This window comes from Streptomyces sp. NPDC048258, from assembly GCF_043201995.1.
Taxonomy (GTDB): domain Bacteria; phylum Actinomycetota; class Actinomycetes; order Streptomycetales; family Streptomycetaceae; genus Streptomyces.
On record NZ_JBICZH010000024.1, the window covers coordinates 1 to 56,409 of the forward strand.

Here is a 56,409-nt window from a genome sequence, read left to right on the forward strand (position 1 = left end):
TGCTCGGTCACCCTCTGCCGGGCAGACGAAGAACTCCTGCGGCTGTGGGACGCACCCGTACAGACCGCCGCACTGCGCTGGGGCCGCTGACCGGGTAGAGCCCGGCGGCCGAGGGCCCCAGGACAAGGGGCGGGCCGTCGTCAGGTGTGGGGCAGCGCGCCCTTCAGCTTCGTGTGCAGGTCCCTCGCGAGCTCCGCGTTCGATGGCGGTTTGTCGGCGTAGAGGCGGCGCAGTTCGGTGGTGAAGGTCTGGGTGAACGCACCGTACAAAGGGGTGCGGGGGCGCTGGACGGCGTTCTGCAGGGCGGGCAGCAGGGTGTCGCGCGCGTACCTCGGGCGTCCGTGCTCGTCCCGCGGCATGCGGTCGGCGCTCTCGGTGGACGGGGTGGCCGGGCCGGGGGGCTTCGCCGCGCGGCACGTCACGCTGTCGACGTTGTACGCGGAGAGTCTGGTTGCCGCGAACCCCGCGTCAAGCAGGCAGCGTTCGCTCTCCTGACCGGTGAGGAACCTGATCAGGGCCTGGGCCGCCGCCCCGCGCTTCGATGCCGTGGTCACGGCCAGGTTCTGGCCGCCCAGGACCGCACGGCCGGGCAGCGGGGCGACCCCCAACTGCTGGTCGGTCAGGGACTGGTGGAGGGTGCGGTAGGCGTACGGCCAGTGGCGCAGGAAGGCGGTTCGGCCGTCGGCGAAGTCGCCGAGGGATTCGGCCTCGTCGGAGCGGCCGGCATCCCCGAGGGTATAGGGGGCCCGGGTACGGTTGCGCAGTTCGTCCAGGCCCGCCGTCAGGTCCTGCACGGAACCGGTGTACCGGCCGGCTCCATCGGTGAGGCGGAGGCCGTCGACGGCGGAGGCGAACGCCTCCATGCCGTTGACCGTGAGGCCCTCGTACGGCGCGAGCTGGGTGGTCCACCCCTTCTCGTAGCCGTCCGCCGCGCTCCGGCCGACGTCACCCACGGTGACGCCGTGCTGCTGGACCGTGGACCACTCGGTGTTCTTGCCGAGTTCCGTGTCCGTGACGCCCGCGTTCTTCAGGTAGTCGCGGCGGTAGAAGAGCAGCCCGACATCGCTGTTGAAGGGGACGGCGTACAGCTTCCCGTCCCACCCGGCCGTGGCTGCGACGGACGGAATGACGTCCGCGTCCACCATGTCGTCGGGGAGCGGCTGGACCAGGCCCGCGTCCGCGAACTCGGGCACCCAGGTCACGTCGAGGTTGACCACGTCGTACTCCGCGCTGCCGGACTGGAGCGCGCCGAGCAGCTGGCTGCGCTGCTGGTCCGCCGAGCCCGGCAGCTCGACCAGGCGGGCCCGGGGGCCGGAGCCCTTCTCCTCCTGCCGGCTGTTCCACTGTTCGATCAGCTTCTGCCGGATGCCGCCCTTGCCGGTGACGTCACGTCCGCTGGCCACCACGATGTCGCCCTCCGCGGCGCCGGCGTCGGCCGGCTTGCCCGTGGCCTCGGACCCGCCGTCGCCGCTCCCGCTGCACGCGCCCAGCGCGAGGGCCGCCACGAGGACCGTGGCGAGAGCTCTGGGGCACCGGCCCGACGCACCGCGCCGTCTGCTGCCGCGCCTCATCCCCCGCCTCCCGTTCCCGCTCGGGCGACCTCGTCCCGCAGTCCGGCCACCAGGTCGCTCCTGGTGTCCAGGCAGCGCCCACCGGTCGCCTCGGAGATGACGGCGTCCGGCTTGCCCTTGTCGCAGCCGCCGCTGTCCAGGGATGCCATGACCACCGGAACCTTCCTCTCCCGCGCGTACGCGCGCAAGGCGTCCAACCGTCCGCCCTCGATCAGCCGGTTGTTGTCCTCGTCGTCGGTGAGGTAGACGATCAGCTGTGGACGGTCGTCGTCGGTGCCCCGCCGGGCCATGTCGTCCAGGGCCTCGACCAGGGCGCGGTACGGATCCGCCTCCACGTCCTTGACCTGGGCCCGTTGGTCGATGGCGCGCTCGGCTTCCTCGCGCCGGTACCGGCCGAAGGGCAGCAGCTCCTGGTGCGCGACCGGGGCGCCGGACGCGGCCGCGACGGCCCAGACGCCGTACTCGTCCTGGTCCCCCAGACCGCCGAGCGACTGCTTGACGATGCCGGGCGCGCCGCCGGGCCCCTCCCACAGGTCGCCCATCGAGCCGGAACTGTCGAGGAGGAACAGCACCCGTCCGGGCCCGTTGGCCTCCCGGTACTCCTTGAGTGCGGTGGCCATCGCGGCCTGGCGGGCCGGGGCGGCGAAGGTGCCGGGGCCGCCGAGGGCGCCGAAGTCACTGAAGGTGAGGTCGGGGGCGAGGGGCCGGTGTTCCCCTGCGGCGTTGCGGAAGCCGTCCTTTCCGAATTCGACGAGCCCGCCCCTGATCTCCTCCCCGGCCTTCCCCTTGCCACCCCCCGCCGTGGGCTGATCGGTACCGGTCAGCCAGGCGCGGAACCGCGCGACCGCGTCCTGCCGCGCGTCCTTGTCGCGGCCGGCCTCCCGCCAGCGCACCTGAACGAACGTCGGGTCCAGGCCCGGCGTGTCGTCGGGGTAGACGGCCATCCGCCGGGCCCGCGTCGTGCTGTCGCAGTCCACTCCGGACTTCATCAGGAACTCCGGCACCAGGGCCGCGGTGCGGTCGTCCACGGAGTCGTCGTCGGGCAGGACGCACAGCAGGTTCCCGCTGGTGGGCGAAGGCGGTCCGGGCTGCGCGACGCGGCCTTCGGCGGCGGCCGCGTTCGTCCCTCCCGCACCTCCGGCGCCTCCCCCACCGTGCAGGCCGATGGTCGCCACCAGGCCCGAGTCCGTGTGCTCCGGGTCCGGACGCCGTACTTCCGCCTTCGGGTGGCGCGTGCGCAGCGCGTCCATCAACGTCGTGAGCCCGCCGGTCCGGTCGGCGAGCCCCTCGGCCACGAGCTCCTGCGGCACGGCGAGCACGAGGGGCGAGTAGGCGAACGGGGCCGGGTCGACGAGCAGTTCCGCGTAACTGCGCTGCTCCTGGGGCGCGCGGGCGCGGGCGGCGCTCGCCGAGGTCGCGGGAATCCAGATGTCCGGCTGGGGACCGATGTCGCGCTGCGGATTGATCGCCTCCGCCGTGGGCCGCTGCCAGGGGTCGGACTGGTCGTGGAAAGCGGCGACGACATCCGCGGCGCCCGCGCTGTACACGGTGATGCCACTGCGCCGGCAGCCGTCACCGGCCCGGTTCGCGTCCGACACCAGGTACACCTCCGTCGCCTTGCGGACGGTGGACTCGATGTCGGGGTCGGTGAGCAGCCGGAGTTCGAGCGGAGGCTTGCAGGGCACCCCGCCGCGGAGGTACCCGTCGAGGAGGTACCCGGCGGGGACGAGACCCGCGAGCACGGTGAGCACCGCGGCGGTGACCGCGGCCGCGCGGGTCCTGCCTCTCGGCCGTCGACGGCCGGTCCGGCTCGGATCGCCGGCCGGGCGCGGGCCGCGTCTTCCGGGAAATGGCCACAGCGGCCGGCGGTCCCGCGGGGGCACGGCTGTCTCGGCTGTCTTTGTCGTCCCGGCTGTCTTTGTCGTCCCGGCCTCCCCGTCGGGGAGCTGCGGGCCGCCGACGCCGGGAACCGCCTCGCCCCCCGGCCGGCCCGCGCCCGGCGCACCCGGCGCGCCCGCGCCGTCCACGGGGCGCACCGCGAGCAACACGTCGTCCGTGCCCGAACCGGCCGGGCGGCTCTGCGGCTCCCACGGCTCGGCGGGCTCGCGCAGCGTCGTGTGGTGCACGGACATGTACGCCCACAGCCGCTCCGCCAGCTCCCTGAACCCCACGCGAGCCACGGGAGCGCCGTGCTCGTCGACGCGCAGGAGGCGTATCAGCTCCGCGGTGAAGGGTGTCGGGGTGGCGTCGTCCCCGGCGTCGATCCGGTTGTTGGCCTGCACGCTCATCAGCAGCGAGATCCGGTGCCGCTGGGAGGTGTCGAGCGCGTCCCAAGCCGCCGAGGCGTTACCCGCGTAGCAGCAGTCGAGCACGACGACCACGTGCTCCGCCCTGGTGCGGGTCAGCACGGTCAGGACGCTCTTCCAGGGAACGGCACCCCGGAACACCGACTCCGTACCCGCCACGATCGTCGCCGCGCGCATCAGGAGCCACAGTTCGTCGCCGGTGCTGGGCACGGCGCCGTGCCCGGAGAAGTAGAGCAGGAGCAGGCCCTCGGCCTCGTCGACGGCGTCGTCCAGGCGACGGTCGAACTCGTCCACGTTGCGCGGCCGGAAGACGCCGATCTCCTCCTCGCCGAACACCCCGCCCTCGCGCAGCGCGGCCGCGAGGCCGATGAGATTGTGCTCCACCGCCTCAAGGTCGCCGGGCACTCCGAAGGGGTGGCCCGGCTGCGTGAACTCGTACGCGGGCACGCCGACGAGCAGCGCCCGGTTCACCCTTCCGCGCGGGTCGAAGCGCGTCACCGGGCTACCTCGCGTCGCCGTCCGGCACGACCTCGACCTCCGGGGGTTCGCCCCGCTCCACGGAGCGGCGGTTCTCCCGCCACGCCCGTACCCCGCTCTTCGCCTGCTCGTACACGTCGTCGAAGAGCGTGGGGCCGACGACGCCGACCAGGACCAGCAGGATCTCCAGCCCGGCTCCCATCGGGCTGCCGGCGTGCTCTTCGGCCCCGGCCCGCTCCCTGATCTCCAGGTCGCCGCTGCTCCTGAGCGCCTCCAGCCTGTGTTCCCGTTCGAGCCACGCCTTCAGGGCTCCGACATCGCTCGCGCTCGCACCCTGCCCCAGGCGTATGCGGACAGCCGTATTCGGCAAACCTTCCCCCTCGGTCATAACTCAGAATCATGGCATGCGAGTTGGGGGCGTGGGGAGACATCGGACCAGCACAGGTCAGCGCCCGCGTGCGCCGGGGCGGTCCGTTCGGACCCGCTGTCCGGCTCGCGGCTCTCTCAGGAACAAAGACACCGGGTCGGCAGGTTGTGACGGTTGCGCACGCATGTGCGGGAGAGACACAGGAGGGGACCGACATGTCGTATCCGGAGGCCCGCTATTCCGGGGACAAGGGTGGGGTCAGCGCGGTGTTCAGGCCCGTGGGCACGCCGGCCGAGCTGTCGTCGCCGAAGGGCGACGCCACGCACTATCTCGCTACGAAAGCGTCGACGAACGGGGAGTTCGGTCTCTACCGCGTGGAGATGAGCGCCGGGGCCGGCGGCCCGAAGACGCACTTCCACAAGACCATCTCGGAGTCGTTCTTCATCCTCGACGGGACGGTGCGGCTGTTCAACGGCGCCGACTGGATCGATGCGACGAAGGGCGACTTCCTCTTCGTACCGCAGGGCGGCTTGCACGCCTTCCGCAACGATTCGGACGCCCCGGCGGAGATGCTGATGCTGTTCGCTCCGGGGGCGCCGCGCGAAGAGTACTTCGAAGGCCTGTCGCAGCTGGCCGACGCGACCGACGAAGAGCGCACCGAGTTCTTCGTCAAGCACGACTCGTACTTCGTCGAGTAGGCAGTCCGTCACGTCCGGGGCCCGCGGCTCCCGTTCGCGAAACCGTCTCGGTGACGCCTTCGCGAACGGGGCGCTCCGTGGGCCCCGGACACCGGGGTCGGGGTCGGAGTCAGGCGGCGGTGTCCTCCTGTGCGGCCGGGCGGACGTGGATGACGCCGTCCGCGACGACGACTTCGTGCGTGCGGACGGGACGACGGGCGGGCGGACGGGTCGGCTGCCCGGTGCGGAGGTCGAACGAGGCGGCGTGGAGCGGGCATTCGACCTGACAGCCTTCGAGCCATCCCTCGGAGAGCGAGGCGTCCTGATGGCTGCAGGTGTCGTCGATGGCGTACAGCTCGCCGTCGGCGTTGAACACCGCGATGGGCGGTGTGGTGTCGATACGGACGGCTTCGCCCGCTGGAAGGTCTTCAAGGCGGCAGACGGGAATCACGGGCCCCCCTCGGTCCAGGACTCTTCGGCTGGACTCTTCGGTAGCATGCGGTTGCGTATGGCGCATGATGGATCGCGATCCGCAACAGAATCCGGTCGGGGTGCCCACCGCGTCAAGGGCTTCCCGGGGATGTGTCCCAAGCGTGTGCCCAACGGACCGTAAATGGTGAGAGTTGAGCTATGACCGGCGACCAGGCAGTGGCTGAACAGAACGAGGAAGCACAGGCCCGAGCCCCCAAGGGAGCGGCAGGGGCGATCCAGTCCGTGGACCGCGCCGTGAGCGTGCTGGAGATCCTCGCCCGGCGCGGCGAGGCCGGCGTCACCGACATCGCCGACGAGCTGGACGTGCACAAGTCCACGGCTTTCCGGCTGCTCGGGGTACTGGAGAACCGGGGCCTGGTCTCGCAGGCCCAGGACCGCGGCAAGTACTTCCTCGGCGCGGGCATCCTGCGTCTGGCGGGGGCGGCGGCCGTACGCCTGGACATCTCCCAGGAGGGCGCCCCGGTGTGCCGGGAACTCGCCGACGAGCTGGGCGAGACCGTGAACATCGCGGTCCTGGACGACGATGCCGCCGTCAACATCATGCAGGCGCGCGGCCCCGCCTCGGTCACCGCGCAGAACTGGCTGGGCCGGCGCACGCCCCTGCACGCCACCTCCAGCGGCAAGGTGCTCCTGGCTCATCTGCCGGCGACGCTGCGCGAAGGGCTCCTCGCCCGGGCGCTGCCCCGGTTCACGGAGCACACGGTGACCAGCGCCGGCATGCTGCGGGCCGAGCTGGACGCGGCGTACGCGCAGGGCTTCGCGATCGTCGCGGAGGAGCTGGAGCTGGGCCTGAACGCCGTCGCCGCGCCGGTGCGCGCGCACGACGGCAGGGTGCTCGGCGCGCTCAGCGTCTCGGGCCCGGCCTACCGCCTCGAACGGGACCGGCTGCCGGAGCTCGCCGCGCGGACGGTGGTCGCGGCCGACGAGCTGTCACGACGGATGGGTTACAGCTTCTGAGCCATTCCTCCGAGCTGGGCCCCACGCGACGCGGGGCCGGGGTGACCCGGCCCCGCGTCGTCGTATGCGGGGAGGACGCGCGTGGAGCTCGTGCCGAGGGCGGGCCGGTGGGCCCATCCGGATTTGCCAGCCGTCAACACCGGCCCCTTGACGGCGGGTTGCCGCCGTTCTCACTATGTTCCCCATCGCGCAACAGATCGTGCACTCCGCAACAGCCGAGGAGCCCATCGTGCCGCACGCGCCCGCACCCGGTCCCCGTGTCGTGGTCATCGGCGCCGGCATCGTCGGCTGCTCGCTCGCCGACGAGCTGACCGCCCGCGGCTGGACCGACGTCACGGTCCTCGAGCAGGGCCCGCTCCCCGCCCCCGGCGGTTCCACCTCCCATGCCCCGGGGCTCGTCTTCCAGACCAACCCGTCCAAGACGCTCAGCGCGTTCGCCGCGTACACCGTCGAGAAGTTCAGCGCACTCGAAGCCGACGGCCTGCCCTGCTTCAACCCGGTGGGCGGCCTGGAACTGGCCACCACCGAGGAGCGTCTGGCCGACCTCCACCGCAGGGCCGGTTACGCCGCGTCCTGGGGCATCCGCGGCGAGCTGGTCTCCGCCGAACGGTGCAAGGAGCTGTGGCCGCTGCTCGACACGGGCAAGGTCCTCGGCGGTTTCTTCACTCCGGACGACGGCCTCGCCCGCGCCGTCCCCGCCTGCCGGGCCCAGAGGGAGCGAGCCGAGGGCCGCGGCGCCCGCTTCCTGGAGCGGCACACCGTCACCGGCATCGAGAAGGAGGACGGCCGGGTGACGGGTGTCGTCACCGACCGGGGTGTCTTCCCCGCCGACCACGTCGTGTCGGCGGCCGGCTTCTGGGGTCCGGTCGTCGGCCGGATGGCGGGCGTCGACGTGCCTCTGCTGCCGCTCGCCCACCAGTACGCGAAGACCCGGCCCCTGCCGGAGCTCGCGGGCGTCAACGACCCGCGCACCGAGGCGTCCCGACCGATCCTGCGGTTCCAGGACCGCGACCTGTACGTCCGGGAGCACACCGACAGGATCGGCATCGGCAGTTACGCCCACCGGCCGCTGCCCGTCGACCCGTTCACCGTCCCGGCCCACGACGAGGCGCCGGTCATGCCGTCCTCCTACCCCTTCACCCCGGAGGACTTCGCGCCGAGCTGGGAGGACTGCCGAGAGCTGCTGCCCGCACTCGCCGGGAGCGAGGTCGAGGAGGGATTCAACGGTGTCTTCTCCTTCACCCCGGACGGGATGCCCCTGCTCGGCGAGACCCGTGCCCTGCGCGGATTCTGGCTCGCCGAGGCCGTCTGGGTCACCCACTCGGCAGGCGTGGCCAGGGCCGTCGCGGAGTGGATGGTCGAGGGCCGGCCACGGATCGACGTCCACGAGTGCGACCTCACCCGCTTCGAGGACGCCCAGCGCTCCCCCGCGTACGTGGCCGACCGTGGCGCCCAGCAGTTCGTCGAGGTCTACGACGTCCTGCACCCGCTGCAGCCCATGGAGCAGCCGCGACCCCTGCGGGTGAGCCCCTTCCACCCCCGCCAGCAGGAGCTCGGGGCGCACTTCCTGGAGGGCGGCGGCTGGGAGCGACCGCACTGGTACGAGGCGAACGCCCCGCTCGCCGAAGGCATCGACCTGCCCGAGCGGGACGCCTGGTCGGCCCGCTACTGGTCGCCGATCGCCGCCGCCGAGGCACGGGCGACCCGCGAGAAGGTCGCCCTGTACGACATGACCCCGCTGCGCAGGCTGGAGGTCACCGGCCCCGGCGCGCTGGCCTTCCTCCAGCGCGTGACGACCAACAACCTCGCCAAGAAGCCCGGCGCGGTGACCTACACCCTGCTGCTCGACGAGACCGGTGGCATCCGCTCGGACCTCACCGTGGCCCGCCTGGCCGCCGACCGCTTCCAGATCGGCGCCAACAGCCGCGCCGACGAGGACTGGCTGCTGCGCCGCGCCCCCGACGACGTGCGGATACGTGACATCACGTCCGGCACCTGCTGCATCGGGGTGTGGGGCCCGCTCGCCCGCGCGCTGGTGCAGCCGCTGACCCGGGACGACTTCTCGCACCAGGGCTTCGGCTACTTCCGCGCCCGACAGACGTACCTCGGCCATGTGCCGGTGACGGCGATGCGGCTGAGCTACGTCGGCGAGCTCGGCTGGGAGCTGTACACCAGCGCCGACCTCGGGCTGCGGCTCTGGGACACGCTCTGGGAGGCCGGGCGCGAGCACGGTGTGATCGCCGCCGGCCGCTCCGCCTTCAACAGCCTGCGCCTGGAGAAGGGCTACCGCTCCTGGGGCCAGGACATGACCGACGAGCACACCCCGTACGAGGCCGGGCTCGGTTTCGCCGTACGGATGGACAAGGGCGACTTCGTCGGACGGGCCGCTCTGGAGAAGGCGGGCGAGCCCCGGCGCAAGCTCACCGCACTGCTGCTCGACGACCCGGCGGCCGTCGTCCTCGGCAAGGAACCGGTGTATGTCGGCGGTCTGCCGGCGGGGTACGTGACCAGCGCCTCCTACGGCTACTCACTGGGCCGCTGTGTCGCCTACGCGTGGCTGCCCCCGCTCACCGCCGGCACCCCGGTGCACATCGAGTACTTCGGTGAGAAGGTCCCGGCGACCGCCGCCGACGAGCCGCTGTTCGACCCCTACATGAGCCGCATCCGCCGCTAGGGAGCGTCCGAGGAGGACCCCGCTGTGTCACCCACCTATGACGTGATCGTCGTCGGCCTGGGCGGAATGGGCAGTGCCGCCGCCCACCATCTGTCCGCGCGCGGCGCGCGCGTGCTCGGCCTGGAGAAGTTCGGCCCGGTCCACAACCGCGGGTCCAGCCACGGCGGTTCGCGCATCACGCGGCAGTCGTACTTCGAGGACCCCGCGTACGTGCCGCTGCTGCTGCGCTCCTACGAGCTGTACGAGGCCCTGGAGCGCGACACCGGCCGGGACATCGCCACGCTGTGCGGCGGTGTCATGGTCGGCCGCCCCGATTCCCGTACGGTGTCCGGTTCGCTGCTCTCGGCCCGGCAGTGGGACCTGCCGCACGAGATGCTCGACGCGAAGGAGATCCGCCGCCGCTTCCCCACCCTCACCCCCGCCGAGGACGAGGTGGCGCTGTACGAGGCGCGGGCCGGGCTCGTCCGCCCGGAGAACACGGTCGCGGCCCACCTCCAGCTCGCCACGCGGTCGGGCGCGCAGCTGCACTTCGAGGAGCCGATGCTGCGCTGGGAGCCGTACCGCGACGGGGTACGGGTCCACACCGCCGAGGACACCTACACCGCGGACCGGCTGGTGATCTGCCCGGGTGCGTGGGCGCCGCGGCTGCTCACCGACCTGGGCGTGCCGTTCACCATCGAGCGGCAGGTCATGTACTGGTTCCAGCCCGACGGCGGCACCGGCCCGTTCCTCCCGGAGAGCCATCCGATCTACATCTGGGAGGACGCGGACGACGTCCAGTTCTACGGCTTCCCCTCGATCGACGGTCCCGGCCTCGGCGCGAAGGTGGCGTTCTTCCGCCGGGGCACCGTGTGCACGCCGGAGACCATCGACCGGGTCGTGCGCGAGGACGAGGTGGCCGCGATGGCGGGGCAGGTCTCCCGGCACATCCCGTCGCTGCCCGGCCGTTTCCTGAAGGCCGCCACCTGTATGTACACCAACACCCCCGACGAGCACTTCGTGATCGCGCGCCATCCGGAGCACCCCGACTCGGTGACCGTGGCCTGCGGGTTCTCCGGCCACGGTTTCAAGTTCGTGCCGGTCGTCGGCGAGATCGTCGCCGACCTGGCGCTGAACGGCTCCACCGAGCACCCCATCGAGCTCTTCGACCCGCGCCGGCTGTCCGCGATGACCGCGCCGCCCTCGACGGCGCCGGCGACCGCGCCCGCGCCTTCCGCCTGAGGAGTCCGCCTTGACGGCAACCGACCTGCCGCCCAGCCTGATCGCCACGCTCCCCGGCCACTTCTACACCGACCCGGAGGTCTTCCGGCAGGAGCAGGAGCGGCTCTTCGAATCGATGTGGTTCTGCGCCGTGCGCGGCTCCGACCTCGACAAGCCCGGTGCGTTCCGTACCGTGCAGGTCGGCCGCGAGAGCGTGATCGTGACCCGGAACCGGGCCGGCGAGCTGCGCGCCTTCCTCAACATCTGCCGGCACCGCGGCGCCCGGCTGTGCACCGAGGAGTCCGGCGAGGTGCGGCGCGCACTGCAATGCCCGTACCACGCCTGGACCTACGACCTCGACGGCAAGCTGATGGCCGCCCCCCACCTGGTGACGATGCCCGACATCGACCGCACCGCCTACGGCCTGGTGACGGTGCGCTTGCGCGAATGGCTGGGCTACGCCTGGGTGTGCCTGGCCGACGAGCCGCCGTCCTTCGAGGAGACCGTGATCGGCGCGGCCGTGGAGCGGCTGGGCGACGTGGCGTCCATCGAGCGGTACGGCACGGAGCGTCTGGCGCTCGGCCGGCGGATCACGTACGACGTGAACGCGAACTGGAAGCTGATTGTCGAGAACTTCATGGAGTGCTACCACTGCGCGACGATCCATCCCGAACTCACGGATGTGCTGCCGGAGTTCGCGGACGGCTACGCGGCGCAGTACTACGTGGGGCACGGCGCGGAGTTCGCCGAGGAGGTCAAGGGCTTCACCGTCGACGGCAGCGAGGGGTTCGCCAGACTGCCCGAGGTGGCCGAGGAGCAGGACCGCCGCTACTACGCCATCACGGTCAAGCCGACCGTGTTCATCAACCTCGTTCCCGACCACGTGATCCTGCACCGGATGTTCCCGCTGGCCGAGGACCGCACGGTCGTCGAGTGCGACTGGCTGTACGCGCCGGAGGTCGTCGCGTCGGGCGCGGACGTGTCGAAGTCCGTCGAGCTGTTCCACCGGGTCAACGTCCAGGACTTCGACGCCTGCGAGCGCACCCAGCCCGCGATGTCCTCCCGCGCCTATCGCGCCGGCGGTGTGCTGGTGCCGTCCGAGCACCACATCGGGATCTTCCACGCCTGGCTGAACGAGAAGCTCGGAGGCACCGGTGCCTGATCTGTTCATCGGCGGCGCGTGGACGGCCGCCCGCGACGGGTGCACCCGGGAGATCCGCTGCCCCGCCGACGGCACCCTCGTCGCGGAGGTCGACGAGGCGGGCGGCAAGGACACCTCCGACGCGATCGCCGCGGCCCGCCGGGCGTTCGACGAGGGCCCGTGGCCGCACACCTCCGCCGCCGAGCGCGGCGACCTGCTGCTGCGCGTCGCCGGGCTGATCGCCCGCGACAAGGACGCGCTGGCCCGCGCCGAGTCCCTCGACACCGGCAAGCGGCTGGTGGAGAGCGCGTACGACATCGACGACGTCGTGAACTGCTTCCGGTACTTCGGGCGGCTCGCCCCCGCCGAGACGGGCCGGGTGATCGACACGGGCACGGCGAGCGCCGACAGCCGGGTGGTGCACGAGCCGGTCGGGGTCTGCGGGCTGATCACACCGTGGAACTATCCGCTGCTCCAAACGGCGTGGAAGGTCGCGCCGGCCCTCGCCGCGGGCAACACCTTCGTCCTGAAGCCGAGCGAACTCACCCCGCACACCGCGATCCGCCTGATGCGTCTGCTCGCCGAGGTGGGGCTGCCCGACGGTGTCGCCAACCTCGTGCTCGGCGCGGGCCCCGAGGCGGGTGCGCCGCTCGCCGACCACCCCGACGTCGACCTGCTCTCCTTCACGGGCGGTCTGCGGACCGGCCGGCGGCTGATGGCGGCGGCCGCCGGGACGGTGAAGAAGGTGGCGCTCGAACTGGGCGGCAAGAACCCCAACATCGTCTTCGCGGACGCCGATTTCGAGACGGCGGTGGACATGGCGCTGACGGCGGTGTTCCTGCATTCGGGGCAGGTCTGTTCCGCGGGGGCGCGGCTGCTCGTCGAGGACTCGCTGCACGACCGCTTCGTCGACGAGATCGTGCGCCGGGCCCGGGAGATCCGCCTGGGCGGTCCCTTCGACGAGCGGGCGCAGACCGGGCCGCTGATCTCGGCCGCCCATCGCGCCAAGGTCGAGGCGTACGTCACGCGGGGCGTCACCGAGGGCGCGGTACTGCGCTGCGGTGGCACCCGGCCCGAAGGGCCCGCGTACGACCAGGGCTTCTACTACCTGCCGACCGTCCTCGACGCGTGTCACGCGGGGATGTCGGTGGTACGGGAGGAGTCCTTCGGCCCGGTCCTGACGGTGGAGCGGTTCCGCGACGGCGACGAGGACGGGGCCGTGCGGCTCGCGAACGACACGGTCTACGGTCTCGCGGGCGCGGTGTGGACGGGCGACGAGGGCAGGGCGCGGCGCATCGCGGGACGGCTGCGTCTGGGCACCGTATGGATCAACGACTACCACCCCTATCTGCCGCAGGCGGAGTGGGGAGGGTTCAAACAGTCCGGCACGGGGCGGGAACTCGGTCCGGCCGGTCTCGCGGAGTACCGCGAGACGAAGCACATCTGGCGCAACACCGCACCGGAGCCGCAGGGCTGGTTCGCCTGACACATCGCCTGATGCAGCCCGAAACAACCTCAACGGTCCAGGAGTTGACCCATGGCAACTGCTCCACCCTCCCCGCCCGGCGACGACGCGGAGCTCGCCGAGTTCGGTTACCGTCCCGAACTCAAGCGGACGCTCGGCACCTTCCACACCTTCGCGGCCGGCATCTCGTACATCTCGATCCTCACGGGCACCTTCCAGCTCTTCTACTTCGGATATGCCAGCGGTGGTCCCGCCTATTGGTGGTCCTGGCCGATGGTCTTCGCCGGCCAGTTCATGGTCGCGCTCTGCTTCGCCGAACTGGCTGCCCGCTATCCCGTGGCCGGCTCCATCTACAACTGGGCGAAGAAGGTGGGGAACGGGCACGTCGGCTGGCTCGCGGGCTGGATGATGCTCATCGCCTCGGTCGTCTCCATCGCCGCCGTGGCCCTCGCCTACCAACTGACGCTTCCTCAGATCTCCTCCGTCTTCCAGTTCGTCGGGGACGGGACGGGGACGTACGACGTGGCGACCAACGCCGTGGTCCTCGCCTCCGGCCTGATCCTCTTCACCACGGTCGTGAGCGCCTTCGGTGTGAAGCTGATGGCGCGGATCAACACCGCGGGTGTCTTCCTCGAACTCATCGCGACCGTCGTCCTGATCGTGCTGCTCGCGGTGAACGTCGTACGCGGCCCGCAGGTCGTCACCGAGACGGCCGGCACCGGATCGGGCCAGCCCTTCGGCTATCTCGGGGCGTTCCTGATCGCCTCGCTCGCCTCGGCCTATGTGATGTACGGCTTCGACACCGCGGCCTCGCTCGGCGAGGAGTCCCTCGACCCCTCACGCAACGCGCCGCGCGCCATCATCCGGGCAATCGTCGCCTCGTTCGTCCTGGGCGGCCTCGTCCTGATCCTCGCGCTGATGAGCGTGTCCAGTCTGCGCGGCGAGAAGCTGTCCACCGACGGGCTGCAGTACGTCGTCCTCGACGTGCTCGGCCCGACGGCCGGCAAGGCGATGCTGTGGTGCGTGCTGATCGCCGTCACCGTCTGCGCGCTCGCCGTGCACACGGCGGCCGTGCGGCTCGCCTTCGCCATGGCCCGGGACAACAATCTGCCCGCGTCCTCCCGGCTCGCGAAGGTCAGCCCGCGGTTCGGCACCCCGATCCTGCCGACCGTGATCATCGGGGTGCTCGCCCTCGCGATCCTGCTGGTCAACATCCGCCAGCCACAGATCTTCACCGTGGTCACCAGCATCGGCATCGTGATGGTCTATGTCGCCTATCTCCTGGTCACCGGGCCGATGCTGGTGGCGCGGCTGCGCGGCCGGTGGCAGCCCGCGGAGGGCAGGTTCTCGCTCGGCCGCTGGGGGCTGCCCGTCAACATCGTCGCCGTGGTGTGGGGGGCGGCGATGACCCTCAACCTCATCTGGCCGCGGTCCGCCGTGTACAACGCCGCAGAGCCGTACCACTGGTATCTGCGATGGGGCGCGGTGCTGTTCGTCGGCGCGATCGCCCTGGGCGGCTTCGCCTACTACTGGTTCGTCCAGCGGCATCGTACGGGTGTCCTCGCCGAACACGCCGCCGTGGCCCACCCCGAGCCGCCCGTTGCTCTGAAGGAGGCCACCCCCTCATGAATGAATTCGACTACGTCGTGGTCGGCGGCGGCACCGCGGGCAATGTCGTCGCGGCGCGGCTGAGCGAGGACCCGTCCGTCACGGTGTGCGTCCTGGAGGCGGGCCCGAGCGACGTCGGCGACGACAACGTCCTGAAGCTGGAACGGTGGATGGGTCTGCTGGAGTCCGGCTACGACTGGGACTACCCGGTCGAGCCACAGGTCGGCGGCAACAGTTTCATGCGGCACGCGCGGGCCAAGGTGCTCGGTGGCTGCTCCTCGCACAACTCCTGCATCGCCTTCTGGGCGCCCGCCGAGGACCTGGACGACTGGGCGGCGGCCGGCTGTACGGGCTGGAGCGCGGCGGACCTGTTCCCCCTCTACCGCAGGCTGGAGAACAACGACGCTCCCGGGGACCACCACGGCCGGACGGGACCGGTGAAGCTGCGCACCCTCAAGGGCGAGGACCCGTGTGGCGCCGCCCTCCTGGAGGCGTGCGCGCAGGCGGGCATACCGACGACCCCGTTCAACACCGGCTCGACGGTGGTGCGGGGCGCCAACTGGTTCCAGCTCAACGCCGACGAGAACAACATCCGGCAGTCCTCCTCGGTGGCCTACCTCCACCCCGTGCTGGGCAAGCGCCCCAACCTGGAGGTACGCACCGGGGTGCGGGCGAAGAAGCTGTCGTTCGAGGGGCTGCGCTGTGTCGGCGCCGAGTACCTGGACCCGGACCTCGTCCACACCCGTACGGTCCGCGCCCGCCGCGAGGTCGTCGTCTCCTGCGGCTCGATCGACACACCGAAGCTGCTGATGCTGTCGGGCATCGGCCCGGCGGAGCATCTGCGGGAGGTGGGCGTGGAGGTGCTCGTGGACTCCGCGGGCGTCGGCGAGAACCTCCAGGACCACCCCGAGGGCGTCATCATGTGGGAGGCGAAACAGCCGATGACCACCAGGTCGAGCCAGTGGTGGGAGGCGGGCATCTTCTACGACACCGAGCCGGGTCTGGACCGGCCGGACCTGATGTTCCACTACGGCTCGGTGCCCTTCGACATGAACACCGCCCGGCACGGCTATCCGACGTCCGAGAACGCCTTCTGTCTGACGCCGAACGTGACGCGTGCCAGGTCGCGCGGCACGGTGCGGCTGCGGACACGCGACTACCGCGACAAGCCCAGGGTCGACCCCCGCTACTTCACGCACGAGCACGACGTGCGGGTGATGACGAGCGGCATCGAGCTGGCCCGCCGGATCGCCGCGCAGCCGGCGCTCGCCGGGTGGGCGGGTGCCGAGCTCGCCCCGGGCCCCGACGTCCGCACCGCCGACGAGCTGCTCGACTACGTCCGCAAGACACACAACACCGTCTACCACCCGTCCTGCACGGTGAAGATGGGGGCCGACGGCGACCCCATGGCGCCGCTCGACGCCCGCCTGCGGGTCAAGGGGGTCGACGGGCTGCGGGTCGCGGACGGATCGGTCATGCCGGATCTCGTCACCGTCAATCCGTGCATCACGACGATGATGATCGGTGAGAAGTGCGCCGATCTCCTGCGCGCGGACGCCTGACGGCGGACGGGTTGGCGAACCTTCTCCGATCAGATCCGGGCGATCAGCGCGTAGCGTTCGTCGGTCACCGGGCCGCCCCACAGGGTGGCATCGCCGCTGAGGGGTTCGACGCGCAGGTCGCTGACGAGCGGGCGCACGGCGGCGGCGAGGTCGTCGGCGGCGATGCCCCCGTGCCAGGGCAGGGTTTCGGCGCCGGCCACGTACGGCACGCCGCTCTGTCCGGCCTCGCGCCAGCGGCCCTCGATCAGGACGAGAAGTCCGCCGGGGCGGATGCGGCTGACCCACTCGTTCAATGCGGCCCGCGGGTCGGGCAGGGTCCACACCAGGTGGCGGGAGAGCAGGACGTCGAACCGCTCCTCGCCGGTCGGCGGCTGGGCGGCGTCGCCGACCAGGAAGCGGCCCGGAAGGCCGGCGCCGGCCAGTTTGGCCCGCGCCCGCTCGACCATCCGCGGAGCCAGGTCCACGCCGGTGACCCGGTGCCCGGCTGCGGCGACCAGCTCGGAGAGCGAGCCGGTGCCGCAGCCCACGTCCAGCACGTCCGCCGGGCCGGACGGGAGCCAGGCGGTCAGGAGACCGGCCCATGCGGCGCGGGTTTCCACAGCCCGCAGGCCGTGGTCCGGTTCGTCGTCGAAGTCGGGGGCCGCGGCGTCCCAGTAGGCGCTGATGGCAGCAGAAGATGTCGTCATCCGGCGATCCTCCCAGCCGCCACTGACAGCGCCCCGGGCTGAGCACCCGTTCACGTCCGAGGGCGGCCCCTACGCCGTCGTCGCAGCGGGAATGTCGACACGGGCGGCCCTGCGGGCCGGCCAGAGCGAGGCGAGCAGCGCGCCTGTCAGGGCGATGAGCACGCCGAGAGCGAGACGGCCCCAGGGAAGGACCAGCGTGTAGCCGGCGACGCTCTCCTGGAGGGTGCGTCCGAGTGCCCAGCCCAGGAAGACGCCCAGGACCGTGCCGACGGTCGCGCCGAGTGCGCCGACGAGCAGGGCCTCGATGCGGATCATCCGGGTCACTCCGGCGCGGTCCAGGCCCAGGGCGCGCAGAGTGCCGATCTCCTTGCGGCGTTCGAGGACGGACATCGCGAGGGTGTTGGCGATCCCGAGTGCGGCGATCGCCAGGGCCATGCTCAGCAGGGCGTAGAAGACGTTGAGTTGGTCGCCGATGCCGCTGGTGTCCTCGGCTGCGATGGTCTCCTTGTCGAGGACGGCCAGGGCGGGGTTGTCGCCGAGGGCGCGGGTGACGTCCGCGAGCGCGGCCCGGCTGGGTCCGCCCTTCGTGGAGACGAGGATCGCGTGGGTGGCCGGGGCGGAGTCGTAGCGGGAGACGAGGGAGGCGGGCGCGGTGATGCTGGGCATCAGCTCGCTCTGCTCGTCCGCCGTGTAGATGGCGCCGATGGTGACGCTGCCCTGCTTGTCCTGCCGCTTCAGGGGCAGGCTCTGACCGACCTTCCAGCCGGCCGACCTCGCCTTGAAGTCGGCCACGGCGATCCGGCCCTCGGCAAGGCTGTCGAGCGAGCCCTCGATCACGTCGTACCGCAGGAGTTCGCCGATGGTGGCGGGATCGACGCCGGTCAGCACGGAGGTGGTGCCGCCCAGCTCGTACTGGGTGGACTGGTCGAGCGGGCTGTAGGCGGCGCCCGGCAGCTTCTTGAGGAGTTCGGCGGTGGCGGGGGTCATCCGCTGGCCGCCCGAGGGGGGCTTCACCAGGTAGTCGGCGGTGAGGGCGTGGGTGGTCGCGCGTTCCAGGTACCGGGAGGCGGAGGCGCCGAGGACGGACAGGCCCGAGGCGAGGGTGAGGGCGATGGCGAGCGCGGCGGCGGTGGCGCCGGTGCGGCGCGGGTCGCGCACGGTGTTGCGGGCGGCGAGGTCGCCGTGCACCGGGTTCAGGCGGATCAGCAGCGGCCGGACCAGAGCGACGAACGGCCGGGACAGCAGCGGGATGAGGCAGATCGCCCCGACCAGGGCGAGGCCCGCGCCGAGGCCGATGACGGTCCGGGCGTCCTTCCCCGTGGTGATGGCCCCGTACGTCACGGTGGCGATGCCGACGAGGAACAGCGCGGCGCTGAGGCGGCTGCGCAGGGAGCCGGCGCTCGCGGGCACCGGGGGCTCGGCCGCGCTCAGCGCGGCGACGGGCGGGATGGCCATGGCCCGGCGGATCGGAAGCCATGCGGCCACAACGGGCAGGGCGGTGCCGACCAGCATCGCGATGATCACGGTGGCCGGCGTGAGGACCAGCGGGGCCGGCGGGGAGTCGGTGGAGGCGAAGAGGGTCTGGAGCAGGGAGGCGACGCCGGCGCCGGCCACGGTGCCGGCCACGGAGGCGATCAGTCCGACGAGGACGGACTCGGTGAGCAGGATGCGGCGCACCTGCTGACGCGAGGCGCCGACGGCCCGCATCAGGGCCAGCTCCCGGGTGCGCCGGGAGACCAGCATGGTGAAGGTGTTGGAGATGAGGAAGGTGGCCACGAACAGGGCGACCGCGGCGAAGCCCAGCATGATCTGGCTCATGGTGTCGCTGTCGCTGGAGGCGAGGTTCGCCTGGAGCCGGGCGAGCTGGACCCCGGTGATCGCGCTGGTGTCCTCGGGCAGCACCGCTTCGACGCGCCCGGCGAGCTGCGTCACGTCGGTGCCGGGATCGGCCGTGACCTCGATGCGCGTGTACTGGCCGGGCTGGAGGAACAGCCGCTGGGCGACAGGGCCGCTGAACAGCGTCAGGCTGCCCCCGGGGGAGAGCTTGGACCCGTCGGTGCGGAAGACGCCGGTGAGCTCGTAGGAGTCGGCTCCCGTGTTCGTACCGACGCGCACGGTGTCACCGATGTGGTAGCCGGCCTTGGCGGCGCTGGCCTCGTCGAGGGCGATCGTCCGGTCGCCGGTGGGGCCGGACCCCTGGGTGAACCGGTAGGCGGGGTCCGTTCCCTTCGCGTTCGGGGCGTAGTTGCCGCCCTGGCGGAACCGGCCGTTGCCGAGCAGCCGGCCCTCGCGGTCGGCGACGGCTGCGAAGCCGCTGACGCGGCCCGCGGCGGCGGTGACGCCGGGGAGCCCGGCCAGGGTGGTCCGTGTGCGGTCGTCGAGGGTGGGCGACGGGCCGTCAGGGGCGGTATCGGGTGCGATGTTGAGGGAGATGCGGTCGTAGCCGGCGGTCGCCCGGTCGACGGCCGCCTGCTTCAGGCTGTCGCCGTAGGCGAGGCTGCCGGTGACGAAGGTGACCCCGAGCATCACCGCGAACGCGGTCATCAGCAAGCGGGCCTTGTGCGCGAGCACATTGCGCAGGGCGGTACGGAACATGGGTGCGGAATCCTGGGAGGCTGGCTCGACGCAGGCGAGCGGGCGGCTGGTTCGGGGCTGGCGTGAGGGCGGGTCAGCTCGTGCGTGAGCGGGTGTCGAAGGCCTTCATCCGGTCCAGCACCCGGTCCGGGGTGGGATGTGTCATCTCGTCGACCAGGCGGCCGTCGGCGAGGAAGACCACGCGGTCGGCGTAGCCGGCGGCGACGGGGTCGTGGGTGACCATGACCACGGTCTGGCCCAGCTCGCGCACGGAGTCGCGCAGGAAGCCCAGGACCTCGGACCCGGCGCGGGAGTCGAGGTTGCCGGTGGGCTCGTCGCCGAAGATGATCGCGGGGCGGGAGACCAGGGCGCGGGCCACCGCGACGCGCTGCTGCTGCCCGCCGGACAGCTGTCCGGGACGGTGACCGAGGCGCTGGGAGAGGCCGACCATGGAGACCACGCGGTCCAGCCACTGCCGATCGGGCCGGCGACCGGCGATGGTCAGCGGCAGCGTGATGTTCTCCAGGGCGGTCAGCGTCGGCAGCAGGTTGAACGCCTGGAAGATGAAGCCGATCCGGTCGCGGCGCAGCGCGGTGAGTTGCCGGTCGTCGAGCGTGCCCAGGTCGGTGGTGCCGACGCGGACGGTTCCGGAGGTGAACGAGTCGAGCCCGGCGGCGCAGTGCATCAGGGTGGATTTCCCGCAGCCGGAGGGGCCCATGATCGCGGTGAACTCGCCCTCCCGGAAGGAGATGCTGACACGGTCCAGGGCGACGACGCGGGTGTCGCCGCTGCCGTAGACCTTCGACAGGTCGGTGGTGGCGGCCGCGGTCCCGGTCGTCGGGTACGGCATGAGCACGTCGGGCTGGTGACGGGGATCGGCGGTCACGGGGATTCCTCTTCGGTGCGGTCTTCGGATGCGGAAGGGTGCACACCAAAGGTGTCCGGGAGACGTATCAGGACCTCAGCCGCCGTGTATCGGCGTCCGCTCGGCTTCGTAGCGGTTCCGTAGGGGGCCGCCGGGCGGTCAGGACGGCAGCCGCAGGGTGGCGACGGCGCCGCCGTCCGGGGCGTTGTCCAGGCGCAGCTCGGCACCGAGGACCCGGGCCTGGCCCAGGGCGATGGTCAGGCCCAGGCCGTGGCCCGAGCCGCGCTCCTTCGCGCCCGTGTGGAAGCGGCGCGGGCCGTCGCGCAGCAGGTCCGGGGGGAAGCCGGGGCCATGGTCGCGCACGACGACGGTACGGCCCTCGACGGTGACCCGTACCGGGGTGTCCCCGTGCCGGTGGGCGTTGACGACGAGGTTGCTGACGATCCGTTCGAGGCGGCGCGGGTCGGTCTCCACGGTCCGCGCGGCCTCGGCGGGCTCTTGGTGCGCCGCGTCGGTGACGGTCACGGTGACCTCGGTGTCGAGGCCGGTGCGCGCCACGGCCTCGGAGACGACCGCGTGGAGCGGGACATGGGCGCGGACCGGCTGTTCGGCGCCGGCGTCCAGCCGGGAGATCTCCAGCAGGTCCTCGACCAGGCTCCGCAGATCACGTACCCGGGCCCGGAGCAGGTCCTCCGTCTCACCGGGCGGCAGCAGGTCGACGGCGGCCAGCAGCCCGCCGACGGGGGTGCGCAGCTCGTGGGCCACGTCCGCGGTGAACTGGCGCTCGGTGCGCAGCCGTCGGCTGAGACTGTCCGCCATGAGGTCGACGGTGGCGGCGATGTCGGCCACCTCGTCGCGGCCCTTGGTGGGCCCGGTCCGGGCATCCAGGTCCCCGGCGGAGATCCGGCCCGCGGTCTCGGAGACGCGCCCCAGCCGGCGGCCGAGCAGCCCGGCTCCGTAGACCGCCAGGGGCGTGGCCGCCGCGAGTGCGATCAGCGAGGCCACAGCCATGATCACGTCGAGTCGGCGCAGCCCGTGGAGGTCCGAGCTCATGTTGACCTGAACGGCCAGCACCCGGCCGCCCGGGCGGTCGACCCGCTGGGCGGCCCAGACGCTCGGGCCCACGTTCCCGTCGACGCGTCCGTCGTACGCCGTGTGCCTGGCGCCGTCCGCCGGGTGCCGCAGTGTGGCGGGCAGCCCGGCCGGATCGAGCTCGGCACCGTCCGCGAGGGTTCCGGTGCGCCGGTAGACGTCCATGGCCGAGTACAGACTGTTGAAGGCGCGTGCTTCGGCGCGGCTCCGGATGTCCTGCGCGGTCCACACGTGCACCAGCACGCCCACCGCCGCTGCGACCAGGCACGCCGTGGACGCGGCCAGCGCGGCGATCTTCCAGCGCAGGGGCACGGGGGCCGACCGCGGTCGGTTGAACGGGCGCACCGGTCTCAGCGCCTGAGCTTGTAGCCGAAGCCGCGGACCGTCTCGATCCGATCCCTGCCCAGCTTGCCGCGCAGCCGCTGCACACACAGGTCCACGACCCGGCTGTCGCCGTCCCAGCCGTACTCCCACACGTCCCTCAGCAGGGTGTGCCGCTCCAGCACGATGCCCGGGTGGGCGGCGAACTCCAGCAGCAGCTTCAGTTCGGTCGGGGTCAGCGCGACCGGGTTTCCGGAGACGGACACCTCCAGGCCGCCGGTGTCGATGGTCAGGTCCCCGAAGACCAGCCGCTCGCCCTCGGACGGTGACGGCCCGCCGCCTGTGGCCTGCCCGGGGCCTGGGGCGGGGGCGTAGGTCGCCCGCCGCAGCAGGGAACGGATGCGTGCCACGAGTACGTAGGTGTCCACGGGTTTGACCACGTAGTCGTCCGCGCCGGCCTCCAGACCGGCCACGACGTCGAGGCCGTCGCCGCGAGCGGACATCATCAGGATCGGCACCAGGCTGGACTCCCGGACCCTGCGGCACAGGCCGATCCCGTCGAGGCCGGGCAGCATCACGTCCAGGATCAGCAGGTCGAAGCTTTCCTCGCGGAAGAGCTCCAGCCCCGTCAGTCCGTCGGCCGCGGCCTTCATCCGGTAGCCGTAGCGTTCGAGGGCGACGGTGAAGGACCGGCGCATCAGGTCGTCGTCCTCCACGAGCAGCACGCGCACAGGCCGCGCAGAGGCCGGAGCCGGGGCGGACGAGGACACGGGCGGATCACTCCTGTTCGGACGGTGGTGAGACACGGGTCCCGTGTGCACCCACGTGCGGAGGGGACCCGAAAGGAACGATATGGCAGACATCGGGCGCGGCAACCACATCGCGCCCGGCGCACTGGTTCGATGGACAACCAAGCGCTCCTTGATACCCGCCCGATACAAAGCCCGACCCGGGGCGTTGTCGGTGGTCCACACGCTCGCGGCCAGGCCGAAACGGACGGCGTCGGCGAGGTACAGGGCCTCGGCCTCGTCGGCGAAGGGCTGGAAGGTCACCACCGGGCCGAAGATCTCCTCCTGCACGATCTCGTCGTCCTGGCGGACACCGGCGACCACGGTGGGCTCCTGGAAGAAACCGGGGCGCGGGAGCCGGCTGCCGCCGGTGACGATCTCGGCGTGGGCCGGCAGGCGGTCCAGCAGGGCCCGCACCGAGGCGAGTTGGGCCGCGTTGTTGAGGGGGCCGAAGTCGGCGCCGGACTCGACCGGGGGGCCGGTGCGGAGCTTGCCGGCCTCGGTGGCGAAGGCCGCGAGGAACGCGTCGTGGATCCGGCGGTGGACCAGGAGCCGGGTGGGCGCGGTGCAGTCCTGGCCGGCGTTGTAGTAGGCGACCGCGGCGAGGGCTGCGGCGGTGGCCTCGATGTCCACGTCGTCGTGGACGATGACCGGGGCGTTGCCGCCGAGTTCCAGGTGCACCCGTTTGAGGTCGGCCGCGGCGGCCGCCGCGATCTCCCGGCCGCCGCGATCTCCCGGCCGGCTCGGACGCTGCCGGTGACGGCGATCAGGGCGACCTCCGGGTGTGCGGTGAGGGCCCGGCCGGTGTCGCGGTCGCCGCAGACGACGTTGAGCACCCCCGGCGGCAGGTGTCCGGCCGCGATCCGGGCCAGCAGCACGGCGGAGGAGGGAGAGGTGTCGGCGGGCTTCGGCACGGTGGTGTTCCCGGCGGCGATGGCCGGTGCGATCTTCCACGCGGCCATCATCAGCGGGTAGTTCCAGGGGGTGATGTGGGCGCAGACGCCGACCGGTTCGCGGCGGAGCAGGGAGGTGCGGCCCTCGGTGTACTCGGCCGCGGCGGCTCCCGGCAGGTTCCGCGCGGCTCCGGCGAAGTAGCGCACGGTGTCGACGATCGCGGGCGGCTCCTCGTCCCTGAACCGGTCCGACGGCTTGCCGGTGTCCCCGGTTTCGGCGGCCGTGAAGGCGTCCGCGTGCGCCTCGATGGCATCGGCGATGCCGAGCAGGGCGCGCTGCCGGGCGGCCGGGGTGGTGGTGGACCAGCGCGCGTACGCCGCTGCCGCCGCGGCGCAGGCGGCGTCCGTGTCGGCCGGACCGGAGCGCGGGGCGTGCCCGTGCACCCCGCCGGTGCAGGGGTCGGTCAGGGCCATCGTCGCGCCCGAGGCGGCGGGGCGGTCCGCTCCCCCGATGTGGTTGCGCAGGGTGTCAGCCACGGCGCAGCGCCTCCTCGGCGGCGTCGCGTCCGGTGCGGACGGCGCCTTCCATGTGGCCGGCCACCCGGCCGCGGTCGTCCTGGCCCGCATCGTGCGCAGCATGCTGCCCACGGACGCGGAGCTCCGCCAGGACTGGAAGCTCTGGCAGGAGTTGTGGGTGCGCGCGCTGCGCGACGGCACGGCGCGGCACCTCGCCGTCGATCTGTACGACCAGCTGCACGCGTGGGTCGGCGGGGTCGTGGAACGGGGCATCGCGTCCGGCGAGTTCACCGACTGCGACGTCTCGGCGCTCAGCACGCTCGTGCTCGCCCTGTGCGACGGCTTCGGCATCCGCCTGATGCTGGAGGACCCCCGGGTTCGACCTGGCCACGGCCCGGTCGACGATCTGGCGGGCCATCGCGCCGGCCCTCGGGGTCGCCCCGTCCTTCCCGCCGGTCTGACGGCGTCCCCGCACGATCCGCGGCTACGGGGTCGTCGGCTCGAGGAGGTGGGGGCCGTTGTTGCGGACGCTGTTGACCGCCGTCGAGACCGCCGTCACCGCGAGGCGGCCGCCGGCCGGGGTGTGGAGCAGGGCGCGCAGGTCGGCGGTGTCCTCGTGGGCGGGGTCGAGCCAGGTGTCGTAGTCGCCGGGGTCGAGGGCCAGCGGCATGCGGGGGTGGACGCGGCCGGCCAGATCGGTGGCTTCGGTGGTGATGATCGTGGCCGTGGTCAGCCAGGCCGACGGGTCGTCGCCGTCCTTGACGGCCGGGTCGCGCCAGAACTCGTACAGCCCGGCCATCGCCATCACCCCCGCGTCCTCGGGCCGGATGAAGTACGGCTGCTTGTACGCCTTCGCCGAGCCGGTCGCGGGCACGGCGACCCATTCGTAGAAGCCGTCGGCGGGGAGCAGGCACCGCCGACGGGTGAACGCGCGCCGGTAGGCCGGCTTCTCGTGCACGGTCTCGACCCGTGCGTTGATCATGCGCGAGCCCACCGCCGGGTCCTTCGCCCACGACGGCACCAGGCCCCACCGCACCGGCCGCAGCCGGCGCAGCACCTCCCCGGTGTCGCGGTCGGCACGCTCCAGGACCGCCCACACGTCATCGGTCGGGGCCACGTTCCATGACGGCCCCAGCACCGCGGCGCCGGGATCGTGCTCGGCGTCGAAGAGACCCGCGAGGTCCCCCGGGGCCCGGGAAGAAGCGTAACGACCGCACATACCCCCACTCTCCCACTCCACCGCCGAGGACCGGGCACCCGACCCGGCCGAGCGGCCCGGTCGGCAGAGGCTTTCACCGGCTGCGCGGCCATCCCGTACGCCGTCGGGACGTACGTGGCCCGCGCCCGGACAGCAGGGGTGGAGCGAGTACGAAGACCACGGTGATGTGCGCGCCTCCACGAGGCCCGCGCGCGATGCGCATCGAGCCGCCGGTGACGGTGGCGGCCCTGCGGGCGATGTCGAGGCCGAGCCCCGAGGAACCGGTGCTGCTCCCTCGGGAGAGGGCCCGGTCCGGTTCCGGGATGCCCGGACCGGCGTCCTCCACGACCAGCTCCACGGCCTGGGCGGTGCGGACGACGCGGACACCGAACGGGGTACCGGGCGGGGTGTGGCGGAAGACGTTGCCGATGAGCGCGTCCACCACGGCGGCGATGTCGTCGTCGGAGAGGCTGACGGTCGTGGGCTCCTGGGTGATGTCGAGGGAGCAGGTCCGGCTCTGCTGCTCCGCCAGGACCGCCCAGAAGGCTGTCCGGCGCCGGACGACGTCGGCTGCCTCGCAGCGGGGTCCGGACGGTCCCGCGCCGGTGGCGGCGTGGCCCGTGCCCGCTTCCGTGCCGAGCATGCCCTGGCCCATGGGGCCCACGGAGAGCGGGGTGCGCGCCGCGGTGATGATGGCCTGGAGTTCCGCCTCCAGTGCGCCCACCGCCGCCTCGACCCTGGCCGACTCCGGTGAGCCCGCCATGCGCTCCGATGCGAGGTGCAGGGCGGTCAGCGGGGTGCGCAGCCGGTGGGACAGGTCGGCGACCAGTTCGCGTTCGACGGCGAGCAGTTCGGTCATCCGGTGGGCCATGGCGTTGAAGGCGATGCCCGCGTCCCGCAGTTCCTTGGGGCCCATGGGGTCCACGCGGGCGTCCAGGTTGCCCTCGCCCAGCGCGTGGGAAGCGTGGGCGAGTCTCTTGGAGGACCTGACGACCTTCGCACCGAGGCGGTCGGCGACCAGCACGGACCCGCCGATCAGCCCGACGGCGAGGAGGAGCATGACCGCCCAGGAGGTCCTGACCCCGCGGGTCAGCTCCTCCTCGGGGACGAAGTTCTCGATGACGGCGACCCGGTCGCCGGGCAGCACCACCGGCTGCAGGCAGATCCAGCCGCTGGGAATCCGCTGGGAGATGGACTCGCGCCCCTTCTGTGCCCGTTCGAGCAGTGCGGCGGGGGCTCGGGAGCGGCCGAGGGCGGGGGCGTCCGGCAGGTGGACGACCAGGTGCTCGGTCGCGTCCAGGCCGGCGGCGGATTCCCGCAGGGCGGACGGATCCGTGGTCAACGTCAGTACGGGGGCCAGGGCGGCGGCCCGCTGCTCGGCCGCGGTGACGCTCTGCTCCTTGACCAGCGACATCACCAGTGCGGCCAGCGGTATGAGGAAGGAGAGGGCGACCATGGAGGTCACGGCGAGCGCCACTCCGGCCAGTGAGCGTCTCAACGCGGCGCCACCAGTTTGATGCCGACGCCGCGGACGGTCAGCAGGTAGCGCGGGGCCGCCGCGCGTTCGCCGAGCTTGCGCCGGAGGGACGACAGGTGCACGTCGACGGTCTGGTCGTCCACGTACGGCTCGCGCCAGACCTCGGTCAGCAGGCGGCGCTTGGAGACTACCTGGCCGGTGTGGTGGGCGAGGAAGGCCAGGAGGTCGAACTCCCGGCGGGTGAGGCGCAGCTCCCGGCCGGCCAGGTACGCGGTGCGCGCGCCGGGATCCACCGCCAGCTCGCCCACGGTGGTGGGGCGCAGCGGTTCGGCTGCCTGTGCCGGCAGCGAACCCTGAGCGGCATGGGCGGGCGGAACGTGGCTGGTGCGCCTGAGGACGGCGGAGAGGCGTGCGATGAGTTGTCCCCCGGAGAAGGGCTTGACCAGGTAGTCGTCGGCGCCCGCGTTGAGGAGCTTGATGATTTCCGTCTCGTCGTCGCGGGCGGTGGCCACCAGTACGGGAACGGAGGAAATGCCACGGATCATGCGCAGTGCGTCTCCTCCGTCCAGATCGGGCAGCCCCAGGTCGAGGACCACCGCGTCGACGGGCGTCTGGGTCACCTCGCGCAAGGCGCCGAACCCGTCGCCCACGCTGCGTACGGCATACCCGTGCTCCGCCAGGACCTCGATCAGTGACTGGCGGATGCTGGGGTCGTCTTCCACGACCAGGACGCTGGGCATGGGCACACCTTAAGTGAACGCCCGTTCCTACGGGGCGCCGAAGGCCGGGCCGTGGTCGGTGATGCGCAGGTGCACGGGGCGGTCGGAGACCGGAATGGTGCAGCCCTCCTGCGCGCTGCAGCTCGCGTACCCGAGCAGTACCGTCGCGTCCCCCTTGCCGTCGGCGCGGATGGGCAGCGTGGTGGTGACGGGGCCGTCCGGGTAGACGGGGACCGGGGCCTCGACACCGGGCACGCTGATCGTCCGTACGTCCGCGGCGGCTGTCAGTTTCCCGTCCGCCCGGAGGACCCCGGTGACGTCCATCGCCGTCGGTCTGCCCACGCCCTCGATTCCGGTGGGTGGCAGATCGGTGCTGTAGAGGTGGAACCCCTTCTCCTCGGGGGTGAAGACCGCGGTCAAAGTCCCCTTCGGGGCATGCCAGTCGGACACCGAGAGGGTGACGGTGACCCCGTTCTCGGTGAAGCGCGTCGTGGGCGCGGCCTCGCCGCCCTCGGCGGGCTGTTCGCCGCATGCGGCGAGCGCGGCCAAGGAGAGGAGGGCAGCCGCGATGCGGGCCTTCCGGGAATGCCTCACATACTCGGAAACGTTCATCTGTGCCTCTGCATCAGGGGAGGAGAAGGGAGGGGAGGGAGGGGAGGGAGGGAAGCGGATCGGCCTAGACGGCTGGGGTGAAGTCCGCGCTCCACAACTGCAGCCGGTACACCAGGTCGTTCCACACGCCGGTGGCCAGCAGCACGCCGACGAGCACGAGCATGCCGCCGCCGATCCGCAGGACCCACTGGTAGTGGCGTTTGACCAGGCCGAAGGCGCCCAGGGCCCGGCGGAAGGCCAACGCGGCCAGGATGAACGGCAGGCCCAGCCCGAGGCAGTACGCCGCCATCAGCAGGGCCCCGCGGGCCGCGCTCGCCTCGTTCCAGGCGAGCGCCTGCACGGCGGCCAGCGTCGGGCCGATGCACGGGGTCCACCCGACCGCGAACACCATCCCGAGCACGGGTGCGCCGGCCAGTCCGAGCACGGGCCGCCGGTGGCTGCGGAACTCCCGCTGCGTGAAGCCCGGCAGGAAGCCCATGAAGGACAGCCCCATCAGCACGGTGAAGACGCCGAGCGCCTGGGTGATCACCTCCTGGTGGGCCAGCAGGCTACGGCCGAAGTACCCGAACAGGGCGCCTCCGGAGACGAGGACCGCCGTGAAGCCCAGGACGAACAGCGCCGCGCCGGCCGCCATACGGCGGCGTTGCCCGCCGCGGGCGCCCGCCAGGTCGGAGACCGACAGGCTGGTCACGTAGCTGAGGTAGCCCGGCACGAGCGGCAGTACGCACGGTGAGAGGAAGGAGACGAGTCCCGCGAAGAACGCCACGGGAGCGGCGACGGCCGGCGTCCCCTGGAGGAGGGAGGGGGCGTCCGCGGCGACGAGCGCAAGGCCCGTGAGCGCCGTCATGACTCTTCCTCCGCCACACGCGCGAGAAGGGGCCTCAGCTCCTCGTCGGTGACCGCTCCCCCGATGCTGACGGCGATGCGTCCGCGGCGGTCGATCACAAGGGTTGACGGGATCGCCCGCGGGTTGAGGAACGCGGGAGGAAAGCGGAGCAGGAGTTCACCGGCGGGATCGTGGAGGCTGGGGAAGCCCAGCCCGTGCGCGCGTACGAAGGACTGTGCTGCCGCGCGGTCCCGGTCGCGGGTGTTGATCCCGAGGAAACGGACCCCCTCGGCCCGGGTCTGCCCGCTGAGCCGCTCCAGGTCGTCGGCCTCCGCCCGGCAGGGGCCGCACCAGGACCCCCAGACATTGAGCACGACGACGTGGCCCCGGAACTCGGCGAGGCTGACCGGCTTCCCGTCGAGGTCCTCGCCCTCCAGCACGGGCGCGGTCGGCCGGGCGGCGGAGTCCACGACCGTGGCCGCGGCCGCGGCCCTGACCGCGCCAGTCGCCGGCCCGGCCGACGCCCCGGCACCGCCGGCGCCGGTGCCGGCCGTGCCGATGGCGGCGAGGACGCAAGCGACCGCCGCCCCGAGTCCGGCGCCGGCCAGGGCGGCGGGCCGCGGAGCCGGTCGTCTCATGACGCCCACTGGCGCAGGAAGGAGTTGATCCCGTCCGAGGTCAGGGAGGGGTTGCCCGTGGCGTGGGTATCGGTGCGCACCGTACCGGACGGCGTGACGACGATCAGGACGGGCATCTTGTAACTGCCGCCCGAGGGGCTGTACTTGCGCAGGAGCGCGGAGTTGGCGGAGCTGTTGCCACCGATGTCGACCTTGACCAGGTGGTACGAGGCCCCGAGGATCGCCGCCGTCTGCGGCTGGGCGAACACCTTGTCGGCCGCCTTGCAGTTGCCGCACCAGTTGGCCCCGAAGTCGAGCAGCACCATCCTTCCGTCGGCCTTGGCCGCGCTCAGTGCCGCGTCGATCTGCTTCTGCGCATCGGCCGAGCTGTCGTAACCGGGCCCGGGTATCCGTGCCGGCGCGGGCGCGGCAGACGTACGGGGCGGCTTGGGCGCGGCCGAAGTGGTCTGGGCACGCGAGGGGGTCGGCGAGGAACCGGGCGGGGTACTGGCGGACGCCGACGGCGAGGCCGACGCGGTCGAGGACGCCTCGGCGGACGCGGACGCGGACTCCGTCCCGGCGGGGAGGGCCTGCGACGACTGTCCGGCCGCGGACGGAGAGGCGGACCCGACGGGCTGGGAGGTCGGCCCGCACGCGGCGGTCAGTCCCGCGGCGACCACGGCCGCGGCGACCAGCGGCAGCCGCACCCCGCGGGGCGCGGCGGCGGAGCGGGGCTGCGTCGTGCGGCGGCCTGCACGGACGGGTCGGAGTATGCGAGAAGTCATGGTGAAGACACCCCAAGGCACGGTTCGGACTGCGGGAAGGGCGAAACGCCTCCCGGCTCGGTGAAGCCGGCGGCGCGACGGCTCGACGGGTCGCCGGGGCCATCCGCCGGGACGCCGAAGGCCGCTCGGCTGACGCGAGCATAGGACCGCCGCGGGCCGCCCGAACCGTGTGAGCGTGATCTTCAGGTTCCCCTAAGGAACAGCTCACCTTCCGCTTCGCCGGAACTGGGGCGATGAGCGCATACAAGGAGGTGAAACCCGCAAAAGGGACCGGGGCGTTGTGTGCGCCGCCGGGTAGGCCGGGTACGCCGGAGCGGCCGGAGCGGCCGGGCCCTCAGAACGATGTCTCACGGACGCTGGCCTTGGCCATCGGCTCGATCGTCGCCGTGATGACCGAGCGGTGGTCCGCGCTGGAGAAGGTGACCGTCAGGGTGTCGTCCGAGGTCTGTGACGTGGTGGCCTTGAATCCGCGGCTGGGTATCGCGGAGATCAGGCACACGCCGCCGCTCCCGTACCGCACCGTGGCCTTGCCGCCCTGCGAGGGAACGGTGTGCAGGCCCGGTCCGCCGTCCTCGCAGTCGACGGCGGGCTTCGGTGCGGTGGTCCGAGGGGCTCCCGTCGAGGTCTTCGCGGGTGTGGACGTCGAAGCCGAGGGAGAGGGGCGTTCGGTCGCGGTGGGCGAGCCGCCGGCGGGCGCGCTCGGGGACTGCGGGCTCGGGGACCGGCCCTCCGTCGCCAGCCACGCCGGCGGCGAATCGAAGACCATCGGGGCGGACCGCGCGACCGGAGGCGTATGCCTGGTCGAGCCGACCACGAACTGGACCGTGACGAGCACGGCGGTCACGCTGGCGGCCGTGCACGACAGCCATATGAGCAGGTAGCGCGGAATTCGAGGCACGGCCCCATAGTGGCCGACGCGCCGCACCGCCCGTCACCACCTCCCCCCAACAGCCACGGCCGGCCCCGGCCCTGGCCCCGGCCCTGGCCCGGCCCTGGCTCCGGCTCCGGCTCCGGCTCCGCGGGCAAACGCCGACGTCCTCCTGACCCGCGTACGGGTCGGAGGACGTGTGCCGGTCGGGGGATTCCTACTTCGGCGTCCCGAAGTTCTGCGTCCACCACGGGCCGCCGTCGCCCTTGTGGACACCGATGCCGATCTCCCGGAAGGCGCAGTTGAGGATGTTGGCCTTGTGGCCGGGGCTGTTCATCCACGCGTTCATGACCGCGTCGGCGTCCGCCTGGCCCCGGGCTATGTTCTCGCCCAGGCGGGACCATCCGTACCCGGCCGCCTCCACGCGGGTGGTCATGGTGGACCCGTCGGGTCCGGTGTGGGACATGACGCCGCTGCGGGCCATGGTGTCGCTGTACCCCCGTGCCGCGGCGCTCAGCTTGGCGTTCACGGCCAAGGGGCCGCACCCGGCCGCCGCCCGCTCCTTGTTGACCAGGGCGAGCACCGCGGACTCGGACTCGCCGGATGCGCTGCCTGAGGAGCCGCCGGAACCCCCGGAACCGCCGCCGGTGGTCGCGGCGGGCGTCCGCGCGGGCTTGCGGGACTGGGTCGACGCCGGCGCGGCCGGGCTGCTCTCCTCTGCCGCGGATGTCGTGGGAGCGGCCGATCCCGTGGCGTCGGCTCCGGGCGTTCCGGACGGCATCGCGCCCGTCGCGGACGCGGCGTCGGCGGTGACCGTGGGGAGAGGGGACGAAGGGGTCGCCGTCGCCTCCTCGTTACCGGAGCCCGCCGTCCCGGACTTCGGTCCGGTGGCGCCATCGGCCCGCTGGCCGACGCGCGCACCGCCGTCGGAGTCGGCCACCGCGACCCCGACCGCCACCGCCGCGGCCGCCGCGGTGAGGGACAGCACGATGCGCGTGCGCACCGTCTTCTTCCGTCGCGCCTCGACGCGGGACGGAGTTCCGGGAGTTCGGCTGCGGCTCATGCCTGTAGCACCTCACAGAGAGAAAGGGAGGACGGGTGCGACCGAGCCTAGGGCGGTGACCAGCGAAAAGAGCCTCCTGGAGGCGTTCTTCAAGGTCCCTTAAGGAAACCCGCAGGGTCGGCACAGGAACGAGCCGGGGCCATCACCCCTGTCGCGACCAGGTTCGGGTTCCCGGGTGTGGGATATGCGTGCGCGTCGGGGGGTTTGCGTGAGGAGGTCCGGTAGATCTCAACGGCCTGTTGACCGACCGCCGGAGAACGTTTCAGCATGCACGGGTCAATCCGTTCGACGACTGACGAAGGACTGACCCGCATGGGTAAAGGATCGTTAAGTAGGACACGCGCGGCAGTCGCTGCAATCGGTACCGCCCTGCTGATTTCCCTGGCAGTGGCCGCACCCGCAAGCGCCGCGCCCGAACCGAACGACTCCGGATCAGGTCGACTCGCCATCACGTTGGGCACTCCGGAGCAGGCAACCACCCTCACGGACACCGAGGGCGACGTGGGCGCCGCCGACGTCGGCACCCAGGCGATCGACTGTGCCGAAGGGTTCACCCGGCTCACCCGTACCGCATCGTGCTCGAACCTGAAGATCCCGGTGATCTACACGGTCAATGGAGCACCCGCGGGGACGGCGACCCTGCATTCCAAGGTCACGGCCACGCTGGACCCGCGCAACCGGTACAAGTCGCAGTACAAGGTGGAGCTGCGGCTGACGGACCCGTCCTCGTGGGCGGGTTGGCTGACCAACGGCCGGGTCGGCTTCGAGTGCAACCACTGCGACGTGGACGAGTCGGGGGAGCAGCTCCTGTTCCCGAACCAGACGCGGACGTACGAGTTCACCGTGTCGTCGCCGGGCCGGGCCCTCGTCAACGACAGCATCCGCCCGTACGCCACCCTGGACGCGCCCCGTCACGACGAGGGCAGTGCTCTCATCGGGAAGACGTTCCGGCCGCGCTGCGACAACACGCCCCGCATCACGCCCGTCCGGACCGGCGGCTGCGTGTACCCCGACGTCGCGGCCGTGTGGGTGCTGGACACCGCCAACCCGAGGGTCGACGCGGTGGCCTGGCATGTCGACTGGGCGCAGCGCAACCTCGACCAGCCGTGGGGCAAGCCGGGTACCCGCTACCCGCTGCACCGCACGTTCGACGACACGGTCATCGACGCCAACCGTGACGTGGCCTGCGGTCGCAACGTCCCCCGGCCGCCGCCGGGCAGCGGGCTGGCGTGCGACGAGTACCCGTTCGCCCAGTCGCTGGAGGGGGCCAGCCGGAACCCGGACTACTCCTGCCACTTCCTCGACGGCGGCGACAACTCCCGTGAGGGCAGTCTGCGCAAGGCGTCGCTGAACGGTCAGCGGGTCCTTGAGGGCGACGCGTTCTACGTCCGTGTCCTCAAGTCCGCGGGTGCCGTGGCGCCTCCGCAGGCGATGGGCCCGGTCGGCTGCGGCAGCGACTGACCCCGACCCCCCACCCGGGCGCCGGCACTTCTGCTGAACCGGCACCCCGAGGGCAGGGCCGCACCCACCATGGGTGCGGCCCCGTTCCGATGCGAGACCGAGGAGAAGACCCCACATGTCCGCCCCGCAGCACACCATCACCAGCACCGTCCGCGTCGACGCCGGCACGATCGACCTCACGGGGGAGGATCTCGTCGCCGAGTTCGAACCCGAGTGGACGCTGAACGGCCTGGTCGAGGCCGACCCGGACGGCGGCAGCGCCCGCGTCCTGTGCGGGCAGGAAATCGGCCGCATCGCCGTCACCGCCCAGCTCTGGGAAGGGGCCCCGCCCCTGGACGCGGACCGGTGGCAGGACGTCGCCGAGGTGCCCGTCACGTGGGACTCCGCGTTCATCGACTTCGCCACGACCGGCACCGAAGTGGACCCGGCCGGTCGGCTGGACCTTCCCGGCCCCGGCGACTACCGGATCCGCGTCCACGGCAGGAACCGCGACGACGGCGACCCGCGCGTCGCGAGCGATCCCGTCGAGGAGTACCTGATCCAGGTGTGGCCCGCCCCGGCCGGAAGCCCCGAACTGTGGAAGGCGACCAGCCGGACCGCCGAACGGTGGCGCGCACCCTGAGCGGTACGCCGGCACCGGGATGACCGCCGCCGGATGGCGATGGCCACGCCGCTACCTCTCCGCCGAGGGCCGTGGCAGGATCCGTCGGTATGAGCATGGAACAAGCGGAGCGGCCCGTTGCCCTGGTCACCGGGTCCACCTCGGGAATCGGGGAGGCCGTCGCGCGGAGGCTGGCGGCGGACGGGATGCGGGTCGTCGTGCACTCGCGGCGCAGTGCGGAAGCCGGGGAAGCACTGGCGGCGGAGCTCGGCGGGGCGTACCTGCGGGCGGATCTGGCGGTGGAGGAGGAGGCCCGGGGACTGATCGAGGCGGCACTCGAACGGTTCGGGCGGCTGGACGTGCTGGTGAACAACGCGGGCATCAGCTGGCCGATCCCGCACGACGACCTGGCCGCGGCGACGCCGACGGACTGGCGGCAGCTGCTGGAAGTCAACCTGATCGCACCATGGGTACTGTGCACGGCGGCACTTCCGGCGCTGCGGCGCTCCCCCGCGGGCGGCAGCATCGTGAACGTCACCAGCCATGCCGGGGTGCGTCCCAAGGGCTCGTCGGTGCCGTACGCGGCGAGCAAGGCCGCGTTGAATCACGTGACCCGGCTGCTCGCGGCCGCGCTCGCGCCGGATGTGCGGGTCAACGCGGTCGCTCCGGGGCTGGTGGACACGCCGATGACGAAGGACTGGGCCCACGCGCACGAGGTGTGGCGGACGCGCGCGCCCATGCGCCGCCCGGCTCAGCCCGCCGACGTGGCCGACCTGGTGGCGTCGGTGATCTCCAGCACCTATCTCACCGGCGAGGTCATCGTGCTCGACGGAGGACTGAACCTGACCTGAGGCCGGAGAGCCGCTCAGGACCCCCGGCAGCTTCGGGAGGCGGAGGGCAGGCGGCCAGTGATCTACGAGATCGGCACTCCTGTCTCGAGGAACCACAGACCGGCGATGCTTCCGTCCTCGTGGAAGGCCAGGCGGAACTCCCCGGGCCGGTGTTCCATGCGCAGCGGCACGTTGACCACGGTGAGCTCTCCGAATGCGACGTCCTTGGGATCCCCGTGTGACTGATAGCGGCCGACCTTGTCCTGGTAGGTCTCCCAGGCCTCCGCGAGGGCGTCGGGTGGCAGCAGCTTGCGCAGCGTCGCATCGAAGTGGGCTGTGGCCGCGGTGAAGTTGCCGTTCACGATGTCGTCGAGCGTCTGAGTGGCGATCCGGTCGTAGCGAGTCTGGGCCGGGGATGCTGCCGCGGCCGGGCCCGCGACCGTCGTGGCGGCGTGGGCCTGCATCGCGGCCGGCGCGAAACCGTTGGCAGGCAACAGCGCGCAGGCCGCCAGCGAGACGGTGGCCACCGCCTGGACCAGTCGCCGCTTCCTGTTGAACGTCGTGTCTTCGTCGGACATCAGGACCACGGCCTTCTCCAGCGTGACGGTCCGGATACGTCCATCGTGCGCCACTCGCTCTCCCCTCGCACACCGGGGAGCAGGGCCTCCAGCCCGTCCGCTGAGGACTCCGTCCTCACCCGTCGGCAGAACCGGAAACCGTGGGCCCGTTACGGCGCCTGCGGCGTACGGCGACGACGAGCCGGGTCCCACCCCAGCCCAGCAGCCACGGCAGCACGGTGATCAGGCCGACCTCGACCCCGAAGAAGAAGAGCACGTCACCGCTCGTCCACGCTCACTTCCCGCTCCCCTCCGCTGGGTACCCGCGTCCCGGTACGCGGTGGACAGCAGGAGAGCTGATCGACCGGACGGCGTCAACCGGCTTTGCCGGGCTGAAACTGCTGCACGGGGACGCCGTCGGGCAAACGAGCCCGCTGATCGGTCGCGCCGCCGTTTGTCCCGCTGTTTCTGTCACACGATCGGATGTCGTTACGGCCCCATCCGGTGGTACGCGTCCCGACTCCCCCTCCCCCAGGACCGGATGCGTGCAAGGTGGGTCCAGCTTTCGGCGCCCTGGCCCTCCGCCCGGCGCGCCCGTCGAGCAACGGAAGGGCCTGAATCCGATGGCGATGACGAGGGCTCTGCTGCCCGCCCTGCTCTCCTTGGCACTGACGGGCGTTCCCGCCGTGCTCCCGAACACCGCGGCAGCCGTGCCCTACGACGGGCAGACGCGCCGCGAGACCGCCCTGTTCAGCGTGAAGTCCACCAACAACGCGGCGGCCCAGGCCTTCACGGTGACCGGCACCCGGCTCTCCCGGGTCAGTGTCTATCTGAGCAGCGGTGCCGCGACCGGGACCGTGACCGCCCAGGTCCGCCGGGTCCGCGCCGACGCCGGGTCGGCGGTGGCCTCGAAGACCCTGAACCTCGCCGCCCTGGGCGGGGCCGGGGCGGGCTGGGTCGAATTCCCGGTCAGCGCCTCCGTCACCGCGGGCGCCACGTACTACTTGTTCGTCCAGGCGACCACGGCGGAGAGCAAGCCCATCGCCTGGCACGGCACCCGGCAGTCCGTACCCGGTTCGTTGACCAGCTGGAACTACGACAAGGCGTACTGGGGCGGGTGGCACGCCGACTCCTCCCGGCTGGCCTTCCACGTCAATCCCACCGGGAGCGAGCGCTGCGGGGAGACAGAGCCGTGCTACGTGCCCGCCTCGGCACTCGCGGCCCGTACGTCGGGGCTGCTGACCAACCGGGTGGCCACCGAGGCCGTGCTGCCCTCCTTCGCCGTCGGCGCCTCCTACGTCGACGGCAGCAACGTGCTGCGCCTGCCGTCCGGCCGGTGGCGGTATCTGCCCGACGGCGCCTCCGCGTCCACCGTGGTCGCGGCGGATGACGCGGGCGCCCTCGCGCAGGTCGACGAGAGCCGCGCCTGGCTTGCCGCCGGCCAGGTGCCGGGGACCACCGCCGCGCAGCGGGCCGCGGCGCAGCGCGCGCTGCTGTCGATGCGGGCGCTGCTGAAGCCCAACGGCGCGTTCGCCGCGGGATGGTCACCGCCCTGGGAGTACTCCTGGCCCAGGGACGGCGCCTTCGCCGCCGTCGCTTTCGCCGCCACCGGGCACCACGACGAGGCGTACCGGATCCTGGGCTACGACGCGCGCACCCAGCGGGCCGACGGGACGTGGGAGGCCCGTACCAAGCTGGACGGCAGCGGACCGCCCGATGCCCGGAAGTGGCAGCTGGACGGCAACGGCTGGGTTCCCTGGGCCACTTGGCAGTGGTACCGGGCGGCGCCGCCGAACGGCCGGGACGAACGACTGCGCGCGCTGTACCCGATGGTGCGGAAGGCGGCCGACTACGCCGCGCGGTCCCTGGGTCCGAACGGGCTGCCGCCGGCGTCCCCGGACTACTGGGAGCTGGACACCGCGACCACCAACATCGGTACCGCCGCCCCGCTGCTGGCCGGGCTCAACGCCTCGGCCGACCTGGCCGCCCGGCTGGGCATGGACGGGGACGCGGAGCGCTGGGGGGACGCGGCCCGGCGGCTCTCCGCCGGCATCGCCGCCGCCTTCGCACCGCTGGGCTACCAGCGGACCATCGACGGCAGGCACGGCCGGGACAGCGCGGTGGCGTTCATGGCGCCCCCGTTCAACACCGCCCCGCCCGGCCTCGGCGGAGCGCTGGACTCCACCTACCGGGCGCTGCTGCTGCCCAACGGCGGTGTCTCGCCCGGCAACGACCCTGATTTCAGCTGGGGATCGTACGCCTGGACGGCCAGTACCTCTTTCTTCGCCCTCGCTTGGGCGGGTACGGGCGAGCAGGCGAGGGCGGGCAGGGTGCTGGACTGGGTGCTGTCGAAGCGGAACGGGCTGGGCGAGCTTCCCGAGACCGTGAACGGCGCCGGGCTGCCGTCCTCGGTCGCGCCCCTGGGCTGGACGGATTCGCTGGTCGTGCTCACCGCGCTGGCCCTGCAGGGCTCCCCGCAACCGACCCCGCCGACGCGGGCGAGCACGGCGGCGCTCAGCGGGAGATGAGGCCGGACGCTGCACACAGCGGACGCCGGAGAGGTGGTCAGCCTCTCCGGCGTCCGCTGTGTGGTGGGGCGGGCTCGCCGGGATCTGCTCCCGGGGCCGTAGGGCTGTCGGCCCTCACTTGCCGAGCTTCGCCTTCAGCTCGTTCTTGACCTGGTTCTTGATCACCTGCTTGTCGACCTTGCTCACGGTGCCGCCCTTACCCGTGCCGTTACCGCCCACGGAGGTGGCGTCGCCGGTGTTGACGGCGTCGGCGCTGGCGTTGCCGCCGGTGGCCGCACCGGTCGTGATCGTGCACTTGCCCTTGCAGATGCCGACACCGGAGTTGGCGTCGCCACCGGTGGCCTCACCACCGACCGTGGTGTTCTCGGCGTTGGCGTCACCGCCGGTACCGATGCCGTCGGCGCTGTCGCTGGGGGCGAGGGTGACGGCGTGCTGCGGGACGGCGGCCGGTGCGGCCATCGCGGTCGCCGGCAGCGCGATACCGCCACCCACCAGCGCCAGGGAAGCTCCGGCCAGAACAACACGACGAGTCGAGAACAGCTTGTGCATGAGAATTCTCCATTCGATGTAAAGAAAAGGAATTGAATACCGTCCCGCAGAACAGGCCGGGAATAGATTTCCGACCTCATTTCCTCCCGGGCTTCCCCGGTGGGCGTACTTCAAATAAACCCTGCGAGGGCACGTGCGTCACGCCACTCGAATACGTGGCTTGACGCAGAAAGCCGATCTTGGTAAAAGCTGCCCCCACTGGGCGACGGTGGCGGTCCAGCTCTGCGATCCGGCCGATCTCGGCGAGCCGGCCGCGCGGGCCACTCGACCTATTGACCACCTCATGCGGCTACGTGGCATGCGTAAAGGCGAAGTGTCAAGCCCCGATATGCCGGGACGTGTCCTCGTCGGTCGGCCCGTGCTTACGTGAATTGCGGCCGACGCAGTCCATGAAAGTCACCGGCACCAGCCGGCATCGCGCCGCAACCGTGCATCACCCCTCATCCACGCACAAGGAGACTCCCATGCCCAAGACACCCCTGACCCGGCGTTTCGTGATGCTGGCAACGACGACCGCCCTGGTGGCCGGCGGCGCTGTGCTGCCCACGAGCGCATTCGCCACGACGCCCGACACGACTGCGGCAGTCAGTCACACCAATGCTGTGAACGACAATCACGGCGAGAAGGCCAGCCATAAGGGAAATGGCAAGGACAGTCGAAACAAGAACCACAACTGGAAGGAAAAGCACAAGAACCGTAAGAACGGCCACGGCAAGCATCCCGCGCCGAAGCCGCTGCCTCCGGTACCGCCGCAGATCCCGATCCCGCTGCCTCCCCTCCCCATACCGCCGAAGATCCCGATCCCCCTGCCCCCGATCCCGGCACCGCCGAAGATCCCGATCCCCCTGCCTCCCATCCCGGCACCGCCGAAGATCCCGATCCCCCTGCCCCCGATCCCGGCACCGCCCAAGTTCCCGATCCCGGTCCCGAAGATCCCGCTCCCCCTGCCCCCCATCCCCGCGCCGCCCAAGTTCCCGATCCCGGTCCCGAAGATCCCGCTCCCCCTGCCCCCCATCCCGGCACCGCCGAAGATCCCGATCCCCGTCCCGAAGATCCCGATCCCCGCACCGCCCAAGATCCCGATCCCCCTGCCCCCGCTCCCGATTCCGCTGCCCCCGCTGCCGATCCCGCTGCCCCCGCTGCCGTTCCCGCTGCCGTTCCCGCTGCCCTTCTGATAGCTGGAACGAGGGCTTGAGGCTGACCGCGAAATCAACGGCAGCAACCCAAGGGCGGGCACCCCGTGAGGGTGCCCGCCCTTACCCGCGTCTCCAGCACCCGGCGCGCGCGGGCGCCATGGGCTCGGCCAGATCGTCGCAGTGGGGCACGCGGTCACCGCGACGGGCGGGGAGGACTTCGCGCTGGCCCGGTATCTGCCGGACGGCCGCCTCGACCCGTCCTTCGGCACCGGTGGCCGCGTGTTCACGGCGGTCGCACCGGGTGCGGGCGACGACGAGGCGCACGCGGTACGCGTGCTCGGCGACGGCCGGATCGTGGTGGCCTGGTGGGCGGGTCGACCGCACCGACGGAGTTCCTCGTCGACAGCGACTTCCTCGTAGGGCGGTACCGCCCCGACGGCAGCTTCGAGCGCCGCTTCAGCTCACGCGGGTTCGTCATCACGCACACCGCGCCCGGCACGGCCGACGACGAGATCTACGACATCGCCCTACAGGACCCGGCCCACCTGGTGGCCGCCGGCGAGTGCGACCAGCCGACGACCGGGCGGGACGTCCGTCTCGCCCGGTACCGCGTGGGCCACGGGTCCCATCCCACCGACCGCTGAGGCGCCGTCGGCACTGGAGGCGTACGGGCCTGTGCCGCTGGTCCCGCTGGGGCCGGCCGGGACCGTGATCACCGTGCTGGGTGCGCCGCTCCCGGCCGTACGGGCGGCCGAGTTCCGCCCGTACGGCTACGGCGCCGCGCACCGATAGCGGCCGTCAGCGCGCACGTACGCCGTCGATGGCGATCGCGAGCAGGCGGTCGGCCTCGGCCGGGCCGTCCGGTTCCCGCTCGGTGGCCAGCGCGATGGCGCCGACGAGCTTCAGCAACTGGGTGGTGGTGATATCAGGGCGCACGGCGTCTGCCGCCCGGGCGCGTGCAAGGAGAGCGTCGCCGGCCTTGGTGATCATGTCGTGGCATGTCTCGCCCAGTGTCGGGTCCCCGTCGCGCATCAGCGACGCCCCCAGGCCCCGGTTGGCCACGGCATGCGCGCCGACGGCGCGGAGCCAGGTGGACAACGCCCGACCCGGGTCGGCCTCGGCGAGCAGATCGCCCGCCCTCGCGCACAGGGCCTCCACCCGGTCCTTGAAGACCGCCTCCAGGAGCGCCTGCCGGGAGGGGAAGTGGCGGTGCAGGGTGGCCGAGCCGACTCCGGCACGGCGGGCGACCTCCTCCAGTGAGGCATCGGCGCCGTGCTCGGCGATCAGGGCCCCGGCGGCGGACACGATCTTCTCGAGGTTGCGGCGGGCGTCGGCGCGCATCCGCCGGCTGGGCGGGGTGGAGGAGTCCTCGGGCACGGTCACTCCTGACGGCTTGAAAAGTGGGGTGGTCCTCCATATCGTAGCGAACACGAAACGGAGGGCCACCCCACTTATGGTGTGGCTCCCCTTCCGCACGGACGCCATGGAGAAGAAACATGAACCTGACGCAGAAGACCGTGGTGGTGGCGGGAGCGACCGGCCTGCAGGGCAGGGCCGTGACACGTCATCTGCTCCGCGACGGCTGGCAGGTGCGTGCTGTGACGCGCGACCCGGACGGGGCCCGGGCCACAGCGCTGGCACAGGCCGGCGCGCAGGTGGTGCGGGCACAGATGGAGGACGTCGACTCCCTGGCGGCCGCGGCCGAGGGCGCCTGGGGCCTGTTCAGCGTCCAGCCCACCGTCGGCTCGTCCGGCACCGCGCCGGACTTCACCGCCGAGGACGAGGTGCGCTGGGGCGTGAACGTCGCCGAGGCCGCGCACGCCGCAGGCATCGGACACTTCGTCTTCACCTCGGTCGCCGAAGCGGACCGACACCTTGCGGAGAAGCTGCCGGTGAACCTGGTCAGCAAGTGGCGGATCGAGCAGCACATCGCCGCGCTCGGCCTGCCCGCGACGATCCTGAGGCCGGTGTCCTTCATGGAGAACTTCACCGGCGGATACGCGCTGCGGAACGGGAACCTGTCCACCGGGCTCGCGCCGGACGTCCCGCAGCAGATCATGGCTGTCGACGATGTCGGCGCCGTCGCCGCGCTGGCGTTCTCCCGGCCGCAGGAGTGGATCGACCGGGCGGTGTCCCTGGCGGGGGACGAACTCACGCCGGTCCAGATCGCCGCGGCCATCGGGAAGGCACTCGGCATACCGCTGCCGTACGTTCGGATCCCGATCGACGCGATCCGGGCCCTGAGCGAAGACTTCGCCTACGCCAACGAGTGGCTCAACAGGTGCGGTTACCGTGCGGACCTCCCCGCCACTCGGAAGATCCACCCGGGTGTCATGGATTTCCGCACCTGGCTGGAGCGCACCGGCGCGTCCCAAATCGCCGCGTTCCTCGACTCCGCGCGCACCGCGGGGCAGAACGCGTGAGCACCCGCACCCACGGCCATTCCAGGCCTCTCGCCACGGTGGGTGACCTGATCACCCGTAAGCAGTGGAAGCGCTACCTGCCGGTCCGGCCCTACCGGCCACCCTGCGCAACCCGGCCGTGAGAGGGCTGACGGATAATGACGATCAGCCGCTGACGACTGGGGAAACGATGCGTGTAGGGGTGTATCTCGCACATCCGCGACCGGGAAGCTTCAACCACGCGGTGTTCGACGCCGTTGTGGAGGAGCTGCACGGGCAGGGGGCCGAGGTAGTGGCGCATGACCTCTGCGCCGAGGGGTTCGTACCGCTGCTGTCCGCCGAGGAGACGGGCACGGTCGAGTCGGCGGCACGCGCCCACGACGCGCAGGTGGCGCTGCACCGAACAGAGGTGGCCACCCTGGATGCCATGGTGTTCGTGCACCCGAACTGGTGGGGTATGCCACCCGCTGTCCTGACGGGCTGGGTGCAGCGCGTACTTGCGCCTGGCGCCGATCCTGCTGGCTTATTGGGGTCTCAGTAGTTCTCGCCGAAGACCAACGCTAAGCAGCTGCGGCCCAGATCAGAGGATGAATCAGGGCAGCCGTAGCGGGTGCCCGCCGAGGGGTGCCCGGGGGGCGCGGGCCTGGTCACTGGCAGAGGGCTCTGACGCGGTTGGCCGACACCATCGCGCGGGTTACTGGAGGAAATCCGCTCGCGCTGGCGCCGACGGTGTCATCCTGTGGTCGCCCCCGGCGTCCGTCGCACGGACGAGCGCCGGTCAACCCGGCGGCGGACGCTGAGCACCCACCCTGCACGCGAAGATCGACAACGTCGGATCTCGTCGAGGGGCGCACATGACCACGCATGCCAGGGCCACAGCAGCAGCAACGGCAGCCGAGATGTCAGTCGGCGCGCCGGCCGGCCGCAGGCCCGTCGAGCCCGTTCCCCGCTGGGCGGTCCGGGTGGCCCATGCCATCCCGCTGTGTGTCCTGCCGTCCGGGTTATGGCGTGTCGCACTGGTGCTGGGCCTGGCCGGCTACGACGCGGACCACCACTGGGCGGTGTGGGAACGCCCGTACGTGCTCGGGCTGTCCCTGGTCTCCGAAGGACTCGCGCTGCTCGCCCTCGGGCTGGTGCGGCCGTGGGGCGAAGTCGTCCCGCGTTGGGTGCCGGGGCTGCGCGGTAGACGGATCCCGATCCCGGCGGTGGTCGTTCCGGCCGCACTCGGGGCCGCGCTGATCACGATGCTCGGCGCGTACGCCGTGCTGAATCAGATCTTCGGTTTCGTGGAGCCGATGAACGAGAACGGCGACAGTGGCCCTACCAGCGGTCCGGCCGCCTGGGCGCTGTGGACGGCGTACGCGCCGCTCCTCGCCTGGGGCCCGCTCCTGGCGATCCTCACCGTCGCGTACCACCGACGGCGCCGAGCGAACCACGCATCGGCTGCCGCTCGGCCCGAAGCCGGGTAGCCGGTCCGATCGAGCCCGCCGTTACGCAGGCCGCCCGTGAGCCGGCGAACAAGGAGGACACGGGTGAGGTGTGAAGCCATCCGCCCGCCCGCCCGCCCGCCCGTCACCGTCACTCGTTCAGCCCAACGATCCGCCCTGTGGCGGGCCACCGCCCCGCCTTCCCCGAGATCACCCCAGATCAGGGCGAGTCTGACGGGCTTAGCGTTGCTTTTTCGGCGGGAACTACTGGTACCCCTTAATCGGTCACACGACGAGGGAGAGATCGAGGCGGGCAAGGTGGCCGACGCGGGTGCGGTCGAGCGGGTGGCCGTTCCACCAGGCATCGAGGCGAATGAGGTTGAGCGCAACGGCGGAGAAGACGTGCTCCAGGTGGGTCTTCTGGAGACCAAGGTAGCGGGCACGTCTCATGCCGGTGACCGCGACGGCCTGGTGGATGGTTCCCTCGATGCCCGCGCGGGTTCCGTACTTGGCTCGCCACTGCTCGTCGCCCTGTTGGAGGCGGGCATGGTCGAGGACTTCTTGCACCTCGCGGGGTTGCAGGGAGAGGGTTCGACCACCGGTCTTCGAGCGGGTGCACTGGTCGCGCACCGGGCAGGGGCGACATGTCTCCTTGTCGAACTTGATGACGATGGCCTTGGTGCCGCGCAGGGTGGCGGGGCTCCACCAGTTGCTGGTGTCCCCGCGTGGGCAGGTGGCCTGCCGCTTGTCCCAGTCGATGGTGAACGCGGTGCGGTCGAACCCGGCGCCGGCACGTGCCTGGGGTGAGCTGTTCATCAGGACCGGGGTGACCAGGGTGACCCCGAAGTTCTTCTTCATGCCGACGATCAACTCGGCGGAAGCGTAACCGGAGTCGAGGAAGTGCTCGGCGGGCAGGAGATCGCGGGCGGCGAGCATGTGATGGACCGGTTCGGTCATTTCCGCATCGGTCACCGTGGCGTCGGTGGTCGCGATGCCGGTGATCAAGCGCGGCGGCGGTCCGCCGACTCCGAGGACCATCGCCTGGCCAGTAGCCGCGTCCTGCACGTCGGGTTCGTCGCAGGACTCACTGATATGGACCTTGTAGCCGGTCCACCAGGAGCCCTGTTTGAGGCCGTAGCGCGCGTCAGTGTCGTACGGAGAAGCCAGCCGCAGCCTGCCGGGCGGGAGGTCCCTGCTCTCCCGCCGCTTCACCTCCGCCCCGGCCTCGGTCACAGTGCGGTGGTAGTTCTGCACCCACATCGCGCGCAGGACCTGCACCGCCGGGAGCTCACGCAGCCAGGCCGGGGCATCAGGGGCATGCACCGCCTCCAGTAGTGCGAACCCGTCCCGGCCGTAGACCAGGGCTATCTCCTCGCGCTTGCTCGTGGAAGCCGGCGGATGCCAGGAGTGAGTCCGCGGGCCGTAGCGTTCGGCCCATTCCCGGACGGGCACCGCCTGGGCCAGCCAGTCAGGGGCCGCGCAGGCCAGCGCCTCCAGAGTGGCCCGCAGCGTCTCCCCGGCCAGCTCCAGCCTGTTCAGATCGCGTACTGCCGCCAGCACGCGGGTGGAGTCGGTGCGCTGCCTGCCTCCGGCCTTCACCAGGCCCCGGTCTTTGAGGGCGGTCAGCAGCAGGTCGAGCACCTTCTCCTCCATCGCGTGCTCGACCAGTCGCGTGCGGAACTCGTACAGCACCGAGGCGTCGAACCCGGGATCATCCAGCTCCAGGCCGAGCGCGTATTTCAGGTCCATGCCGTACCGCACGCGATGCGCTGCTGCCCGGTCGGTGAGGTTCTCGGCGAACTGCAACACCGTCACCAGCGCCAGCTGGCCCGGTGACCAGCCGGGCCGCCCTCTGGCTCCGAACGCCTCGGCGAACTCGGCGTCCGCGAACAGCTCGCCCAGCTCGTCACGGACCCGCATCGCCAACGGGTACGGGCCCCGTGCCGCCACCGCCCGTGCCACCTGCGCGGTCAGCTCAGGCACCTTGGGCCACGGCCTCGGCTGCATCGACATTCCACACCCCACCCGCGACCGGGAACGCCAAGACGGCCGCTGCTGTCCCGACCAACGAGCCGTCAGCCCCGCTGGGCACGGAATAGGCCAGCAGGATCGGCGTCGCCTACAAGCTGGGTACCGCGGAGGGCGAACCCGCTGGGCTCCTGAAGGCGGGCAGGGCTCTCGTGCTGAACACCTCCGACACTCCCGCCGACCGGGAAGAGAACGAGTTCGGTGACCCGCTGCAGAGAATCTGGGCGGCCTGCGTCCTGCCGTACGTCGGAGTCACCGATGTGCGTCGGGTCGTCTTCCGCACCGTGACGGACTCGGCCGACGAGGAACGCGCGGCCTGGCTGGAGCACGCCCGCCGGCAGGCGGCCGCGCTCCTGGCCTGAAACCCGGCCACGCACAGCACCGTGTACTACGGGCAACCCGTCCTTGGATGTCCGGGGCACTGATCAACCGTTGACGCGCCTCTGATACCTCTTCAAGTCATGAACATGATCACCCGCCGGCAGGCTTTGGGCATCACCGCCGGCGCAGCCACCGCTCTCGGGCTGACCGCCTGCACGTCCTCGTCGGCCGCCGACCCGGCGGCCGACGCGTCCGCCTCGCCCGCTTCCCTACCCACCGGCGCCATCGACGAGGTCTACGAAGGCCGCCGCATCCAGATCGCTCTCGGCGCGGGCGGCCACCACGGCGTCGGCATGCCCACCATCCGGATCGACGGCAACGAACTGCACCTCATGCCCAATGCCGACGGCAGCTGGGTCACCGTCGTCAACCACTACGAGACGTTTCCCAACCCCCTCTCGGCCGCCCACGCCGCCATCCGCGACCTCCAGGGCGCCGCCCTCGTCCCGTTCACGGCGAAGGAGGTCACGCTGTGATCGTCCGTAAGAATCAGGCGAAGCTCACCGCCGACGAGAAGCGCGCCTTCGTCAACGCGGTGCTCGAACTCAAGCGCACCGGCGTCTACGACCGGTACGTCAACGCCCACAACGCCTTCCTCATGAGCGATTCCGACTTCGGCGACCGGGTCGGCCACCGCGCCCCCTCCTTCCTTCCCTGGCACCGCCGCTTCCTGCTGGACTTCGAGGCGGCGTTGCAGAAGGTGGATCCGAAGGTCTCGCTCCCGTACTGGGACTGGACCGTCGACCGGACCCCCGGCTCCTCCCTCTGGGCCGCGGACTTCATGGGCGGCACCAGCCGGGCCCGGGACGGGCAGGTCCTCGACGGGCCCTTCGCTCACGCGGCGGGCAAGTGGGCCATCACCGTAGGGGTGGACCAGCGCCAGTACCTGCGGCGCACCCTCGGTACGGGCGTCCCCGAGCTGCCGACCAAGGCCGAGGTGAACGCCGTCCTCGCCATGCCCGAGTACGACACGGCCCCCTGGAACAGCTCCTCCAACGGCTTCCGCAACCACCTGGAAGGCTGGCGCGGCGCCAACCTCCACAACCGCGTCCACGTATGGATCGGCGGCCACATGGCCACCGCGGCGTCCCCCAACGACCCGGTCTTCTGGATGCACCACGCCTTCATCGACATGCTCTGGGCCGAATGGCAGGCCCGGCACCCGAAGTCCACCTACCTGCCCGCCGCCCCGACGCCGAACGTGGTCGACCTGCACGGCACCATGCGGCCGTGGAACAACGTGACCCCGGCCGACATGCTGGACCACCGCAAGTTCTACACCTTCGACACCGAAGCGGCTCCGGCCGCCCCCCGGCCGTAGTGCGGTTCGGGGCGGCCGGTGATCCACGAGCCACCGGTCGCCCCGGCCGGCACCCCCGGCACCGCCTCGACCAGCATGCGGGCGCAACGCGTGGGCGTGCACAAATACTCGGCCCTTGTCAGTGCCGGGTGGGAGTATCGACGTGCGTCGGGTTTCCGACCACAACGGGGGGACGGACATGGACAGCGAGAATGCGTACGAGTGGCCTCGAGGGGCGACCCAGTCGGACATGCACCGGTTGGAGGCGTGGCTCGCCCGGCACGGCTGGGAGGTCGACCCCACGGTCTACATGGCCGGCGCGGGAGGTGCGGCCGTCCAGGTGCGGCGTATCGACGCGGCCTGGGCCGACGGGGAAGGCCTGCTGATCCTGCCCGCGGAGACCGTGATGTGGGATGGGACGCGGATACGCGTCGCACCCCGGGCCGCTGTCCCGGCCCGCTGCGCGGCCTCGTAGGCACCACCTGCTCGTCCGGGACCCTCCCGCTCGCCCGCCCGCGCGCGCATCATCGGGAGAGGGACACCTAGGAGTGGTGATGAGGCTGTCGTTCCTGGAACCCCTGTACACGGAGTCCGGCCCGTTCGCGTCGGTGTACCTGGACACCTCGCGGGACATCGAGCATCCCGACCGGGCCATCGCACTGCGCTGGCGCCGGCTGCGTGAGGACCTGACCAGGCAGGGAGCGGACCGGGCGGTGCTGGGCGTTCTGGAGAAGGCGGTCGGCGCGGACGCGGAGCTGCCCGGGGTGCACGGGCAAGCGATCTTCGCGGCCAACGGGTCGCTCGTCATGGAAGGGGAGCTGCCCCGGCCACCCGCCCGGGACTCGGCCCGCTACAGCACCCTGCCGGACGCGATGCCGCTGGTCAGCCAGCATCTGCCGGAGATCCCCTACCTCGCCGTGGTGGTGCACTACGGCGGGCTGCCGACGGCCACGGCTCACGGTTGGGTGACGGTGGAGGCGGAGTCCGGCACCTGGCCGGCCTCCAATGTCGCCCCGGGTGAGCGGCTGCACCACAGGGTGCCGGTGGCGACCTGGCACCAGAGCGCCGTGCGGCTGGGCCACCGGCTGGACGCCTGGGTGCGGCGCACCCACGGCGATACCGTCGTCGTCGCCGGGGACGAGTGGGCGGGCAACGTCCTGGTCCGCCGACTGCCGCACGCCCTGCGCGACAAGGTCGTACGGGTCGGTGGCCCCACCCCGACGGACACTGGACGGGCCCTGCTGGAGCCGCAGCTCGACACCGTCTTCCGCGGCCGGCTGGCAGCGCACGACCAGGACCTGGTGAACGTGTTCATCGGCCGGCGGGCCCTGGACGGGCCCGTCACCGAGGGGCTGGCCGCCACCGTCGCGGCCCTGCAGCGCAGTCAGGTCGCGGCGCTGCTGCTGAACCACCCGCCCGGCTCCTCGCTGCGGCTGTGGACCGGCCCGCAGCCCGCCCAGCTCGCGCTGACCGACGAGGAACTGGTCTCCTTCGGGGTACGGGCGCCCCGCGAGGAGTCCGCCGACGATGCCCTGGTGCGGGCGCTGGTCGGCACCGCCGCCGAACTGGTCGTCGTACCGGAGTACGCACTGAAGCTCGACGAGGGCGTGGGGGCGCTGCTCCGGTACACCCACCCCTGGACCCCACCCTGAGGCACGCCGGCACGCCGGGACGCCGGGATGCCGGGCCGCCGGACGCCGGACGCCGGACGCCGGACGCCGGACGCCGGACGCCGGACGGAAACGCCGCCGCCGTTCGATCGTTCCGACCTGCTCCGCAGACCGCTCACAGTGTCCAGCGCAGCACCGCCCCCAGTCCGCCCGCCGGGCCGCGCATCCCCTCGGGAACCAGGAGGACGTCGCAGTCGGCGGCTGCGGCGGCCCGCAGCACGGCGTCGTCCGCACGCGCCTGCTCGGGCTTGGGGACACCCATCGCCCGCGCCTCTCCGCGTTGCACGGCGACCTCGTCGACGCCTGGTCCGATCCAGACCTGACGCCCTCCGTCGGACGCGTCCGGCGCGAGCAGCAGGGTGGCCATCTGATGCTTGCGCGCCGCGTCCACGACGGCCGGAACCCCTTCCGCCGCTTCCCCGGGGCCGGTGTCGACGGAGGACTCGCGGTGCTGGCCGGGCTTGCCCCGCCCGATGTGGAAACGCTCGAGCGTCCTGCGGAGCCGTTCCTGGCCGAACCTCTCGCACGCCTGGTCGATCTCCCGGTCCAGCCCTGCGGTCGAGGCGCCCGCGGAGCGACTGCCGCTCTCCGCCTCGACGGTGACGGCCAGGACGCGCTCCGGCAACCGGTTGTGAACGGCTCGGCGCTCACGGGGGTCACCGGTCAGGATCAGCAGATCGGCGCCGCTCTCGGGCCATTGCCGGACCAGCTCGTCCACGATGACGTCGGCGGTCTCGTTCCAGGTGTTCTCGACCTTGTTCCGGTAGTGCCACTCGTGCCGGTCCGCGGGAGTGCCGCGGTGTCCGCGGCCCTGCCACTCCTTGCCGTTCGCCTGGCCCAGGGCCGCTCGGCGGTGCCCCTCGCGGAGCTCCAGGTCGGCGCCCGTACGGTCGATGTACGCCACCAGGCACGTCGGGACATCGCCCCGCAGGCCGGCCAGCGGCGCCACATGGGGAAGGAGGGACCACGTCGCCCGACCCGCCGGCGGCGGAACGGTGAGCGGGAGGTCGAGGACCACCTCGGCGCCCGTGGCGAAAACGGCCCGGCCCGGCGGTGTCCCGGAGACGGGCTCGTTCGCCAGCCGATCCATCACCGCCCTCGTGGTGTACGCGTCGGCGCCCGCGTCGATGAGCTGACCCGCGATGGCGCGCTCACGAAGTTCCTGCACCTTCGCCCCGTCCTCGGTCGCGCGCGTGGTCTCGATGTAGACCGAGGCCCAGGGGCCCGGCCGGGCGAAGAGCGGCTTGAGAAAACCGAGTTCCATGACGTCCCCCAGACGTGTCGATGCGCCGGCGTGGGGACACTCCCGACCGAGGCGTCTGCGCACCCGGCGTGCTCGTACGGAATCAGAGCGTGGCGACCTCCTCGCCGACCACCCTCCTCTTCATCATGCCTGGCGCGTGCCCGTGGAGCCCGGCGGCAAACCGTCGCGCCCGGTCTCTCACCGCCGGCCCCGGCTCCTTGCTACTTCAGGCCGATCTCTTCGCACGCGGCCCTGAGCTTGTCGGTGCAGATCTCGGCGACCGTGTAGACGCCGTCATCGATCACGGTGGATTTGACGTTGGCCTTGGTCAGCGCGATGCCCGGGACGAGCACCGAGGGCACGCGCTTGGTGGTCGGGCTGTCGACCATCTGGTTGATGATTCCGTCGATCCTCTCCCCCTTGGCGAGGGCGACGGCCATCTCCGCGGCGGCCGTGGCCTCGGGGGCGTACCGCTTGTAGACGGTCATGAACTGCTCCCCCGCGACGATCCGCTGCACACCCGCGAGCTCGGCGTCCTGGCCGGTGACCGGGGGCAGCGGGGACACGCCGGCCGACTTGAGGGCGGCGATGATGCCGCCGGCCATGCCGTCGTTGGCGGAGTAGACGCCGATGACCTTGCCCTTGCCGAGCGCCGAGAGCGCGCCCGCCATGTTGGTGTGGGCGTTCTCCGGCTTCCAGTCGACGGTGTCGTACTCCTTGCCGATGTTCACCTTGCCGTCGAGGAGGAAGTGCGCACCGGATTTGAAGAGCTTGGCGTTCGGGTCGGTGACCGAACCGTTCATCATGACGATCTGGCCGTCCTTGGCCTTGTCGCCCAAGGCGTCCAGCAGTGCCTTGCCCTGGACCTTGCCGACGTCTTCGTTGTCGAAGGAGGTGTAGGCGTCGATCGGGCCCTCCGCGAGGCGGTCGTAGGCCACGACCGGGATGCCGGCCTCCTTGGCCTTCTTGACCGAGCCGGCGATGGCCTTGGAGTCCACCGCGTCGACGATCAGGACGTCCACCTTCTTGGTGATCATCATGTCGACCTGCGAGTTCTGGACGGCCGCGTCCTGCCTGGCGTTCGCGTAGACCACTTCGCCCTTGCCGCGCGTGAGTCCCGCGACCTGCTTCTCGATCAGCGGCTTGTCGAACTTCTCGTAGCGCGCGGTCTGGTTCTCCGGAAGCAGGAGACCGACCTTGATCGCGTCACCCTTGGCGGAGCCTCCCGGTCTCCCGTCGGTCTCCTCCGCGCCGCCGCAAGCGGTGAGCGAGACGGTGATCGCGGAAGCAGCGACAGCAACGGCGGCACGACCCAGATGTGCGTTCACGATGTAAACCTCCCTGACGAGGCCGTGTCCTTGCGGCCGAGGTAGACGCAGTCAACTCGGCGCCGACACCACCGTCAAGAAGTGAACTATTAACGAGATGGCAACGTTGCCATCACCGTCCGCAGCCGGACAATCCAGTCTTTTACGCGTCTTATCAGCACCATTGACCCCGCGACAACACTTCGACTTATGAAGTGGAAGGGGAGTTGAGATACCCGACCGACGGGCCGGTCCCGGGCACCCTCGTAGCCCCGAGGTGTCGCGATCGCCCCCCGCCCCCGACGATGGCGCTCGACAACGCCCGGCCGGGCGCGGTCCGTCGGGGCCGGAAGGGGACGACATGCTGCTGTACGTACGCAGGCTGCGCGCGGTGGTGCTGATGTGCGTGGCGGGACTGGTACTGGCGGGCGCGCCCGCCTCCACCGCGCCCGCCTCCGCCGCGCCCCAGGGGACGACGGCCGCGTCGAAGCCGCCGTTCCAGTTGCCGTTCCCGTGCGGCACGACCTGGGAGATGCACACCTGGGGCCACGATCCCGCGCTGGACATCGTGGTGGAGGGCAACACCGGCTCCGACGGCCTGCCCGTCATGGCGTCCGCCGCCGGTACGGTGTCGGCCGCCTACTGGGACAACGGCTCGGGCAACACCATCCAGCTCAGCCACGGCAACGGCTGGTTCACGGCGTACTACCACCTGAAGGACGACCCGGCGGCCTACGTCAAGAAGGGCGACGCCGTCCAGCCGTCCACCCGGATCGGCCGGATCGGCACCTCGGGCGCCTCGGGCTGGGCCCACCTGCACTACGAGCAGCGCTACCTGGCCTCGGGCGACTTCACCGACGAGAGCCATCGGGTTCCGGTCCACTTCGACGGCGTCGAGTACACGGGCGCCGAAAGGGACTGGCCGAGCGTGATCAGCCGCAACTGCACCGGTGTACCGGCCGCCTGGCAGGACTGCCCGTCCGGTTACGTCTGCTTCTACTCGGGCGACGACGGCACCGGCACCGTCTGCCGCTCCGCCGTCGACGAGCCCCACAGCAGCTGTGGCCTGCGCAGGTCCTTCTTCAACAACGGTACGCCGCAGCCGGGTTACGACCACGTGCAGGTGTACTTCAGGGAGGGTGGCACCGCCTGCCTGCACCACGGCTGGGACGAGGGGCGCGGAAGCCTACCCGTCGGCGGCCGGACCATCGAGCGCTTCCACTGGCGCGGCGAGTGCTGAGTACAGGCCATCGTTACAGAAATGATTGATTCCGCTGGCTAACCTGCCCCCGGCACCCTGGGGGGAAGGAAGCAGCGTGTACAGCATCATCGTGGTTCCGGGGCCCACCATGTCCCCGGCCGCACAGATCCGCCTGGCACCGGGGCAGACCCTCCGGTTCGGCCGTGAAGGTGCCGGCGACGGCGGCCTGCACGTCCCGCACGTCGGCGTCTCGCGCGCGGCGGGGGAGATCACCGCCACCGGCACGTACTGGTCGCTCAGCAACCTCAGCCGCTCGTCGACCTATGTGGTCGAGAACCCGGAGGGCGCCGGCGAGCACATCAAGATCGCGCCCGGCCGGCTGGGTGCGCCCGTCCCGTTCGAGTTCGCCCGGATCGTCCTGCCGGCCGGTTCCGAACTGCTCACCCTGGACGTCTGGGCGCCGCGCCACGACTACGCCGACCTGGACGGACCCGGCGAGTCGGGCGAGGGCGGCGCCTCCGGCGGGGAGCCCACGGCTCTCGCCTTCCCGCTCGACCGCTCCAGCCGGTACTTCCAGGTCCTCACCGCGCTCTGCGAGCCGCGACTGCGCGGTGAACCGCACGCGCCGCTGCCCACCGTCGAGCAGGTCGTCGAACGGCTGAAGCCGTTCTGGCCGGCCGCGAACCGCGCCGCCGTGCAGTGGAGCATCGACTACCTCGCGGTCAAGCTCCGCCTCAAGCCCGGCCCCGACATGGCGGATCCGGGGCCGCGGCTGGTCGGCAAGAAGGAGACCCTGGTCTCGCTGGCCCTGCGCTTCGACCTCGTCCGCGAGCACGACCTGGCGGCCCTCCCGGCCGCCCCGACCGGTACCGCCCGCTGACCGGGCAGGCCGGGCACCGAGGCGCCCTCGCGGTCCCGCCGGGCTACCGGGTCGGCCCCTGGGTCGTCGGCCACCTGCTGGGAGCCGGCGCCTTCGGCAGCGTGTACGCGGCTCTGCGCGCCGTTCCCGAGCCGGCCCTGCCCGACCGGGCCGCGCTCAAGATCCTCCCGACCGGAACCCGCACCCCGCGCCAGTTGCGCCACCTGAGCGAGCTCGCCGACCGCGAGACCGAGGTGCTGCGCCGGGTGTGCACGCCCCGGCTGATCCGGATGTACGAGGTGCTCACGGTCGACGACCCCGGCCGTCCCGAACTCGACGGCGCCACCGTGCTCGTCCTGGAGGAGGCGGCGGGGTCCCTGGAGGCCCTGCTGGCCGACGGCGTGCCGTCGGCGGGCCCTGACCTCCTCGCCCAGATCTGCGAGGGGCTCGACCAACTGCACGGGGCGGGCTGGGTGCACGGCGACCTCAAGCCGGGGAACGTCCTGCTGATGCCCGACGGTACGGCTCGGCTCGGCGACTTCAACATGGCGGCGGAGCTGGAGGGCACCCACGCGTACTCGCCGGCCTTCGCGACGCCCGACTACACCCCGCCGGACCTGCTCTGGGCGGAGGTCGGCGTACGCGGGATGAAGATCCGTCCGACGGCCGACATCTGGGCCTTCGGGGTGCTGGCCCACGTCGTCCTGACCGGCTCGCTGCCTCTGCCGGGCGGTGCGTCCGCCGCCCGCCGGGACGCGGCGCTCCGCTACGCCAGGGGCGAGGAGGAACTGCGCCTGTCGCCCGAACTGCCCGAGCCCTGGCGGGACATCGTCCGCGACTGCCTTGCCCGAAGACACGAGGACCGGGCCGCGCACACCGCGGCGTCCCTGCTGCGCCGGGTGGAGGCGGCGGCCGCCTGCCGGGCCGATCCGAAGCACGCACCTCCGGTCCCGCGCCGCTCCGAGCCGCGAGACCCTGCACCACGAAGCCGCCCGTCACGAAGGCGGCGCCACGTCCTGATCGCGGCCGGGACGGCGGTGCTCGCGGGCCTCGGGGTCGCGTGGGGCTCGGGTCTGCTCCCCCTCGCGGGCGCCGAGGCCTCGGGGTACGACCGCTGCCGGCGCGGAGCCGTCTGCTTCTTCGCGGAGGAGGACGGCAGGGGCGAGATGTGCTCCTGGGTGGACGGCGACGCCGACTGGAGCGACGGCCTGGCCCCCTGCCCGTGGACGTCCCGCGGCGCACCCCGCTCGGTCTACAACAACGGGTTCGACCTCGCCGAGGGGGCGACCCAGGTCGACGTTCTCTACTACGCGCAGCCCGACAAGCGGGAGCTGCTGGGCTGCGTGAAGGTGCGGACCAGGACCAACCTCACCGGCGCGGACCGGCCGCGCTCCCACGCCTGGGTCCCGAACTGCTGACCGCGCCGCGGCGTCGCCCGGCGGTGTGATTGGCTACGCCGCATGGGTCTCAGGCGAGTGTTCGCCGGGTGCGCGTGTGCGCAGCCGAGCTGTCGCAGCGGGGATGCCGGGAGGTATCCGGCCGGCCGAGCGGGGGATGGGTCATGAGTGACCGCCGCGCGCCGTCGGATTCCGGCCGTGTCCCGGCACCGAAGGCAGTGCCTCCCTTCGACCCCGAACTGAGCGTGGTACTGGCGGCCTTGGGCAAGGAGTCGAGGGAGCCGATCACCCCGGCCAATCTTGCGGCCCGGCAAGAGCGGGATGCCACGACCCGGCCCAGGCCGACGGCCGAGGACCTTCGCGCCGACGGCCGTTTCGAGGTGACGGAGCTCCGTGTGCCGGGACCGCCGGCGGGCCGGATGTGGCGCTCGTGAGCGCGCGGCCGGCCGGGCTCGTCGGGCCGCTGCCCCTGCTGTACTACATGCACGGGGGCGCGATGGTCATGGGCAACGCGTGGTCCGTGCTTCCGCGGATTCTTCGCGAGTGGGCCCTCCCGTTGGAACTGGCCGTCATCTCGGTCGAGTACCGGTTGGCGCCGCGGGCTCAGTACCCGGGACCACTGGAGGACTGCTACGCCGGGCTCGTCTGGGCGGTCGCGCACGCGGCCGAACTGGGCATCGAGGCGGACCGCATCATCATCGGAGGGAAGAGCGCCGGCGGCGGGCTCGCCGCGGCCCTCGCCCTGCTGGCCCGTGACCGCGGCGGCCCCGAGGCACTGGGGCAACTGCTGCTGTCCCCGATGCTCGACGATCGCGACAGCACCTTCTCCAGTCATCAGATGACGGACCTCGGCGTGTGGGACCTCACCTCCGACGCGACCGCGTGGAAGGCACTGCTGGGTGACCGCTACGGTGCCGCGGACCTGCCGCCCTACGCGGCCCCCTCCCGCGCGACGGACCTCTCCGGACTCCCCCCGGCCTATGTCGAGGTCGGATCGGCCGAGATCTTCCGGGACGAGGACGTGACCTACGCGAACGCGATCTGGCAGGCCGGTGGCCAGGCCGAACTGCACGTATGGCCCGGTGCTTACCACGGCTTCGACGGCTTGGCACCGAGGGCGGCCCTCAGCCGGGAC

The 56,409-nt window shown here is 71.8% G+C and carries 51 protein-coding genes and 4 pseudogenes (1 of these 55 only partly in view); 28 read left to right on the plus strand and 27 right to left on the minus strand.

Annotated elements, in window-relative coordinates; all coding sequences use genetic code 11:
- Positions 1 to 140 precede the first annotated feature (140 nt).
- From ACGFYQ_RS35550 to ACGFYQ_RS35560, 3 genes are read right to left on the minus strand one after another with little or no spacing between them, the layout of a single operon-like run.
- Complete coding sequence (locus ACGFYQ_RS35550) at positions 141 to 1,571, minus strand: extracellular solute-binding protein (RefSeq protein WP_393750344.1); 1,431 nt, start codon at positions 1,569 to 1,571, stop codon at positions 141 to 143.
- On the minus strand, positions 1,568 to 4,375 hold the full coding sequence (locus ACGFYQ_RS35555; protein ID WP_393750345.1) for a VWA domain-containing protein: 2,808 nt from the start codon (positions 4,373 to 4,375) through the stop codon (positions 1,568 to 1,570). Before ACGFYQ_RS35555 ends, ACGFYQ_RS35550 begins: the two co-directional genes overlap by 4 nt.
- A 4-nt stretch (positions 4,376 to 4,379) precedes the next feature.
- A complete protein-coding gene (locus ACGFYQ_RS35560) occupies positions 4,380 to 4,724 on the minus strand; it encodes a hypothetical protein (RefSeq protein WP_393750346.1) in 345 nt (114 codons plus the stop codon).
- A 212-nt stretch (positions 4,725 to 4,936) separates the two neighbouring features.
- Here ACGFYQ_RS35560 and ACGFYQ_RS35565 point away from each other — a divergent pair, with 212 nt between their 5' ends.
- Positions 4,937 to 5,419, plus strand: coding sequence for a cupin domain-containing protein (locus ACGFYQ_RS35565; RefSeq protein ID WP_393750347.1), 483 nt, complete (start codon positions 4,937 to 4,939; stop codon positions 5,417 to 5,419).
- A gap of 109 nt (positions 5,420 to 5,528) precedes the next feature.
- Here the strand turns inward: ACGFYQ_RS35565 and ACGFYQ_RS35570 are convergent, their stop codons facing one another.
- A complete protein-coding gene (locus ACGFYQ_RS35570) occupies positions 5,529 to 5,849 on the minus strand; it encodes a bifunctional 3-phenylpropionate/cinnamic acid dioxygenase ferredoxin subunit (RefSeq protein ID WP_393750349.1) in 321 nt (106 codons plus the stop codon).
- A gap of 179 nt (positions 5,850 to 6,028) precedes the next feature.
- On the opposite strand from ACGFYQ_RS35570, the gene ACGFYQ_RS35575 reads away from it, so the two are divergent.
- From ACGFYQ_RS35575 to ACGFYQ_RS35605, 7 genes are all read left to right on the plus strand, one after another.
- Positions 6,029 to 6,847, plus strand: a complete 819-nt coding sequence (locus ACGFYQ_RS35575) for an IclR family transcriptional regulator (protein ID WP_393750351.1) — start codon at positions 6,029 to 6,031, stop codon at positions 6,845 to 6,847.
- 229 nt (positions 6,848 to 7,076) lie between these two features.
- Positions 7,077 to 9,521 (plus strand): FAD-dependent oxidoreductase, encoded by a 2,445-nt coding sequence (locus tag ACGFYQ_RS35580; protein WP_393750353.1) that lies wholly within the window; start codon positions 7,077 to 7,079, stop codon positions 9,519 to 9,521.
- A gap of 24 nt (positions 9,522 to 9,545) precedes the next feature.
- Positions 9,546 to 10,742, plus strand: a complete 1,197-nt coding sequence (gene solA / locus ACGFYQ_RS35585) for an N-methyl-L-tryptophan oxidase (protein ID WP_393750356.1) — start codon at positions 9,546 to 9,548, stop codon at positions 10,740 to 10,742.
- Between the two features lie 10 nt (positions 10,743 to 10,752).
- Complete coding sequence (locus ACGFYQ_RS35590; protein ID WP_393750358.1) at positions 10,753 to 11,883, plus strand: aromatic ring-hydroxylating dioxygenase subunit alpha; 1,131 nt, start codon at positions 10,753 to 10,755, stop codon at positions 11,881 to 11,883.
- Positions 11,876 to 13,348: an aldehyde dehydrogenase family protein gene (locus ACGFYQ_RS35595; protein WP_393750360.1), complete on the plus strand. Its 1,473-nt coding sequence runs from the start codon at positions 11,876 to 11,878 to the stop codon at positions 13,346 to 13,348. The genes ACGFYQ_RS35590 and ACGFYQ_RS35595 overlap by 8 nt, the downstream gene beginning before the upstream one ends.
- Positions 13,349 to 13,399: 51 nt before the next feature.
- On the plus strand, positions 13,400 to 14,956 hold the full coding sequence (locus ACGFYQ_RS35600) for an APC family permease (protein ID WP_393750362.1): 1,557 nt from the start codon (positions 13,400 to 13,402) through the stop codon (positions 14,954 to 14,956).
- The gene (locus ACGFYQ_RS35605) at positions 14,953 to 16,497 is read left to right on the plus strand and encodes a GMC family oxidoreductase (RefSeq protein ID WP_393750364.1); all 1,545 of its coding nucleotides are present in this window, start codon (positions 14,953 to 14,955) and stop codon (positions 16,495 to 16,497) included. Before ACGFYQ_RS35600 ends, ACGFYQ_RS35605 begins: the two co-directional genes overlap by 4 nt.
- A gap of 29 nt (positions 16,498 to 16,526) precedes the next feature.
- On the opposite strand, the gene ACGFYQ_RS35610 is transcribed toward ACGFYQ_RS35605, so the two are convergent.
- The 7 genes and pseudogenes from ACGFYQ_RS35610 to ACGFYQ_RS35640 form a co-directional block, all read right to left on the minus strand.
- Positions 16,527 to 17,183, minus strand: a complete 657-nt coding sequence (locus ACGFYQ_RS35610; RefSeq protein ID WP_393750366.1) for a class I SAM-dependent methyltransferase — start codon at positions 17,181 to 17,183, stop codon at positions 16,527 to 16,529.
- Positions 17,184 to 17,252: 69 nt separating this feature from the next.
- Positions 17,253 to 19,778 carry an ABC transporter permease gene (locus ACGFYQ_RS35615; protein ID WP_393750368.1) on the minus strand — a complete coding sequence of 842 codons (2,526 nt, stop codon included), beginning with the start codon at positions 19,776 to 19,778 and terminating at the stop codon, positions 17,253 to 17,255.
- 73 nt (positions 19,779 to 19,851) lie between these two features.
- Positions 19,852 to 20,607, minus strand: coding sequence for an ABC transporter ATP-binding protein (locus ACGFYQ_RS35620; protein WP_393750538.1), 756 nt, complete (start codon positions 20,605 to 20,607; stop codon positions 19,852 to 19,854).
- Between the two features lie 174 nt (positions 20,608 to 20,781).
- Positions 20,782 to 22,026, minus strand: coding sequence for a sensor histidine kinase (locus ACGFYQ_RS35625; protein ID WP_393750370.1), 1,245 nt, complete (start codon positions 22,024 to 22,026; stop codon positions 20,782 to 20,784).
- Positions 22,027 to 22,064: 38 nt separating this feature from the next.
- On the minus strand, positions 22,065 to 22,766 hold the full coding sequence (cseB, locus tag ACGFYQ_RS35630; protein ID WP_393750540.1) for a two-component system response regulator CseB: 702 nt from the start codon (positions 22,764 to 22,766) through the stop codon (positions 22,065 to 22,067).
- A gap of 285 nt (positions 22,767 to 23,051) precedes the next feature.
- A pseudogene (locus tag ACGFYQ_RS35635) lies at positions 23,052 to 23,504 on the minus strand (aldehyde dehydrogenase family protein); the annotation flags it as partial.
- Between the two features lie 92 nt (positions 23,505 to 23,596).
- A pseudogene (locus ACGFYQ_RS35640) lies at positions 23,597 to 24,355 on the minus strand (aldehyde dehydrogenase family protein); the annotation flags it as partial.
- On the opposite strand from ACGFYQ_RS35640, the pseudogene ACGFYQ_RS35645 reads away from it, so the two are divergent.
- Positions 24,354 to 24,560 (plus strand): annotated as a pseudogene (locus tag ACGFYQ_RS35645) (TetR family transcriptional regulator C-terminal domain-containing protein); the annotation flags it as partial. The pseudogenes ACGFYQ_RS35640 and ACGFYQ_RS35645 sit on opposite strands and share 2 nt — an antisense overlap.
- Positions 24,561 to 24,716: 156 nt before the next feature.
- Here the strand turns inward: ACGFYQ_RS35645 and ACGFYQ_RS35650 are convergent.
- The 9 genes from ACGFYQ_RS35650 to ACGFYQ_RS35690 form a co-directional block, all read right to left on the minus strand.
- A complete protein-coding gene (locus ACGFYQ_RS35650; protein WP_393750372.1) occupies positions 24,717 to 25,451 on the minus strand; it encodes an SOS response-associated peptidase in 735 nt (244 codons plus the stop codon).
- Between the two features lie 73 nt (positions 25,452 to 25,524).
- Positions 25,525 to 26,928 (minus strand): ATP-binding protein, encoded by a 1,404-nt coding sequence (locus ACGFYQ_RS35655; RefSeq protein WP_393750374.1) that lies wholly within the window; start codon positions 26,926 to 26,928, stop codon positions 25,525 to 25,527.
- On the minus strand, positions 26,925 to 27,647 hold the full coding sequence (locus tag ACGFYQ_RS35660) for a response regulator transcription factor (protein ID WP_393750376.1): 723 nt from the start codon (positions 27,645 to 27,647) through the stop codon (positions 26,925 to 26,927). Before ACGFYQ_RS35660 ends, ACGFYQ_RS35655 begins: the two co-directional genes overlap by 4 nt.
- A gap of 27 nt (positions 27,648 to 27,674) precedes the next feature.
- Positions 27,675 to 28,238: a hypothetical protein gene (locus ACGFYQ_RS35665; protein ID WP_393750378.1), complete on the minus strand. Its 564-nt coding sequence runs from the start codon at positions 28,236 to 28,238 to the stop codon at positions 27,675 to 27,677.
- A 64-nt stretch (positions 28,239 to 28,302) separates the two neighbouring features.
- Positions 28,303 to 29,085: a cytochrome c biogenesis CcdA family protein gene (locus tag ACGFYQ_RS35670; RefSeq protein ID WP_393750380.1), complete on the minus strand. Its 783-nt coding sequence runs from the start codon at positions 29,083 to 29,085 to the stop codon at positions 28,303 to 28,305.
- Positions 29,082 to 29,702, minus strand: a complete 621-nt coding sequence (locus ACGFYQ_RS35675; RefSeq protein ID WP_393750382.1) for a TlpA family protein disulfide reductase — start codon at positions 29,700 to 29,702, stop codon at positions 29,082 to 29,084. Before ACGFYQ_RS35675 ends, ACGFYQ_RS35670 begins: the two co-directional genes overlap by 4 nt.
- Positions 29,699 to 30,466 (minus strand): thioredoxin family protein, encoded by a 768-nt coding sequence (locus ACGFYQ_RS35680; protein WP_393750384.1) that lies wholly within the window; start codon positions 30,464 to 30,466, stop codon positions 29,699 to 29,701. Before ACGFYQ_RS35680 ends, ACGFYQ_RS35675 begins: the two co-directional genes overlap by 4 nt.
- Positions 30,467 to 30,800: 334 nt before the next feature.
- Positions 30,801 to 31,364: a hypothetical protein gene (locus ACGFYQ_RS35685; protein ID WP_393750386.1), complete on the minus strand. Its 564-nt coding sequence runs from the start codon at positions 31,362 to 31,364 to the stop codon at positions 30,801 to 30,803.
- Positions 31,365 to 31,551: 187 nt separating this feature from the next.
- Positions 31,552 to 32,397, minus strand: coding sequence for a CAP domain-containing protein (locus ACGFYQ_RS35690; RefSeq protein WP_393750388.1), 846 nt, complete (start codon positions 32,395 to 32,397; stop codon positions 31,552 to 31,554).
- 387 nt (positions 32,398 to 32,784) lie between these two features.
- Between ACGFYQ_RS35690 and ACGFYQ_RS35695 the strand changes: the two genes are divergently transcribed.
- The 3 genes from ACGFYQ_RS35695 (at position 32,785) to ACGFYQ_RS35705 (ending at position 35,310) form a co-directional block, all read left to right on the plus strand.
- On the plus strand, positions 32,785 to 33,858 hold the full coding sequence (locus ACGFYQ_RS35695; protein WP_393750390.1) for a hypothetical protein: 1,074 nt from the start codon (positions 32,785 to 32,787) through the stop codon (positions 33,856 to 33,858).
- A 115-nt stretch (positions 33,859 to 33,973) separates the two neighbouring features.
- Positions 33,974 to 34,480, plus strand: a complete 507-nt coding sequence (locus tag ACGFYQ_RS35700; RefSeq protein ID WP_393750392.1) for a hypothetical protein — start codon at positions 33,974 to 33,976, stop codon at positions 34,478 to 34,480.
- Positions 34,481 to 34,569: 89 nt separating this feature from the next.
- Positions 34,570 to 35,310 (plus strand): SDR family NAD(P)-dependent oxidoreductase, encoded by a 741-nt coding sequence (locus tag ACGFYQ_RS35705; protein ID WP_393750394.1) that lies wholly within the window; start codon positions 34,570 to 34,572, stop codon positions 35,308 to 35,310.
- Positions 35,311 to 35,372: 62 nt separating this feature from the next.
- Here ACGFYQ_RS35705 and ACGFYQ_RS35710 read toward each other — a convergent pair whose 3' ends face one another.
- Both ACGFYQ_RS35710 and ACGFYQ_RS35715 read right to left on the minus strand, forming a co-directional pair.
- Positions 35,373 to 35,921 (minus strand): DUF3887 domain-containing protein, encoded by a 549-nt coding sequence (locus tag ACGFYQ_RS35710; protein WP_393750396.1) that lies wholly within the window; start codon positions 35,919 to 35,921, stop codon positions 35,373 to 35,375.
- 61 nt (positions 35,922 to 35,982) lie between these two features.
- Positions 35,983 to 36,123, minus strand: coding sequence for a hypothetical protein (locus ACGFYQ_RS35715; RefSeq protein WP_393750398.1), 141 nt, complete (start codon positions 36,121 to 36,123; stop codon positions 35,983 to 35,985).
- 346 nt (positions 36,124 to 36,469) lie between these two features.
- On the opposite strand from ACGFYQ_RS35715, the gene ACGFYQ_RS35720 reads away from it, so the two are divergent.
- Entirely contained in the window at positions 36,470 to 38,374 is a 1,905-nt protein-coding gene (locus tag ACGFYQ_RS35720; RefSeq protein WP_393750400.1) for a hypothetical protein, read from the plus strand.
- A gap of 114 nt (positions 38,375 to 38,488) precedes the next feature.
- Here the strand turns inward: ACGFYQ_RS35720 and ACGFYQ_RS35725 are convergent, their stop codons facing one another.
- The gene (locus ACGFYQ_RS35725; RefSeq protein WP_393750402.1) at positions 38,489 to 38,923 is read right to left on the minus strand and encodes a hypothetical protein; all 435 of its coding nucleotides are present in this window, start codon (positions 38,921 to 38,923) and stop codon (positions 38,489 to 38,491) included.
- A gap of 338 nt (positions 38,924 to 39,261) precedes the next feature.
- Here ACGFYQ_RS35725 and ACGFYQ_RS35730 point away from each other — a divergent pair, with 338 nt between their 5' ends.
- The 3 genes from ACGFYQ_RS35730 (at position 39,262) to ACGFYQ_RS35740 (ending at position 40,703) form a co-directional block, all read left to right on the plus strand.
- The gene (locus ACGFYQ_RS35730) at positions 39,262 to 40,098 is read left to right on the plus strand and encodes a hypothetical protein (RefSeq protein WP_393750404.1); all 837 of its coding nucleotides are present in this window, start codon (positions 39,262 to 39,264) and stop codon (positions 40,096 to 40,098) included.
- 132 nt (positions 40,099 to 40,230) lie between these two features.
- Complete coding sequence (locus ACGFYQ_RS35735) at positions 40,231 to 40,479, plus strand: hypothetical protein (protein ID WP_393750542.1); 249 nt, start codon at positions 40,231 to 40,233, stop codon at positions 40,477 to 40,479.
- Positions 40,425 to 40,703 (plus strand): hypothetical protein, encoded by a 279-nt coding sequence (locus ACGFYQ_RS35740; RefSeq protein WP_393750406.1) that lies wholly within the window; start codon positions 40,425 to 40,427, stop codon positions 40,701 to 40,703. The genes ACGFYQ_RS35735 and ACGFYQ_RS35740 overlap by 55 nt, the downstream gene beginning before the upstream one ends.
- 154 nt (positions 40,704 to 40,857) lie before the next feature.
- On the opposite strand, the gene ACGFYQ_RS35745 is transcribed toward ACGFYQ_RS35740, so the two are convergent.
- The gene (locus ACGFYQ_RS35745; RefSeq protein ID WP_393750408.1) at positions 40,858 to 41,436 is read right to left on the minus strand and encodes a TetR/AcrR family transcriptional regulator; all 579 of its coding nucleotides are present in this window, start codon (positions 41,434 to 41,436) and stop codon (positions 40,858 to 40,860) included.
- Between the two features lie 119 nt (positions 41,437 to 41,555).
- On the opposite strand from ACGFYQ_RS35745, the gene ACGFYQ_RS35750 reads away from it, so the two are divergent.
- From ACGFYQ_RS35750 to ACGFYQ_RS35760, 3 genes are all read left to right on the plus strand, one after another.
- Positions 41,556 to 42,482, plus strand: coding sequence for an NmrA/HSCARG family protein (locus tag ACGFYQ_RS35750; protein ID WP_393750410.1), 927 nt, complete (start codon positions 41,556 to 41,558; stop codon positions 42,480 to 42,482).
- A gap of 118 nt (positions 42,483 to 42,600) precedes the next feature.
- A complete protein-coding gene (locus ACGFYQ_RS35755; RefSeq protein WP_393750412.1) occupies positions 42,601 to 43,002 on the plus strand; it encodes an NAD(P)H-dependent oxidoreductase in 402 nt (133 codons plus the stop codon).
- Positions 43,003 to 43,315: 313 nt separating this feature from the next.
- On the plus strand, positions 43,316 to 43,930 hold the full coding sequence (locus ACGFYQ_RS35760) for a hypothetical protein (RefSeq protein ID WP_393750414.1): 615 nt from the start codon (positions 43,316 to 43,318) through the stop codon (positions 43,928 to 43,930).
- A 243-nt stretch (positions 43,931 to 44,173) separates the two neighbouring features.
- On the opposite strand, the gene ACGFYQ_RS35765 is transcribed toward ACGFYQ_RS35760, so the two are convergent.
- On the minus strand, positions 44,174 to 45,895 hold the full coding sequence (locus ACGFYQ_RS35765) for an IS1182 family transposase (RefSeq protein ID WP_393750416.1): 1,722 nt from the start codon (positions 45,893 to 45,895) through the stop codon (positions 44,174 to 44,176).
- 173 nt (positions 45,896 to 46,068) lie between these two features.
- On the opposite strand from ACGFYQ_RS35765, the gene ACGFYQ_RS35770 reads away from it, so the two are divergent.
- From ACGFYQ_RS35770 to ACGFYQ_RS35790, 5 genes are all read left to right on the plus strand, one after another.
- Entirely contained in the window at positions 46,069 to 46,278 is a 210-nt protein-coding gene (locus ACGFYQ_RS35770; protein WP_393750418.1) for a hypothetical protein, read from the plus strand.
- Positions 46,279 to 46,377: 99 nt separating this feature from the next.
- Positions 46,378 to 46,773 (plus strand): tyrosinase family oxidase copper chaperone, encoded by a 396-nt coding sequence (locus ACGFYQ_RS35775; RefSeq protein WP_393750420.1) that lies wholly within the window; start codon positions 46,378 to 46,380, stop codon positions 46,771 to 46,773.
- Entirely contained in the window at positions 46,770 to 47,618 is an 849-nt protein-coding gene (locus ACGFYQ_RS35780; protein ID WP_393750422.1) for a tyrosinase family protein, read from the plus strand. Before ACGFYQ_RS35775 ends, ACGFYQ_RS35780 begins: the two co-directional genes overlap by 4 nt.
- 178 nt (positions 47,619 to 47,796) lie before the next feature.
- Complete coding sequence (locus ACGFYQ_RS35785; protein ID WP_393750424.1) at positions 47,797 to 48,072, plus strand: hypothetical protein; 276 nt, start codon at positions 47,797 to 47,799, stop codon at positions 48,070 to 48,072.
- Between the two features lie 79 nt (positions 48,073 to 48,151).
- Positions 48,152 to 49,249, plus strand: coding sequence for a hypothetical protein (locus ACGFYQ_RS35790; RefSeq protein ID WP_393750426.1), 1,098 nt, complete (start codon positions 48,152 to 48,154; stop codon positions 49,247 to 49,249).
- 133 nt (positions 49,250 to 49,382) lie between these two features.
- Here ACGFYQ_RS35790 and ACGFYQ_RS35795 read toward each other — a convergent pair whose 3' ends face one another.
- The gene (locus ACGFYQ_RS35795; RefSeq protein ID WP_393750428.1) at positions 49,383 to 50,531 is read right to left on the minus strand and encodes a hypothetical protein; all 1,149 of its coding nucleotides are present in this window, start codon (positions 50,529 to 50,531) and stop codon (positions 49,383 to 49,385) included.
- Between the two features lie 200 nt (positions 50,532 to 50,731).
- Entirely contained in the window at positions 50,732 to 51,838 is a 1,107-nt protein-coding gene (locus tag ACGFYQ_RS35800) for a sugar ABC transporter substrate-binding protein (RefSeq protein WP_393750430.1), read from the minus strand.
- A gap of 340 nt (positions 51,839 to 52,178) precedes the next feature.
- Here ACGFYQ_RS35800 and ACGFYQ_RS35805 point away from each other — a divergent pair, with 340 nt between their 5' ends.
- From ACGFYQ_RS35805 to ACGFYQ_RS35820, 4 genes and pseudogenes are all read left to right on the plus strand, one after another.
- Entirely contained in the window at positions 52,179 to 53,057 is an 879-nt protein-coding gene (locus tag ACGFYQ_RS35805; protein ID WP_393750432.1) for a peptidoglycan DD-metalloendopeptidase family protein, read from the plus strand.
- Between the two features lie 76 nt (positions 53,058 to 53,133).
- On the plus strand, positions 53,134 to 53,898 hold the full coding sequence (locus tag ACGFYQ_RS35810) for an FHA domain-containing protein (RefSeq protein ID WP_393750434.1): 765 nt from the start codon (positions 53,134 to 53,136) through the stop codon (positions 53,896 to 53,898).
- Complete coding sequence (locus ACGFYQ_RS35815; protein ID WP_393750544.1) at positions 53,895 to 55,295, plus strand: protein kinase; 1,401 nt, start codon at positions 53,895 to 53,897, stop codon at positions 55,293 to 55,295. Before ACGFYQ_RS35810 ends, ACGFYQ_RS35815 begins: the two co-directional genes overlap by 4 nt.
- A 143-nt stretch (positions 55,296 to 55,438) precedes the next feature.
- Positions 55,439 to 56,409: pseudogene (locus ACGFYQ_RS35820) on the plus strand (alpha/beta hydrolase); its annotated part runs 48 nt beyond the window's last position; the annotation flags it as partial.

What these genes read in the sequence shown, in the direction of transcription:
- ACGFYQ_RS35550 (WP_393750344.1), bottom strand. Translation starts at nt 1,571, where the DNA reads ATGAGGCGCGGCAGCAGACGGCGCGGTGCGTCGGGCCGGTGCCCCAGA.
- ACGFYQ_RS35565 (WP_393750347.1), top strand. Translation starts at nt 4,937, where the DNA reads ATGTCGTATCCGGAGGCCCGCTATTCCGGGGACAAGGGTGGGGTCAGC.
- ACGFYQ_RS35575 (WP_393750351.1), top strand. Translation starts at nt 6,029, where the DNA reads ATGACCGGCGACCAGGCAGTGGCTGAACAGAACGAGGAAGCACAGGCC.
- ACGFYQ_RS35600 (WP_393750362.1), top strand. Translation starts at nt 13,400, where the DNA reads ATGGCAACTGCTCCACCCTCCCCGCCCGGCGACGACGCGGAGCTCGCC.
- ACGFYQ_RS35605 (WP_393750364.1), top strand. Translation starts at nt 14,953, where the DNA reads ATGAATGAATTCGACTACGTCGTGGTCGGCGGCGGCACCGCGGGCAAT.
- ACGFYQ_RS35610 (WP_393750366.1), bottom strand. Translation starts at nt 17,183, where the DNA reads ATGACGACATCTTCTGCTGCCATCAGCGCCTACTGGGACGCCGCGGCC.
- ACGFYQ_RS35615 (WP_393750368.1), bottom strand. Translation starts at nt 19,778, where the DNA reads ATGTTCCGTACCGCCCTGCGCAATGTGCTCGCGCACAAGGCCCGCTTG.
- ACGFYQ_RS35620 (WP_393750538.1), bottom strand. Translation starts at nt 20,607, where the DNA reads ATGCCGTACCCGACGACCGGGACCGCGGCCGCCACCACCGACCTGTCG.
- ACGFYQ_RS35650 (WP_393750372.1), bottom strand. Translation starts at nt 25,451, where the DNA reads ATGTGCGGTCGTTACGCTTCTTCCCGGGCCCCGGGGGACCTCGCGGGT.
- ACGFYQ_RS35660 (WP_393750376.1), bottom strand. Translation starts at nt 27,647, where the DNA reads ATGCCCAGCGTCCTGGTCGTGGAAGACGACCCCAGCATCCGCCAGTCA.
- ACGFYQ_RS35665 (WP_393750378.1), bottom strand. Translation starts at nt 28,238, where the DNA reads ATGAACGTTTCCGAGTATGTGAGGCATTCCCGGAAGGCCCGCATCGCG.
- ACGFYQ_RS35670 (WP_393750380.1), bottom strand. Translation starts at nt 29,085, where the DNA reads ATGACGGCGCTCACGGGCCTTGCGCTCGTCGCCGCGGACGCCCCCTCC.
- ACGFYQ_RS35675 (WP_393750382.1), bottom strand. Translation starts at nt 29,702, where the DNA reads ATGAGACGACCGGCTCCGCGGCCCGCCGCCCTGGCCGGCGCCGGACTC.
- ACGFYQ_RS35680 (WP_393750384.1), bottom strand. Translation starts at nt 30,466, where the DNA reads ATGACTTCTCGCATACTCCGACCCGTCCGTGCAGGCCGCCGCACGACG.
- ACGFYQ_RS35690 (WP_393750388.1), bottom strand. Translation starts at nt 32,397, where the DNA reads ATGAGCCGCAGCCGAACTCCCGGAACTCCGTCCCGCGTCGAGGCGCGA.
- ACGFYQ_RS35700 (WP_393750392.1), top strand. Translation starts at nt 33,974, where the DNA reads ATGTCCGCCCCGCAGCACACCATCACCAGCACCGTCCGCGTCGACGCC.
- ACGFYQ_RS35705 (WP_393750394.1), top strand. Translation starts at nt 34,570, where the DNA reads ATGAGCATGGAACAAGCGGAGCGGCCCGTTGCCCTGGTCACCGGGTCC.
- ACGFYQ_RS35720 (WP_393750400.1), top strand. Translation starts at nt 36,470, where the DNA reads ATGGCGATGACGAGGGCTCTGCTGCCCGCCCTGCTCTCCTTGGCACTG.
- ACGFYQ_RS35725 (WP_393750402.1), bottom strand. Translation starts at nt 38,923, where the DNA reads ATGCACAAGCTGTTCTCGACTCGTCGTGTTGTTCTGGCCGGAGCTTCC.
- ACGFYQ_RS35750 (WP_393750410.1), top strand. Translation starts at nt 41,556, where the DNA reads ATGAACCTGACGCAGAAGACCGTGGTGGTGGCGGGAGCGACCGGCCTG.
- ACGFYQ_RS35760 (WP_393750414.1), top strand. Translation starts at nt 43,316, where the DNA reads ATGACCACGCATGCCAGGGCCACAGCAGCAGCAACGGCAGCCGAGATG.
- ACGFYQ_RS35765 (WP_393750416.1), bottom strand. Translation starts at nt 45,895, where the DNA reads ATGCAGCCGAGGCCGTGGCCCAAGGTGCCTGAGCTGACCGCGCAGGTG.
- ACGFYQ_RS35775 (WP_393750420.1), top strand. Translation starts at nt 46,378, where the DNA reads ATGAACATGATCACCCGCCGGCAGGCTTTGGGCATCACCGCCGGCGCA.
- ACGFYQ_RS35785 (WP_393750424.1), top strand. Translation starts at nt 47,797, where the DNA reads ATGGACAGCGAGAATGCGTACGAGTGGCCTCGAGGGGCGACCCAGTCG.
- ACGFYQ_RS35790 (WP_393750426.1), top strand. Translation starts at nt 48,152, where the DNA reads ATGAGGCTGTCGTTCCTGGAACCCCTGTACACGGAGTCCGGCCCGTTC.
- ACGFYQ_RS35795 (WP_393750428.1), bottom strand. Translation starts at nt 50,531, where the DNA reads ATGGAACTCGGTTTTCTCAAGCCGCTCTTCGCCCGGCCGGGCCCCTGG.
- ACGFYQ_RS35805 (WP_393750432.1), top strand. Translation starts at nt 52,179, where the DNA reads ATGCTGCTGTACGTACGCAGGCTGCGCGCGGTGGTGCTGATGTGCGTG.